Origin of the sequence: Bacillus sp. AG4(2022) (genome assembly GCF_031844465.1) — a bacterium.
GTDB lineage: Bacteria > Bacillota > Bacilli > Bacillales > Cytobacillaceae > Bacillus_AB > Bacillus_AB infantis.
Genome location: NZ_JAUZVH010000001.1, coordinates 743,141 through 800,811, shown reverse-complemented (window position 1 = coordinate 800,811; position 57,671 = coordinate 743,141). Strand labels below are relative to the sequence as shown.

Annotated in this window: 58 protein-coding genes (2 of these 58 running past the window's edge); 38 read left to right on the top strand and 20 right to left on the bottom strand. The window is 45.3% G+C overall.

Features of this window, described 5'->3' with window-relative positions; translation table 11 throughout:
* Positions 1–34, bottom strand: the start of a protein-coding gene (locus Q9R36_RS03960) for a YkvS family protein (RefSeq protein ID WP_009794279.1). 155 nt of this gene lie to the left of the window's left edge; the window shows 34 of its 189 coding nt (coding positions 1–34); its start codon is at positions 32–34; its stop codon lies beyond the left edge, outside the window.
* Between the two features lie 221 nt (positions 35–255).
* Between Q9R36_RS03960 and Q9R36_RS03955 the strand changes: the two genes are divergently transcribed.
* Both Q9R36_RS03955 and Q9R36_RS03950 read left to right on the top strand, forming a co-directional pair.
* Entirely contained in the window at positions 256–450 is a 195-nt protein-coding gene (locus tag Q9R36_RS03955; RefSeq protein ID WP_311224563.1) for a hypothetical protein, read from the top strand.
* A gap of 55 nt (positions 451–505) precedes the next feature.
* Positions 506–1,246: an SDR family NAD(P)-dependent oxidoreductase gene (locus Q9R36_RS03950; protein WP_009794281.1), complete on the top strand. Its 741-nt coding sequence runs from the start codon at positions 506–508 to the stop codon at positions 1,244–1,246.
* A 203-nt stretch (positions 1,247–1,449) separates the two neighbouring features.
* Here Q9R36_RS03950 and Q9R36_RS03945 read toward each other — a convergent pair whose 3' ends face one another.
* Positions 1,450–1,830, bottom strand: a complete 381-nt coding sequence (locus tag Q9R36_RS03945) for a PilZ domain-containing protein (protein WP_094768857.1) — start codon at positions 1,828–1,830, stop codon at positions 1,450–1,452.
* A gap of 174 nt (positions 1,831–2,004) precedes the next feature.
* Here Q9R36_RS03945 and Q9R36_RS03940 point away from each other — a divergent pair, with 174 nt between their 5' ends.
* The 9 genes from Q9R36_RS03940 (at position 2,005) to Q9R36_RS03900 (ending at position 11,017) form a co-directional block, all read left to right on the top strand.
* Positions 2,005–2,940 (top strand): AAA family ATPase, encoded by a 936-nt coding sequence (locus Q9R36_RS03940; protein WP_009794284.1) that lies wholly within the window; start codon positions 2,005–2,007, stop codon positions 2,938–2,940.
* Position 2,941: 1 nt separating this feature from the next.
* Entirely contained in the window at positions 2,942–4,135 is a 1,194-nt protein-coding gene (locus tag Q9R36_RS03935) for a DUF58 domain-containing protein (RefSeq protein WP_311224562.1), read from the top strand.
* A complete protein-coding gene (locus Q9R36_RS03930) occupies positions 4,136–5,422 on the top strand; it encodes a hypothetical protein (RefSeq protein ID WP_311224561.1) in 1,287 nt (428 codons plus the stop codon).
* A gap of 54 nt (positions 5,423–5,476) precedes the next feature.
* The gene (locus tag Q9R36_RS03925; RefSeq protein WP_311224560.1) at positions 5,477–5,758 is read left to right on the top strand and encodes a hypothetical protein; all 282 of its coding nucleotides are present in this window, start codon (positions 5,477–5,479) and stop codon (positions 5,756–5,758) included.
* A gap of 360 nt (positions 5,759–6,118) precedes the next feature.
* Positions 6,119–6,385, top strand: a complete 267-nt coding sequence (locus tag Q9R36_RS03920) for a phosphocarrier protein HPr (protein WP_009794289.1) — start codon at positions 6,119–6,121, stop codon at positions 6,383–6,385.
* Positions 6,385–8,100: a phosphoenolpyruvate--protein phosphotransferase gene (gene ptsP / locus Q9R36_RS03915; RefSeq protein ID WP_311224559.1), complete on the top strand. Its 1,716-nt coding sequence runs from the start codon at positions 6,385–6,387 to the stop codon at positions 8,098–8,100. Before Q9R36_RS03920 ends, ptsP begins: the two co-directional genes overlap by 1 nt.
* Before the next feature lie 491 nt (positions 8,101–8,591).
* Positions 8,592–9,374, top strand: a complete 783-nt coding sequence (locus Q9R36_RS03910; protein ID WP_009794292.1) for an SDR family oxidoreductase — start codon at positions 8,592–8,594, stop codon at positions 9,372–9,374.
* A gap of 123 nt (positions 9,375–9,497) precedes the next feature.
* Entirely contained in the window at positions 9,498–9,956 is a 459-nt protein-coding gene (locus Q9R36_RS03905; RefSeq protein WP_224950129.1) for a hypothetical protein, read from the top strand.
* A 182-nt stretch (positions 9,957–10,138) separates the two neighbouring features.
* A complete protein-coding gene (locus tag Q9R36_RS03900; protein ID WP_311224558.1) occupies positions 10,139–11,017 on the top strand; it encodes an NAD(P)-dependent oxidoreductase in 879 nt (292 codons plus the stop codon).
* 66 nt (positions 11,018–11,083) lie between these two features.
* Here Q9R36_RS03900 and Q9R36_RS03895 read toward each other — a convergent pair whose 3' ends face one another.
* On the bottom strand, positions 11,084–12,238 hold the full coding sequence (locus Q9R36_RS03895; RefSeq protein WP_129611835.1) for an aminotransferase A: 1,155 nt from the start codon (positions 12,236–12,238) through the stop codon (positions 11,084–11,086).
* 239 nt (positions 12,239–12,477) lie between these two features.
* On the opposite strand from Q9R36_RS03895, the gene Q9R36_RS03890 reads away from it, so the two are divergent.
* Complete coding sequence (locus Q9R36_RS03890; protein WP_022543656.1) at positions 12,478–13,011, top strand: RDD family protein; 534 nt, start codon at positions 12,478–12,480, stop codon at positions 13,009–13,011.
* A gap of 121 nt (positions 13,012–13,132) precedes the next feature.
* Positions 13,133–13,603, top strand: coding sequence for a DinB family protein (locus Q9R36_RS03885; protein WP_224950132.1), 471 nt, complete (start codon positions 13,133–13,135; stop codon positions 13,601–13,603).
* Positions 13,604–13,637: 34 nt separating this feature from the next.
* On the opposite strand, the gene Q9R36_RS03880 is transcribed toward Q9R36_RS03885, so the two are convergent.
* Positions 13,638–14,234: a TetR/AcrR family transcriptional regulator gene (locus Q9R36_RS03880; RefSeq protein ID WP_224950134.1), complete on the bottom strand. Its 597-nt coding sequence runs from the start codon at positions 14,232–14,234 to the stop codon at positions 13,638–13,640.
* Positions 14,235–14,507: 273 nt separating this feature from the next.
* Between Q9R36_RS03880 and Q9R36_RS03875 the strand changes: the two genes are divergently transcribed.
* The gene (locus Q9R36_RS03875; protein WP_311224557.1) at positions 14,508–15,845 is read left to right on the top strand and encodes an MFS transporter; all 1,338 of its coding nucleotides are present in this window, start codon (positions 14,508–14,510) and stop codon (positions 15,843–15,845) included.
* An 82-nt stretch (positions 15,846–15,927) separates the two neighbouring features.
* Positions 15,928–16,833 (top strand): chemotaxis protein, encoded by a 906-nt coding sequence (locus tag Q9R36_RS03870; protein WP_311224556.1) that lies wholly within the window; start codon positions 15,928–15,930, stop codon positions 16,831–16,833.
* A gap of 342 nt (positions 16,834–17,175) precedes the next feature.
* On the opposite strand, the gene Q9R36_RS03865 is transcribed toward Q9R36_RS03870, so the two are convergent.
* From Q9R36_RS03865 to Q9R36_RS03845, 5 genes are all read right to left on the bottom strand, one after another.
* Positions 17,176–17,643 carry a YkyB family protein gene (locus tag Q9R36_RS03865; RefSeq protein WP_009794302.1) on the bottom strand — a complete coding sequence of 156 codons (468 nt, stop codon included), beginning with the start codon at positions 17,641–17,643 and terminating at the stop codon, positions 17,176–17,178.
* Between the two features lie 146 nt (positions 17,644–17,789).
* Positions 17,790–19,064, bottom strand: coding sequence for an MFS transporter (locus tag Q9R36_RS03860; RefSeq protein ID WP_009794303.1), 1,275 nt, complete (start codon positions 19,062–19,064; stop codon positions 17,790–17,792).
* Positions 19,065–19,676, bottom strand: a complete 612-nt coding sequence (locus Q9R36_RS03855) for a PadR family transcriptional regulator (RefSeq protein WP_022543658.1) — start codon at positions 19,674–19,676, stop codon at positions 19,065–19,067.
* 386 nt (positions 19,677–20,062) lie between these two features.
* Entirely contained in the window at positions 20,063–20,575 is a 513-nt protein-coding gene (locus Q9R36_RS03850) for a L,D-transpeptidase family protein (RefSeq protein ID WP_187445445.1), read from the bottom strand.
* Positions 20,576–20,641: 66 nt separating this feature from the next.
* Complete coding sequence (locus Q9R36_RS03845) at positions 20,642–21,508, bottom strand: metallophosphoesterase (RefSeq protein ID WP_094768868.1); 867 nt, start codon at positions 21,506–21,508, stop codon at positions 20,642–20,644.
* A 235-nt stretch (positions 21,509–21,743) separates the two neighbouring features.
* Between Q9R36_RS03845 and fadH the strand changes: the two genes are divergently transcribed.
* The gene (fadH, locus tag Q9R36_RS03840; RefSeq protein ID WP_224950141.1) at positions 21,744–22,505 is read left to right on the top strand and encodes a 2,4-dienoyl-CoA reductase; all 762 of its coding nucleotides are present in this window, start codon (positions 21,744–21,746) and stop codon (positions 22,503–22,505) included.
* Between the two features lie 40 nt (positions 22,506–22,545).
* Here the strand turns inward: fadH and Q9R36_RS03835 are convergent, their stop codons facing one another.
* Positions 22,546–23,304 (bottom strand): C39 family peptidase, encoded by a 759-nt coding sequence (locus Q9R36_RS03835; RefSeq protein WP_311224555.1) that lies wholly within the window; start codon positions 23,302–23,304, stop codon positions 22,546–22,548.
* 193 nt (positions 23,305–23,497) lie between these two features.
* Here Q9R36_RS03835 and Q9R36_RS03830 point away from each other — a divergent pair, with 193 nt between their 5' ends.
* The 3 genes from Q9R36_RS03830 to Q9R36_RS03820 all read left to right on the top strand — a co-directional run bounded on the left by Q9R36_RS03830 (position 23,498) and on the right by Q9R36_RS03820 (position 26,134).
* Positions 23,498–24,712: an EAL domain-containing protein gene (locus Q9R36_RS03830; protein ID WP_009794312.1), complete on the top strand. Its 1,215-nt coding sequence runs from the start codon at positions 23,498–23,500 to the stop codon at positions 24,710–24,712.
* Between the two features lie 69 nt (positions 24,713–24,781).
* Positions 24,782–25,021, top strand: a complete 240-nt coding sequence (locus tag Q9R36_RS03825; RefSeq protein ID WP_311224554.1) for a hypothetical protein — start codon at positions 24,782–24,784, stop codon at positions 25,019–25,021.
* Between the two features lie 453 nt (positions 25,022–25,474).
* Positions 25,475–26,134, top strand: coding sequence for a DUF3993 domain-containing protein (locus tag Q9R36_RS03820; RefSeq protein ID WP_148950211.1), 660 nt, complete (start codon positions 25,475–25,477; stop codon positions 26,132–26,134).
* A 32-nt stretch (positions 26,135–26,166) separates the two neighbouring features.
* On the opposite strand, the gene Q9R36_RS03815 is transcribed toward Q9R36_RS03820, so the two are convergent.
* On the bottom strand, positions 26,167–26,403 hold the full coding sequence (locus tag Q9R36_RS03815) for a glutaredoxin family protein (RefSeq protein ID WP_009794315.1): 237 nt from the start codon (positions 26,401–26,403) through the stop codon (positions 26,167–26,169).
* A 69-nt stretch (positions 26,404–26,472) separates the two neighbouring features.
* A complete protein-coding gene (locus Q9R36_RS03810) occupies positions 26,473–27,441 on the bottom strand; it encodes an MBL fold metallo-hydrolase (protein ID WP_035402799.1) in 969 nt (322 codons plus the stop codon).
* A 320-nt stretch (positions 27,442–27,761) separates the two neighbouring features.
* On the opposite strand from Q9R36_RS03810, the gene Q9R36_RS03805 reads away from it, so the two are divergent.
* Both Q9R36_RS03805 and cbpB read left to right on the top strand, forming a co-directional pair.
* Entirely contained in the window at positions 27,762–27,998 is a 237-nt protein-coding gene (locus Q9R36_RS03805; protein ID WP_094768870.1) for a YkuJ family protein, read from the top strand.
* 333 nt (positions 27,999–28,331) lie between these two features.
* Positions 28,332–28,778 carry a cyclic-di-AMP-binding protein CbpB gene (gene cbpB / locus Q9R36_RS03800; RefSeq protein WP_009794318.1) on the top strand — a complete coding sequence of 149 codons (447 nt, stop codon included), beginning with the start codon at positions 28,332–28,334 and terminating at the stop codon, positions 28,776–28,778.
* A 53-nt stretch (positions 28,779–28,831) separates the two neighbouring features.
* Here cbpB and Q9R36_RS03795 read toward each other — a convergent pair whose 3' ends face one another.
* Positions 28,832–29,563, bottom strand: a complete 732-nt coding sequence (locus Q9R36_RS03795) for a sulfite exporter TauE/SafE family protein (RefSeq protein WP_009794319.1) — start codon at positions 29,561–29,563, stop codon at positions 28,832–28,834.
* Positions 29,564–29,673: 110 nt separating this feature from the next.
* Between Q9R36_RS03795 and Q9R36_RS03790 the strand changes: the two genes are divergently transcribed.
* The 3 genes from Q9R36_RS03790 to Q9R36_RS03780 all read left to right on the top strand — a co-directional run bounded on the left by Q9R36_RS03790 (position 29,674) and on the right by Q9R36_RS03780 (position 32,556).
* Complete coding sequence (locus Q9R36_RS03790; RefSeq protein ID WP_009794320.1) at positions 29,674–30,558, top strand: transcriptional regulator CcpC; 885 nt, start codon at positions 29,674–29,676, stop codon at positions 30,556–30,558.
* Between the two features lie 70 nt (positions 30,559–30,628).
* Positions 30,629–31,339: a 2,3,4,5-tetrahydropyridine-2,6-dicarboxylate N-acetyltransferase gene (gene dapD / locus Q9R36_RS03785; RefSeq protein WP_009794321.1), complete on the top strand. Its 711-nt coding sequence runs from the start codon at positions 30,629–30,631 to the stop codon at positions 31,337–31,339.
* Between the two features lie 95 nt (positions 31,340–31,434).
* Positions 31,435–32,556, top strand: coding sequence for an N-acetyldiaminopimelate deacetylase (locus tag Q9R36_RS03780; RefSeq protein WP_022543663.1), 1,122 nt, complete (start codon positions 31,435–31,437; stop codon positions 32,554–32,556).
* Between the two features lie 91 nt (positions 32,557–32,647).
* Here Q9R36_RS03780 and Q9R36_RS03775 read toward each other — a convergent pair whose 3' ends face one another.
* A complete protein-coding gene (locus tag Q9R36_RS03775; RefSeq protein WP_009794323.1) occupies positions 32,648–33,532 on the bottom strand; it encodes a mechanosensitive ion channel family protein in 885 nt (294 codons plus the stop codon).
* A 198-nt stretch (positions 33,533–33,730) separates the two neighbouring features.
* Between Q9R36_RS03775 and Q9R36_RS03770 the strand changes: the two genes are divergently transcribed.
* From Q9R36_RS03770 to Q9R36_RS03745, 6 genes are all read left to right on the top strand, one after another.
* The gene (locus Q9R36_RS03770) at positions 33,731–35,485 is read left to right on the top strand and encodes an ABC transporter ATP-binding protein (RefSeq protein WP_311224553.1); all 1,755 of its coding nucleotides are present in this window, start codon (positions 33,731–33,733) and stop codon (positions 35,483–35,485) included.
* 12 nt (positions 35,486–35,497) lie between these two features.
* Positions 35,498–37,315, top strand: coding sequence for an ABC transporter ATP-binding protein (locus Q9R36_RS03765; protein ID WP_311224552.1), 1,818 nt, complete (start codon positions 35,498–35,500; stop codon positions 37,313–37,315).
* 458 nt (positions 37,316–37,773) lie between these two features.
* Positions 37,774–38,679 carry a DUF4349 domain-containing protein gene (locus Q9R36_RS03760; protein ID WP_248137315.1) on the top strand — a complete coding sequence of 302 codons (906 nt, stop codon included), beginning with the start codon at positions 37,774–37,776 and terminating at the stop codon, positions 38,677–38,679.
* A gap of 228 nt (positions 38,680–38,907) precedes the next feature.
* Positions 38,908–40,254 carry a cytochrome ubiquinol oxidase subunit I gene (locus Q9R36_RS03755; RefSeq protein WP_022543667.1) on the top strand — a complete coding sequence of 449 codons (1,347 nt, stop codon included), beginning with the start codon at positions 38,908–38,910 and terminating at the stop codon, positions 40,252–40,254.
* Between the two features lie 20 nt (positions 40,255–40,274).
* The gene (locus Q9R36_RS03750) at positions 40,275–41,288 is read left to right on the top strand and encodes a cytochrome d ubiquinol oxidase subunit II (RefSeq protein ID WP_101550712.1); all 1,014 of its coding nucleotides are present in this window, start codon (positions 40,275–40,277) and stop codon (positions 41,286–41,288) included.
* Between the two features lie 64 nt (positions 41,289–41,352).
* Positions 41,353–42,012, top strand: a complete 660-nt coding sequence (locus Q9R36_RS03745) for a potassium channel family protein (protein ID WP_022543668.1) — start codon at positions 41,353–41,355, stop codon at positions 42,010–42,012.
* Positions 42,013–42,117: 105 nt separating this feature from the next.
* Here Q9R36_RS03745 and rnjA read toward each other — a convergent pair whose 3' ends face one another.
* Positions 42,118–43,785 (bottom strand): ribonuclease J1, encoded by a 1,668-nt coding sequence (gene rnjA, locus Q9R36_RS03740; RefSeq protein WP_009794332.1) that lies wholly within the window; start codon positions 43,783–43,785, stop codon positions 42,118–42,120.
* A 6-nt stretch (positions 43,786–43,791) separates the two neighbouring features.
* Positions 43,792–44,001 carry a DNA-dependent RNA polymerase subunit epsilon gene (locus Q9R36_RS03735; RefSeq protein WP_022543669.1) on the bottom strand — a complete coding sequence of 70 codons (210 nt, stop codon included), beginning with the start codon at positions 43,999–44,001 and terminating at the stop codon, positions 43,792–43,794.
* 916 nt (positions 44,002–44,917) lie between these two features.
* On the opposite strand from Q9R36_RS03735, the gene Q9R36_RS03730 reads away from it, so the two are divergent.
* Both Q9R36_RS03730 and Q9R36_RS03725 read left to right on the top strand, forming a co-directional pair.
* Positions 44,918–45,850, top strand: a complete 933-nt coding sequence (locus Q9R36_RS03730) for a DMT family transporter (protein ID WP_311224551.1) — start codon at positions 44,918–44,920, stop codon at positions 45,848–45,850.
* Between the two features lie 3 nt (positions 45,851–45,853).
* Positions 45,854–46,624 (top strand): Cof-type HAD-IIB family hydrolase, encoded by a 771-nt coding sequence (locus Q9R36_RS03725; protein WP_009791085.1) that lies wholly within the window; start codon positions 45,854–45,856, stop codon positions 46,622–46,624.
* Between the two features lie 42 nt (positions 46,625–46,666).
* Here the strand turns inward: Q9R36_RS03725 and def are convergent, their stop codons facing one another.
* The gene (def, locus tag Q9R36_RS03720) at positions 46,667–47,221 is read right to left on the bottom strand and encodes a peptide deformylase (RefSeq protein WP_009791086.1); all 555 of its coding nucleotides are present in this window, start codon (positions 47,219–47,221) and stop codon (positions 46,667–46,669) included.
* Positions 47,222–47,403: 182 nt separating this feature from the next.
* Positions 47,404–47,538 carry a YjcZ family sporulation protein gene (locus Q9R36_RS03715; protein ID WP_009791087.1) on the bottom strand — a complete coding sequence of 45 codons (135 nt, stop codon included), beginning with the start codon at positions 47,536–47,538 and terminating at the stop codon, positions 47,404–47,406.
* A gap of 271 nt (positions 47,539–47,809) precedes the next feature.
* Between Q9R36_RS03715 and Q9R36_RS03710 the strand changes: the two genes are divergently transcribed.
* The 5 genes from Q9R36_RS03710 (at position 47,810) to lpdA (ending at position 53,988) form a co-directional block, all read left to right on the top strand.
* Entirely contained in the window at positions 47,810–48,478 is a 669-nt protein-coding gene (locus Q9R36_RS03710; protein WP_224950157.1) for a YkyA family protein, read from the top strand.
* Positions 48,479–49,052: 574 nt separating this feature from the next.
* Positions 49,053–50,168: a pyruvate dehydrogenase (acetyl-transferring) E1 component subunit alpha gene (pdhA, locus tag Q9R36_RS03705; RefSeq protein ID WP_009791090.1), complete on the top strand. Its 1,116-nt coding sequence runs from the start codon at positions 49,053–49,055 to the stop codon at positions 50,166–50,168.
* A 3-nt stretch (positions 50,169–50,171) separates the two neighbouring features.
* Positions 50,172–51,149, top strand: coding sequence for an alpha-ketoacid dehydrogenase subunit beta (locus Q9R36_RS03700; protein ID WP_009791091.1), 978 nt, complete (start codon positions 50,172–50,174; stop codon positions 51,147–51,149).
* An 84-nt stretch (positions 51,150–51,233) separates the two neighbouring features.
* The gene (locus Q9R36_RS03695; protein WP_148950217.1) at positions 51,234–52,574 is read left to right on the top strand and encodes a dihydrolipoamide acetyltransferase family protein; all 1,341 of its coding nucleotides are present in this window, start codon (positions 51,234–51,236) and stop codon (positions 52,572–52,574) included.
* 4 nt (positions 52,575–52,578) lie between these two features.
* Positions 52,579–53,988, top strand: coding sequence for a dihydrolipoyl dehydrogenase (lpdA, locus tag Q9R36_RS03690; protein WP_009791093.1), 1,410 nt, complete (start codon positions 52,579–52,581; stop codon positions 53,986–53,988).
* A gap of 65 nt (positions 53,989–54,053) precedes the next feature.
* Here lpdA and Q9R36_RS03685 read toward each other — a convergent pair whose 3' ends face one another.
* Together Q9R36_RS03685 and Q9R36_RS03680 are read right to left on the bottom strand one after the other, a co-directional pair.
* The gene (locus Q9R36_RS03685) at positions 54,054–54,434 is read right to left on the bottom strand and encodes a hypothetical protein (RefSeq protein WP_022543673.1); all 381 of its coding nucleotides are present in this window, start codon (positions 54,432–54,434) and stop codon (positions 54,054–54,056) included.
* Between the two features lie 833 nt (positions 54,435–55,267).
* Positions 55,268–56,800, bottom strand: a complete 1,533-nt coding sequence (locus Q9R36_RS03680; RefSeq protein WP_094768877.1) for a glycine betaine uptake BCCT transporter — start codon at positions 56,798–56,800, stop codon at positions 55,268–55,270.
* Positions 56,801–57,041: 241 nt separating this feature from the next.
* Between Q9R36_RS03680 and Q9R36_RS03675 the strand changes: the two genes are divergently transcribed.
* Positions 57,042–57,671: the 5' portion of a polysaccharide deacetylase family protein gene (locus Q9R36_RS03675; RefSeq protein WP_306010333.1), read on the top strand. The gene runs 240 nt beyond the window's last position; the window shows 630 of its 870 coding nt (coding positions 1–630); it begins with the start codon at positions 57,042–57,044; its stop codon lies off the right edge, out of view.

The window sequence follows — 57,671 nt, the reverse complement described above, 5'->3', positions numbered from 1 at the left end:
ATTCAATCACGTTTCCGACTTCTGCTTTCTTCATACATCCTCTCCCTCTCCCGTGTTTGTTTCTTCTCTAAAAGCTTATTAACATTTTGCACTACTTTTTGAATTTCGTAAAGAATTTTGAACATTTTTAACTGAAATTTCCATTTTTCGGATTGAAACATAAGGGTATTGCATAACTGTGCTTCTGCAAGTATTTCCGTGGAAATTCTTATAGTAATTTGGTATACAGTAAGTATGTGAAAAGGAGGTATTGGCTTGGAACAAAACTTGGTGAATGAATTGCTAGATAAGCTCAAAGACGGTGAACTTGCGGAGTACTATGTAAAAAAGGAAGACTTCCTTGAGTTTCGCAGGGTGCTTGTCAGCCGCCCGGACTTTAAGCATTTCCGCGGCATTGGCCAGCGAGGCGGAGATGTATTGTATCAATATCTACCTGAGCCCCGCAGCTGAAGGCTCAATATATAGCTGAAGGCTCAATATATATAGGAAGGGAGTCGATGGAGCAATGAAGTTTAAAGACAGGACAGTGTTCATAACCGGTGGTGCAAATGGGATTGGCAAGGGCATTGCCAAGTCATTTGCTGAAGAAGGTGCAAAGGTAGTTATTGCAGATATAGCCGAAAAGGAAGGGGCTGAGCTTCAGGAGAAGCTGGTATCCGAAGGCAGGGAAGCCTTTTTTGTGTATACAGATGTGAGAGATGAAAGAAGCATTATAACTGCCATGGAAAAGGCAGCCGCTCAGTTTGGAACTATAGACATCCTTATCAATAATGCCGGGATTTCAAAGTTTATTTCATTTACGGAGATGACATTGGATGAATGGGATGAGATCCTCCAGACTAATTTGCGGAGCGTTTTCCTCTGCAGCAGGGAAGCAGTGAAGCTGATGAAAAGTGGAGGCTCAATCGTAAATATGGCTTCGACCCGGGCGTCCATGTCTGAGCCTGACACAGAGGCTTATTCTGCATCCAAGGGAGGGATCACGAGCATTACCCACGCTTTGGCAAGAACCTTGGCAGGCAAGGGAATCAGGGTTAATTCCATCAGCCCGGGCTGGATTGAAACAAAGCATTATGATGAATTGCGGGAAAAGGACCATAAGCAGCATCTTTCAGGAAGAGTAGGTAAACCGTCTGATATAGCGCGCTGCTGCCTCTACCTTTGTGATCCGGAAAACGATTTTGTAACGGGCGAAAACATCGTGGTCGATGGGGGAATGACCAGGAAAATGATGTACGAGGAATAGCAGGATTCCTTCTAGTTTTTCCGCAGCAGCAGGATGCTGAAAATGAAAATAGTCCCAACGAAAATCAGGCAGCTTAAGAGATGGGAAAACATATGAAGCCTCCTCAAGTGGTTTATTCCATCATATAGGTGATTCATAATGTTTCCGTTGCATGAACGTAAAGTTCCAGTAAAAAAAACTCCAGCAGAATGCGCTGGAGTTTTTTATCTTGATTTGTAAGAGCCGGCAGCCTTTCTGGCATACTCTTTAAGCTGCTGGATAATCTCAAGGCTTTTTTCGCTGCCTTCTGCAGATACGAAGCCATAGGTGCTGCTATTCCATTCGTGCTTTTGCCATACCGGCTCACCGGTCATGGTGATAAGAGAATCGTTAATGATGAAAGACATTTCCATCAGCAGCTTTTTTTCTCTTACCGGAAGGTCCATGGAAGCCTTGAAACGCAGGCCGTTCGGGCTCAAATCCATTATCTCCGCTGTGCCTGGCCTTGCCTCAACCGGTTTATCGTCAATTTTTATAATCCTGAAGGACCCATGGAGCGGCTTAGGGAATTGAAACCGGAACGGCTCATCCCGTTTATATCTCATATGATCACCTTCATATATTTGTTTGTTAATTCTTGTAAGTTTATTGAATCACCAGACCGCCTTTTTTGCAACCATTTTCTCTGCTGAGTCTATTTCTTCCAATCACTTGCTATGCTTGTATAATTTCATGTTATATTTAAAAAGACAAAATATTAGAATAATAGAGGTGTGCAAATGCTTGATCAAATAGAAAAACTGAAAAGAGAAATAGGAAAGGTGATTGTCGGCCGGGATAAAGAAGCAGAGTTGCTGGTGATTTCGCTCATCTTCAATGGCCATGTGCTTCTTGAAAGTGTGCCTGGAACAGGCAAGACACTCATGGCAAAAACATTCGCTGAAACATTTGGAGGAAAGTTCTCGCGGATTCAATTTACACCGGACGTACTTCCGAGTGATATTACAGGAATCCAATTTTTCAATCCGAAAAACCATGAATTTGAGTTCCGCCCAGGGCCCATCCTTGCCAATATTGTACTTGCTGATGAAATAAACAGGGCTACCCCGCGGACACAGTCAAGCCTGCTTGAGGCCATGGAGGAACGCCAGGTAACGATTGACGGACATACATTCAGGGCGGAAGAACCCTTTATGGTCATTGCGACGCAGAATCCGGCAGAGTCGCAGCAAGGGACCTTTCCGCTGCCGGCAGCACAGCTTGACCGCTTTTTCATGAGGGTTAAACTGGGCTATCCCAGCCTTGAAGAAGAAAGGATGATAATAAAGGGAAAAAGGAGGCAGTCAGCTGCCGTAAAACAGGCTGTAAGCCGGCAGGAACTCGCTTTATTGAGGGAGGCAGCAGCACAGATACATATATCGGAAGAGCTTGAAGGTTATCTGCTCGAAATTGTCAGGAAGACGAGGGAAACCCCTGCCATCGAACTTGGGGTCAGCCCAAGGGGGTCGCTTGCCCTGCTGAGGGCTGCAATCGGTGCTGCACTGATAAAAGGCAGAAAATATGCCGTCCCGGAGGATATCAAGGAAATGGCTCCATATGTGCTGGCACATAGAATCTATCTTACCGCCGAAGCATCCCTTACAAGCACAGAGGAAGAAGTGATCAAAAAAGTTATTGATTCCGTTGAAGTCCCAGTTGAAGCAGGTGCCCGCTAGAATGGAGTGGAAAAAGTATACGGTCGAAAACAGGTCCTTGCAGATTATGTCTGCACTTGCCCTGCTGCTGGTTTTGCTTAGCCTTTATCTGACCTCGGCAATTTTGTTCCTGATGTCCAGTTTGTTTTTTTGTGTCCTCCTTGCCAATAATTATTATTTGAAGAAAATGGGGGAAGGAGTCGAATTTGAAAATAAAGCTGTCAGGAAACGGATGTTTATTGAAGAGCATCATGAATGGGAGCTGGGTTTTGTAAATAACGGACTTCCCATTTTGAATGCACGGCTCTACGTCTATTTCGATGATCTTGTAATCCCCTTGAAAGGGGTTCAGCAGCCGAGATTTTCAAAGTACGAGCTATCCATCCCATTCACTCTTCCAAGAAAAGGGGAATATTCAGTCCGGATTCCATTTTCAGCCGGCAGGAGGGGGCTTGCGAAAATCCGCAGCATGGAGCTTCGGATTCCCCATTTCTTCGGTTTTGGCGAGACAGTGCTGGAATACAGGACAATGATCGCCCAGGAAGCGCTCATCTATCCGAAAAGGCTGCCTGTAGAAAACAAAGAACAGTTTGTATCAGCAAAACCAGGAAATGAGGCTGCCAGGCATACACTATTTCAGGATGTTTTGTCTCCTGCCGGCACGAGGAATTACGTGCCCACCGACAGCTTCAATCAAATTCATTGGAAAGCAACGGCAAGGAGCCGGAGCATCCAGACCAAGGTATATGAAAATGTTTCTGAAAAAGGCCTGCTGCTTTCTCTGAATCTTTCCGAAGGATACTCCATTACTCCGAGGCTTGAGGAGCTTCTGAGCTGTTCGGCCGAGCTTGCATACACAGCTGTAAAAGAAGGGATTCCCTTTGCGGTTTGCATGAATATCCGGACAGCAGGACCCGTCCCTTTTCAATATATTCCCGCCGGGACCGGAAAGGCGCATCTCCAGAAGGTGCTGGAAAGCTTTGCGGTTGCAGGCTATCATTCTGTCCTGTATCCATATGACAAGATGGCTGCCCATTATACAAGGCATTTTGCCCTGCAGCCTTATATTATCCATGGAGGCTTAAAGCCGCAGGCTGGAGATAAGTATTTTAAAGAATTGGAACAGAAAGGTTTTACAGTGCTCGAAATGCAGCTGCTGGAGCAAAAAGCCTGGATAAAGCCGTTTCCGAAACCTATCCATAAAGAGGTGATTTAATTGCCCGGAATCAAATGGCATCCCTATATGACGCTCATTTCGGAGGCTGCTCTTGCAAGCATGCTGCTCTGCCCGGTGTTTATGCCCTCAGGCGACATGCTGCCGGTGTTATATTCGTTTACTCTCCTGGCAGCATCAGCCGTGCTGTATTTCTTCCTGCTGAATGCCGGCGGCAGCAGAGGGAGCCTGCTGTTTTTTGCCGCTGTACTGCCTTTTATATTCATTGCTGGAACCCTTCTGGGCTTCTCCTGGTTCGCACTGCTATGTTTCGGGGTACTTGTATTCTGGAGGACAGAAGCTGCCTATAAAGACCCTGAAGGAAGTTCTGACAGCAATCTCTTCCTGCTGGTTTTCGCGGGAGGCTTTGCCGTTATCCTGGCGGCTGTTTTCCTGGATCGCACATGGATTGGCAAGTTGGTTTGGATGGTCATCCTGCAGGAAGCCTTTATTATTGTAGCAGGATTTTTTTCAAGATTGGCTGCCTCCGGAACTTCCCGGAAAAACAAAGGGCTTCTGATTCGTGATTTTGTACTTGCCATGCTGGGGGTTTTTGCAATTGGAGCGGCGGCTGTGGCTGCTATTCCCGCTGTCACCGGGCTGTTCTTTTCTATGATGAGGGGCGTTGCTTATCTTTTTGGCGCAGCTGCATCCCCATTTTTCCAATGGGCCGAAAAACGCGACTGGAGCGTTTCTTTAAATGAAGAGCCTGAAAGCCAGGATCAGCAGCTGGGTGAGAGCAGGGAACAGCCTTTAATGGAAGAACAGGGCCAGGGATTTGAAATGGTGCTGGCAGCAGCTGCTGCAGCCAGTCTTATTTTTATCATGTACTATCTATATAAAAAAAGAAAGAAAACTTCCGGAAATGCGATGCAGGATAAAGAGAAATCATATATCACTGTCGAGCGGGAGCCTGGCAGTAATGGAGGCATGGACCGCGGAAAAAAACGGACAGAGGCGCCTTTAGACCCTGTCAGGAGGGAGATATACCAGCTCGAATCATACAGTGATAAACTGCAGCTCGGCAGAAGACAGTCCGAAAGCTTTCCGGAGTGGATGAACAGGATCGGCCTGCATGTTGACCCCATTACCAGCAGCATATATGAAAAAGTAAGATACGGAGAAAAGCTGGCTGATGCCGCTGAAGCTGCTGCTTTTCTAAAAGAGATTGCCTTATTGAAAAAAGATCTGAAGCGGATCCATTTGCATCTTGTTAAGGAAGGGGAACTATCTTCAGCGAGGTTTCTTGGCATTTTCCAAAAAAAGCAGCTGAAAGGACGTAAATCCTAACATCTAAAGAAGCCTCCGGCATATAAATCTAAAAAGCACGGAGGAGGCGGCGGAATGGAATTAACAAAACAAGAACGTCTGAACAGGATCGTGGATCTTGCAGATTCAATACTGGAGCAGCTGGTCGAAGACCGGACTGAATTCAGGGCGAAGGATTTGAAGCAGGCAGCCGAACTGCTTGCAAGATGCGTAAAAGAAATCGCTAAGCTGCAGTCCCATGGGACAGGGAACACCCTATATGAATATGGGGCTGCCATTAATAAGCTGAGAGTAAGTTATAATATCCTCTTTTTGGGTAAAGAAAAGAAAACAATGCCAAATGAAAGCGTTTCATAAAAAAAATACCTGCAAATCCTTAAAAAATAAGGCATTAACGTTGTCTAAGACGGGAGGAAATGCTATTCTTTTTTTTGAGATGTTGGTTGTCTGATGACTTGAAAAAAAGGCGACTAAACTATACTTAATTTCATACATGAATAAACCATAGATGGAAAAAATACTATTGCGTAGATAAATAACTGCAATATGTACTGGCGCTTTTGGCCTGTTCCATTTAGAACGGGATGCGGCTTTTATGGGCGTTTCCGGCAACTGCTTAGTCGTTTTGGCATAAATCGGTTAGATTAAGTTAGTAGGCAACAAACTCATATACATCTTGCTATAATTATTAATTAATTCTAAAGGAGACTGATCTCAATGGTTGAAAAACAATTCAAAGTAACGGCTGAAACTGGAATCCATGCTCGTCCAGCTACATTATTGGTTCAAACTGCAAGCAAATTCGATTCTGATGTGCATTTAGAATATAAAGAAAAAAAGGTTAACCTAAAGTCAATCATGGGTGTTATGTCTCTTGGTGTCGGCCAGGGCGCTGATATTAAAATCATTGCTGAAGGAAACGACGAAGCTGAGGCTGTAAAAGCACTTGAAGACACTCTAACAAAAGAAGGACTTGCTGAATAATGAGCTTTCTACAGGGAATTGCAGCTTCAAGCGGCATTGCGATTGCTAAAGCATACCGTTTGGTAGAACCTGATCTGTCTTTCAGCAAAAAGACGGTTGAGGATGCAGACAATGAAGTCGGCCGCTTTCAGCAGGCTTTGGCCACTTCCAAATCAGAGCTTGAGGCCATCAGGGAGAAAGCGGAAAAAGACCTGGGCGCAGATAAAGCGGCCATCTTTGATGCACATCTCCTGGTACTCAGCGATCCGGAATTAATATCACCCATCGAAGAAAAGATCAAGACAGAAAAAGTGAATGCTGAACAGGCATTGAAGGAAACAGCTGATATGTTCGTCAGCATGTTCGAACAAATGGACAATGAGTATATGAAGGAACGCGCAGCAGACATCCGCGATGTCACCAAGCGTGTGCTTTCCCATTTGCTTGGAGTCCAGGTCGTCAACCCTAGCATGATTGCCGAAGAAGTGATCATCATTGCAGAAGACTTGACGCCATCTGATACTGCGCAGTTGAACAGGCAGTTTGTTAAAGGGTTTACAACTGATATCGGCGGAAGGACGTCCCATTCAGCCATCATGGCCCGTTCAATGGAAATACCTGCGGTTGTCGGCACTAAGACAGCTACAGAGGAAATCCAGAATGGCGATATGGTGATTGTTGATGGTCTTACCGGCCAGGTTCATGTAAATCCTACACCTGAGGCGATTGAAAGCTACAAAGAGCAAAACGCTGCCTTTGAAGCTCAGAAAGCTGAATGGGCAAAGCTTGTCAACGAAAAGACGGTTTCTGCCGACGGACATCATGTAGAACTGGCAGCCAATATCGGAACGCCTAAGGACCTTAAAGGAGTCATCAATAATGGCGGTGAGGCTGTAGGCCTCTACCGTACAGAATTCCTTTATATGGGCAGGGACCAGCTTCCGACAGAGGAAGAGCAGTTTGAAGCCTATAAAGCTGTCCTTGAAGGGATGGAAGGAAAGCCTGTTGTTGTCCGTACACTGGATATCGGCGGGGATAAAGAGCTTCCTTACCTGAACCTGCCGAAGGAAATGAATCCTTTCCTAGGCTTCCGTGCGATCCGCCTTTGCCTCGAAGAACAGGATATCTTCCGTACGCAGCTGAGAGCCTTGCTGAGAGCGAGCTCTTACGGCAATCTGAAGATCATGTTCCCAATGATCGCCACTCTGGATGAATTCCGCCAGGGGAAAGCAATCCTTGAAGAGGAAAAGCAAAAGCTTTCATCTGAAGGCGTGAAAACAGCTGACAAGATTGAGCTTGGCATCATGGTCGAAATTCCATCGACTGCGGTCCTTGCCGATCAGTTTGCCAAAGAGGTTGATTTCTTCAGCATCGGCACGAACGATCTGATTCAGTATACAATGGCAGCTGACAGGATGAATGAAAGGGTATCTTATTTATACCAGCCATATAATCCGGCTATTCTGCGCCTTGTAAAAATGGTGATCGATGCAGCTCATAAAGAAGGCAAATGGGCTGGCATGTGCGGTGAGATGGCAGGGGACGAGACTGCCATTCCGCTTCTGCTCGGCCTCGGTTTGGACGAGTTCTCCATGAGTGCCACTTCCATACTGAAAGCACGCTCGCAAATTCTTCGCCTGTCAACGGAAGAAATGAAAGAGCTTGCCGAAAAGGCGCTTCAGATGGGGACTGCAGAGGAAGTAGTGGCAGCTGTTAAGCAGGCCACACAAAAATAAAAACTTTTTTAAAAAAAGGTTTTAACGGGATAATCACGGGGTATATGCAGAGTAAGCACTTAAGCAAGATGTAAGTAAGCTGATCATTCTCATTTTCCCCCCTTACTGACCGACTGGCAATGCCAGTCGGTATTTTTTTGTCCATAAACCTCCGCCATAGGAGGAGAAAGCATTCAGACCAGAGGATGAGAAAAATCCATCCTCTTGATTGTTACTCATCCGTTTCCAGGTTTTTATAATTAAAACATAAGAAACGGAAGGATGCTGATAAAAATGATTAGCATGATCATCAGCTTTTTTATTCAGGATAGATATCGCCAATTGAAAGAAAAACAGAGGAATGAACTATATATTTCACAAAGCCCCTTTTTAAGCAGGGTCCTCCATTGAGCCGGACAGAGTGCCGGCTGGATGCCTGATGCACAATCTGTGTAATTTGCCTGTATATTCTGTATAATATTGCTATAACTACATGTACAGGAGGCTGACTAATGGAATTGAACCTAAAAGGAAAAACAGCGCTTGTCGCTGCTTCCAGCCAGGGGCTGGGAAAGGCAATCGCAAAGGCGCTTCTGCAAGAAGGCGCGAATGTTATGCTGGCAAGCAGGGATGAGGGAAAGCTGAAGGAAGTTAAGTCAGAGCTTGAGAATCTGGGCGGTGAGGTAGAGTTCATACGTGCAGACGTCACTTCTGAAAACGATATAAAGAATATGGTGAAAGCTGCAGCTGAACGTTTTGGAGGAATCGATATCCTGGTTAATAATGCAGGAGGCCCTCCTTCCGGCTCTTTTGAAACTCTTTCAGATGAAGAATGGTTCCAATCTTTCGAACTGAACCTGCTCTCATATGTGCGAAATATAAGGGAAGCACTGCCGTACTTGAAGAAAAACGGCGGGAAAATCATCAATATTGCCTCTTCCTCCATTAAAGAGCCGATTCCTGGCCTTGTGCTTTCCAATACATTCAGGACAGGGATAGTCGGGCTTTCCAAGACTTTGGCACAGGAATTTGCTCCATACGGCATCCTTGTGAATACACTGGCTCCGGGGAGAATTGACACGGACAGGGTGAAGCATCTGGATCAGGTGAATGGGGAAAAAGCGGGTGTCTCACCTGAGGAGATGAAGGAGAAATCAGAAAAATCCATCCCGCTCAATCGCTATGGGACTCCTGAAGAGTTTGCAAAAGTTGCCGTTTTTCTGGCTTCGGATGCAAATAGCTATATGACAGGAAGTTCGTTTCTTGTGGATGGGGGCATGGTTAAATCAATCTAAAGAAAAAGCCGGGAGAGAATCCCGGCTTTTTGATTGGTCTGAAAGGACGGAATTTCCCTTTTTTAAAAATTAGCGTTTAAGACAGCAGACTATAGGAAATGGTAATGGCAAGGAGGTGTGTTTATGAAACTATTGATGCCGCTCCTCTTCCTATTGTCTGCGGCCATCTTGCCAGGCTGCATGCCTGCAGACGACAAGGCGATTGTAAACAAGCATGCAGAAGCTTATTTGACGAACCAGAATGAGCTTCAGTTCCGCTTTAAGCTTAACAGCCAGATCTTAAGCGGGGAAGAGCTGTTCAAGGTAAAGGTATTAATACATAACCAAAAGCTTGCAAAGGCGCTCGGTACAAAAGAAATCATTTACGGCGCAGAATCTGTTTATGATGGAGAGTATATGGAAGCTGAAGAAAATGGCGAAGAGAAAATGGTTTATATGGAACCAATCCCTCTTAAGCAAGATTTGCTCTCCTCGGATATTGAAAGGATGATCTCCATGGATCAGGCTGTATCGGTCGAAGTGTATAATGATCAAAAAGTCATTGCGGAAGCATATCTGACTAACTTTTCAACACAATTTTAGGGTTTGCGGTCCCATATAGCGGGTAAAGAGCTTTACGCGCATAAAATTGGGGATAGGCCGGGCAGGAAGTGCCCGGTCTTTTGTCATTTAACAGAACAGAATGTGTCAGGGCTTCTGCAAAGCTGATTTTATGCCAATATGCTACAATCTAAATGCAGATATAAGCAGAGAGGGGAATGAAAATGGTGTCACCTGAAAAAACAGCCATCGGCTTCATTGGTACAGGGGTTATGGGGAATAGCATGGCTAAGAACCTGATTGCGGCAGGCTATTCACTGGCTGTGTATACGAGAACAAAGTCCAAGGCGGAAGAGCTTTTGGAACTGGGCGCCCAATGGGCAGAATCCCCCCGGAAGATAGCCGAAACGTCTGATATCATCATTACAATGGTCGGCTACCCGAAGGATGTGGAAGAGATTTTTCTTGGGGAAGAAGGCTTGATTGCTCATGGGAAAAAACATACATATTTGATTGATATGACAACATCTACTCCGACTTTAGCCAAAGAAATCTTTGAAAGAGCCCGTCAGAAGGGGCTGAGAGCCATTGATGCACCTGTCTCAGGCGGCGATATCGGCGCGCGGGAAGGCAGGCTGTCCATCATGGCAGGCGGGGAAAAGGATGACTTTGACACTTTGCTTCCTTTGCTGGAGGTGCTTGGAAGCAATATTGTCCACCAGGGACCGGCTGGAGCGGGCCAGCATACGAAGATGTGCAATCAAATTGCCATTGCATCCAATATGATCGGTGTCAGTGAAGCGATTGTCTATGCAGAAAAGGCGGGGCTTGATCCAGAGACAGTGCTGAAAAGCATTTCTGTAGGGGCAGCCGGCAGCTGGTCGTTGTCCAATCTGGCACCAAGAATGATTGCAGGGAACTTCGAGCCGGGATTTTACATAAAGCATTTTCTGAAAGATATTTATATCGCCCTGGAAGAAGCAAGGAAAATGGGCATGGATACTCCCGGACTTGCTCTCTCGGAATCGCTCTACAGGGAGCTTGCTGAAAAAGGGGAAGAAGACAGCGGAACACAGGCCCTGTACAAGCATTGGAACAAATAAAGAAACTTAAGGCCAGGATGGTGCAGCAAGGAACCCGCAGTCTAAGGACTGCGGGTTTCTCCAATTCTACCTGTCCAGCCTGCCAAGATAGGCTTCAAGCCTATCCAGCCCTTCTTTAAGCGTATCCTTCGAATAGGCAAAGGAAAGGCGGAAATAACCTTCTCCTAACTCCGAAAAAGAACTTCCGGGAACGAAAGCGACTCCTGCCTCGTTTACAAGCTTCAGGCAAAAATCAAAAGAAGTAATATTCTTCTCCGGAATTTTGACGAACATGTAGAAGGCGCCGTCCGGTTTGACAACGTCCAGCCCCATGTTTACCAGGCGGCCGTACACATAATCCCTTCTTGACAGATACTCTTCCCTCATCGGAACAGCATCATCGATTCCCTCTGTCAGAGCCTCCAGGGCGGCCATCTGGGAGATGGAAGAAGCACAGGTAACATTATACTGGTGGACCTTGAGGATATGCTTTGCTATGGCTTCCGGCGCAAACAGCAGGCCGATTCTCCAGCCTGTCATGGAGTGGGATTTAGAGAGTCCGTTAATGACGATCGTCTGCTCCCGAAGCAGGGAGGAAATCGATGTATGAGGCCTGCCATAGTTCAGCTCGCTGTATATTTCGTCGGCCAGTATAAAAATGTCCCTGCCTTTTACAAGGTCCGCTATTTCTGCCAATTCTTCATCGGTGAGGCTGACGCCGGTCGGATTGGAGGGGTAAGGCAAAACAATGCAGCGGGTCTTCGGGCTGAGATGCCTGCGGATAACTTCTGCAGTAAACCGGAACCGGCTGTCCCTTATATCGGCGTGTACCGGCACGGCACCGCACAGTCTTATAATCGGCTCGTACCCAGGATAGACCGGCCCGGGGAGGATCACTTCGGCTCCTTCCTCAAGAATAGTTCGGAACGCAATGTCGATCGCTTCGCTGGCGCCAGTTGTCACAATCACTTCATTTTCAGCATTATAATCCATCTTGTATTTTTGCCGGACAAAAGAGGCAGCCGCTTCTCTCAGCCTAATATCACCGGCATTATGGGTGTAGGATGTAAAGCCGCTGTCAATCGCTTTTATTGCAGCATCCCTGACATGAAGAGGGGTAGGGAAATCAGGCTGTCCAATGGTGAGGGAAATCATGTCCTTCGTCCCTGCAACCATATTAAAGAATCTCCTGATGCCTGATATTTCAATTTGCTGCACGTTTTTATTGATCAAATGTTCCAAAATATGTACCTCCTACAGAAAGTGCTGGAGAGAAGATGATGCCAGCTGTGGTATTCAATAGCAATATTTTATCAGATTTAATGAATTGTAACCATGCAGGCTGTTTCAGATATTTAGCTTCGGGGTAAAAGGTGGTGGTTCGATATTCCAATTATGGCTTATTTAAGGAAAAAACAGCTATTGAATATCGGCAGGGAAACCTTTAACATGAAATTGATAATGGTAAGGGAGGTATTTTGGTGGAGGCAGCATTTGAAAAACAGAATTATTCAGAACCAAAGGAGTATGGGGGTTTTTGGCTCAGATTCGGGGCCTACCTGATTGACGGCATCATAGTGGGAATTCCAATCGGCATTATAACAACGATCATCTTTGTCGTCTTTCTCGGCACCTCAGATTCAGTCATGTCCTCATTCACTGACCCGGCCTATATGGAATCCGGAGAGATGACAGAGGCAGAGACTATAGACTTTATCAGCCGCTACTTCGGGGCGCTGCTGCTGACATTACTGATCGGCACTGTAATCGCGGTAGCATATTTTGCAGGAATGCACGCATCTAAATGGCAGGCGACTTTAGGGAAGAAGCTTGTCGGCCTGAAAGTAACAGACCTTCAAGGGAACAGAATTACTTTCTGGAGAGCGCTTGGCAGATATATGGCACAAGCCTTTTTATCGCAAATTTTGCTGATTGGCTATATTTTGGCAGCTTTTACGGAAAGAAAGCAGGCTCTGCATGATATGATTGCCGGCACGGTTGTTGTAAGAAATTGAGAATGATAATGCTGGGGAAAAGGTGGCGCAAGCAATTGCGGCTGCCTTTTTTTTTTAGGGAAAAAGGATTTTATGAGTAAGCTGATGAATGTATTAACTAGTAAGAGGAGGTGCATCTCAGGTGAAGAAACAAGATTTGATAGAACATAATGAAAGTATTTTAGAATGGGTTCTTTCTCTGGAGGAAGCGGGTGATGAGGCATGGCTTGCACCGGCAGCCGTGGGTAAATGGCCGCCGGCTGCTATTGTCAGCCATATGCTGTTCTGGGATCAATATTCCTTAACTGAAAGGTTTCCGTACTTTGCAGAAGGGGCTAAGCTTCCCGGCTTTCCTGATTTTCAAAAGATCAATGATGAAGCAGAGGCTTACGCCCTGAGCGGGACCGCCAAAGAGGAGATTCTCCGCCGGTTTGCCGAAACGAGGGCCAGAATCATTCAAATGCTTGCAGGCCTGGAAGAAAGCGACCTGGATAAGGAATTCTTCATTGGCGGCAATAAACTTTCGGCAAGAGAATATTTCATTGATTTTGCTGAACATGATCTGCACCATAAAGAGCAGGTGGAGCAGTTCTTGAATACCCGAAGCAGCTGAGCCTCCCAATAGCCAAAGGAGATCAGCCCCTTCGCTAATGGTGTGAGCTCTTCAATCTGAAAAGATAAAGCCCAGCCATGCCGGCCATCAGTTCTTCCAGTGATTCCTGCTCATAATGATGGACCCAATGAAAAAGGGTTCCGAAGAAAGAGTTGACAATCATCTGCGCAAAGGGCTCCGCATCTATGGAGCTGGAAAACTCGCTGGATTCCTGGCCTTCCTTAATCATGCTGGCCAGGAACTCTTTGAAAAATCCGGTCATTTTGAGCTCAGAATGCTGAAAGTCTTTCTGAACCGTCATTATATGAAAAATAGATAGCAGCAGATTCGGGCCGTATTCTTCATTGACGGCTGCCATTTTGCTGAAGAGCGCCATAAACGCAGCCTCGATGCTTGTACAGGATTCGTATTCCGATTTAAAATCCTTCAGCACAGCTATTTGGTGAGAGCCAATTGCGTGCAGCGCCGCTTCTTTGGATGTGAAATAATTAAAGAATGTCCCTTTGGCAACCCCTGCATGATTGCTGATTTGCTGAACGGTCGTATTTTGAAATCCCTGCTTTTTGAATAATTCGATTGCACTGTCAAATAAAAGCTGTTTTGTCTGTTCTTTTTGTTCCTTCCTCCTCATCGTTCCCCACCTTTAAATTAATTCCTGTCATTATACCATATTCGACCTGAATAATTATTGAAAAACTTAAATTAATATGAGCTGTGTTTCCTTGTAAATTAATTGTAAAAAGAAAGGTATTTTGTACTGAGAGATTGAATATATGATGGGTGGAGAGAGGGGGATAAAAGAGAAAGAGGCTCTGCAGCCTGTTTACCAGCAAGTCAAGCAGGTATACAATGAAACTGGGAAAAGAAAAAGAGAAATTGAAAAAAGAAAAAAGGGGTTGTAAGGATGCCTGCACTGGAAAAGAAGCAGACAGCTAAGGCAGGAAGCGGCATAAGCCCATGGAAGCTGTATTTCACACTTCCTGTTATATCCTGGGCTTTATACGATTTTGCCAATACGATATTTTCATCCAATATCAATACTATTTTCTTTCCGTTTTATCTGGATGAAGTGGTCGGAACGAGCGAAGTGCTCGATCAGATTGCCAGCACTTTTATCTCTTATTCAAACGCAGTAGCAAGTTTCTTTTTAGTTTTATTTTCACCGCTGTTCGGTGTCATGATCGATAGGACCGGAAGAAAGAAGAAATATATTGTCATATTTACGCTCATTTCCGTGGCGGCCATCATCCTGATGGGGCTTTTTGCAGGAAGCAGCATGGAGAGTACCCTATTCGGGCTGCCAATGTCCCTGGCGCTTGTAGTGGTTTCCTTCGTGATAGCCAAGTTCTTCTTCCATTCCAGCCTGGTTTTCTATGATTCTATGATTACGGATATAGGGACCAAGGAGAATATCCCTCTCATTTCCGGCTTTGGGGTTGCTGTCGGCTATATCGGTACATTAGTGGGGCTCACTGTCTATCCTTTCATAGGAGATGACAATTTTCATGAAGCCTTCATTCCTACCGGGATTTTATTCCTTGTATTTTCCCTGCCGCTTTTCTTTTTTGTAAAAGATAATCCGAAGCCTGCGGCAAAATTAAAGAAAGAATCTTTTTTGTCGGGATACAGGGAAATCTATCAAACTTTTAAAGAGATGAAGCTGTATAAACCGGTCTTTACCTTCATGATTGCTTATTTCTTTTTGAATGATGCGATAGCTACAACCATTGCCATGATGGCTATCTATGCAAAGGCAATCATTGGCTTTTCCACCGGCCAATTCATCCTGCTATATCTGGTGTCCACCTTATCAAGCATCATCGGTTCATTTGTTTTCGGGTATATCACGAAAGCAAAGGGAGCGAACAAGGCTGTCAAATATGTCGGCATATTGCTTCTGGCAGCACTTATCATAGCCACTTTTGCTGTCAACGAAGCGATGTTCTGGGCAGCAGGAAGCATGTTTGGCATTTCCCTGGGAGCCATGTGGGTGACAACGAGGACCTATATTGTTGAGCTGACACCCGAGGACAAAAGAGGCCAGTTCTTTGGGCTGTTTGCCTTTTCCGGTAAGGTTTCATCTATCATCGGCCCTTTCCTGTACGGCAGCATCACACTCATTTTCGCGGACTGGGGAGATACTGCCAGCCGTATGGCTCTTGGATCACTCATGATTCTTACTATCATCGGCCTTATAGTCCATTCAAAGATCCAGCATCCAGATGAGATGCAGCAGGGTTGATATCCGGAATGCTAAACTGAGACGGTTTCTTGCCGATAATAAAGAATGAGATCAGTTTTTTTGAAGAGGGCAGGAGATTAAAATGGAATCTAACAACGGTATTTTGCTGGAAAGCGGAACAAATGAACTTGAAATCGTCGAGTTTACAGTTGGCGGCAATCAATTCGGAATCAATGTCATCAAGGTGAAGGAAATCATCAATCCTCTTCCTGTTGTGCAAATTCCGCGTTCACACAAAAATGTAGAGGGAATCATTGAGCTGCGCGGAGAGGTGCTTCCAGTCATCAATGTAGCGGAAGCTCTCGGGCTTGCCGCGGGCGGGAGTCCAGAAACCGATAAATATATCGTGGCAGAATTCAACCAGCAGAAGGTTGTATTCCATGTCCAGAATGTTACCCAGATCCATCGGATATCATGGGATAAAATTGAGAAGCCGTCAGAACTGTACCAGGGAGCTGAAAGCCAGATCATCGGGGTCGTTAAGATAAATGGCGGCATGGTATTATTGCTCGACTTTGAAAAAATAGTCGTCGATATCAACCCTGAATCAGGAATCAATGTCCAAATGGTGCAAAAGCTTGGTGATAGGGAGCGCAGCACCAAGAGGCTTATTGTTGCAGAAGATTCTCCCCTTCTCCGGAAGCTTCTGCACGATACCCTGGCGGAAGCAGGCTTTCAATACGTGGAATTCTTCGAAAATGGGCGGGATGTACTCGAATATCTCCAGAAGCTGGAAATTGATGGAAAGAATCTCAAAGAAGAAGTCCAGCTGGTCATAACGGATATAGAGATGCCGCAGATGGACGGCCATCATTTAACAAAGCGGATCAAATCAAGCCAGTCCTTCGGGGAGCTGCCTGTGATTATATTCTCTTCGCTGATTACGGATGATCTGCGCCATAAGGGGCAAATGGTAGGGGCAGATGCCCAGGTGAGCAAGCCGGAGATTGCTGAGCTCGTTTTATTGATCGATAAACATGCATTATGATGGGAAACAAAAAAGACATCTGCGGATGTCTTTTTTGTTTGCGCAGGACTTGGTGCTTTTGGTCCGTGCCTTTATTGAGCGAGGTTTTTCCGCTTTTCTGCAGCTCCGGGCGCTAGCCCCTCGAGTCATAAGCCACTCCAGGATTGAAGGCAAAGAACGCCTTCTATCCTGGAGCGTCTTATGCTTGTCGGGGCTGAGCAAGCGCCCTCCGCTTTTCGATTTGTCCAGCTCCGGGCGCTAGCCCCTCGAGTCATAAGCCACTCCAGGATTGAAGGCAAAGAACGCCTTCTATCCTGGAGCGTCTTATGCTTGTCGGGGCTGAACAAGCGCCCTCCGCTTTTCTTAGTAGCTTTCTCCCAGTTTCTTGAATACCGGTTTTTGGTATTTCTTCTTTTTATCATGCTGCTGATTTTCCGATTCTTCCTTTAATCCTGTATAAGAAGACAGGAGTTTTTTTGCTTGTCCGAGTGGAAGCCGGGTTTTTGGATTGCGCACGGCGGAATCAAGCTTCCCGAGGTGGGGAAGGTCCTCGAAATCCTTTTTGGCAGGAGGGATGTGGAAGGTATAGCTCCCGCACTCCACCAGGACGTCTGATTGCTGCTGGCTGTATCTTGGATTGCCGGAATAGTGAAGGCCGATTTTACGGGCATCTCCGTTTTTAATCAGCTTCAGGATTGCTTCGTGCTTCAGTTTATATAAAAATTTAGGGTTTGTCGCTGTTTTCGCATGGCGGTTCACAGTGAAGATGGCTTGAGAGAGGTTTTCAACCGTTGAATGCAGCCGGGGGGTCTGACTCTTGTCCGAATTCAATGTTTTGGCTCCTTTCTAATCTTTAAACATAATAGAAAACATTGTACCAGCTTTTTCCGCAGATTAAAAGTCATGTCTTCCATAAAACTGCCAGAGGAAGAGATATAATTCATTATACCTCTTCCTTCTGGTTTTTGGAAAGATTATCAGACGGAGTGGCTGATTGATTTCTCCGGAGCTGACGCTTTAAGCTTCTTAAGTACGTAGAGCAGCACTAGAGCCCCCATTAGGCAAGTGGCGCTTCCTGCACCAGCCATAACATAAGATACACCCCATAATTTGGCCAGAAGGGCTCCCGCAGCAGGTGCAATCAGCATCGCGAAGGTCTGCAGGCCCATGGCTGCAGCAGATACCCTGCCCATCATTTTCTGCGGTGTTTCGGACTGCAGCACATAACCATATGGAACAGCTTCACCTGCTCCGAAAAAGCCGAGCAGGAAGGCACCTGCAAGCCAGACTATTTGGGGGAGATCAAGGATGCCGAAGCTGCCCAATCCGACCAGGATAATAAAAAGTCCGCTGATAAATGCTGAAGCAGACATTAAATGGATCGGACCCTTTTTCCAGAAAGTCCATTTTCCAAGCGCCAGTGACCCGGCAACACTCCCAAGGCCCACAGCACTGATTAAAAAGGTGAAACTTTCTTGCGTGAATCCGAGATTTTTTGCGACAAAGATAAACAGTCCATCATATAGGAAGATGATGAAAAATGCGGCAGAAGACAGCAGAATAGAAATCTTCAATAGCCGTGTGCCGGCAATATGCCTGATGCCAGCTGCGAAATCTGTCCAAAAGCTTTGCTCTTTCTCACCGGTCCTTTTTGCGGTTTCTGCATCGGCAGGCAATCCTTTGGATGCCGGCAGCGAGGCCAAAAAGAGGATGCTGACCAGAAAACCGGCCGCTTCAAACAGAAACGGGCTCTTGGTACCGAATACGGCCATGAGGAGGCCCCCAAGCGCAGGACCGGCAATTTTCATGGTATTCACTGACAGCTGGCTCAGCGTCACAGCCTCCGGCAGCTTATCTTCGGCCACAATTGCCCGGATCATGCTTTGCCTTGCCGGGTCATAAAGAGCAGCAGCAGTCCCTTTTAAAAAGACAAACAGCAGCAGTACATACAAATTTGGCGACCAGAAAAGTCCTGCGACAAATACAATTTTGCAAAACATGCAAACCATCATCAAAGTTTTCTTTGGCAGTCTGTCAACAAACACACTTGCAAACGGCCCGATCAAGACCCAGGGAATACCAAGAGTGATGATAACGGCAGCAATGGCAGATTCGCCAAGCCCCCAGTAATAGACAACAATGACCTGCAATGCCACAAAATCCAGCCAATTACCTAAATCGGAAAAGACCTGCGCCCCAAAAAGGGAACGGAAGGCTTTATCTTTCAACGGGGAGAAAATGCCGTTTTTCATTTATTCATCCTCCGATTTCAGTCCGAGCGATTCCCTGCGCCTGGACAGCAATTTTTTCTCTGCCCCGGTTGGATCCTGGCCTTCGGGCAATTCCCCGGCTTTTAATATGGATATGCTCTCGTCGATCCATCTCAGCTCCGTCTCCAGCCGCATCTCTGCATAGCGGATCGTCAGCATGCCTATACTGCTGACATAGGAAATCCCGTTCCTTGGCCATTCTTTCACGAAACCAAGGATATCTTCGGATTCGCGTTTTCTTTTCTCGAGATGGCTGATTAAATGGCGGGTATCCATATCCTTGTGCCAGGTGCTCATTTTCATGAATAGTTCATCTTTGACTGCCGGGTATGCTGGCGGGGTGCACAGCCACTCTTCAAATTCCTGCCACCCTTTTTCCGTCAGTTCATACAATTTTTTATTCCGTCCATTTTCCTCTTTTTCCATTGAGTATACATATCCCTCTTCCTCCAGCTTTTTCAGCTTCGGATAAATGCTTCCATAGCTCATGCCCCAATAAAGCCCTGCTGCTTTATGTTCAAATTCTGATTTAATATCATAGCCAGAGCTGGGCCAAAAGCTTAGTACTGCAAGTAAGCTGTGTTCAGTTGACAAGATAATCCCTCCACATATCATATTGATATATCGACTTGATATATCAATATGATACATTAGATGGAAGAAAATCACAATAGGCTTTTCTATATTTTGGCTGTGTTAGTGTACCTTGTTGGTTTTGGGCTCATTTTTAGCCAGATATTCGTCCTGCGGCCAAAAAAGCGAGATTTCTTTCGGCAGGACGAATATCTGGCTGCAGAAATGCGCGCAAACGAGAGTTTCACAAGATGAGCCCAAAATCAACAGCAATGTTTAACAAAGCCTATCTTTTGATTTGTTTGAAAATCCGGCAGGAAGAAACTAATAGAAAGATTACGGGCAGCCAATATTTCTAATCAAAATGGAAAACCCCATCCTGCCAATCTTTGCAGGATGGGGTTCTTTCAATTTCTAATCATAACCCGTGTTCCATTTGGTACAATTCCGGAAAGTTCCAGTACATCCTGGTTATTCATCCGCACACAGCCTTTGGAGACTGCCTTGCCGATGGAAGCAGGGTTATTGGTGCCATGGATCCCGTAGCCTGCTTTTGATAAAGAAAGCCACATGATGCCAAAAGGACCGCCAGGGTTGGGTTCGCGATTAACAATTACATAATCGCCTGGCGGTGTTTGTGTCAGCATCTTGCCGATGCCGACAGGATAGGTTTTTTGCAGGATTCCATTTTTAAGGAGGGACAAGCGGCGGGTGGATAACGTAATGCTTATTGAATACGGGATTGCTGAAGGCTCAGGAAGTCCGGGAATCATCACTCTTTGCCCTTGAAAAATCTGATTGGGGTTGCTGATTTGCGGGTTTGCGGCCAATAACTGGGCAATCGGGCGGCGGTAGTCCATTGAGATGCTTGTCAGGGTTTCACCTTGCCTTACTGTATGGTAGATAAGCAGCCACTCCATTCACAGGTTTATTACAGCATATGCACCAGCGGCTGTATTTTTCCTCCTGAGTGCAGATGTCTGCTCTCAGGAGGAATGGAAGGTGAAAAGTGTCAGCTCAGGCTTGGATAAAAATCTGAATGGAAGCCTTGTAGTGCCGAGCCCTCGATTGACATAAAGAGTCAAAGGGTCTGTGTCGCCGATTGTATAAAAGCCTTCATAGTATTTTTGTCCATAAGGCGGGGTGACCAGTGCCCCAAAAAACGGAATCTTAACCTGTCCTCCGTGGCTGTGGCCGCTCAGCTGAAAGTGGAAGGAATTTTCATATGCCTTGTCTGCCAGGTCCGGAGCGTGTGACAGGAGGATGCTGTAGTGTCCTTCCGGAATGCTTCCTGCCGTTTTTTTCAAATCGGGCCTTCCGAGCATGGCATCATCAACTCCCGCTATATAAATGCTGTTCTCTCCAAGCTTCACTTGATGAGACTCATTGAGGAGGAGTCTGAAGCCGCTTTTTTCAATGATATTTTTATAGATATCGGACCCGTAACCGCCGTGGTCATGATTGCCGTAGACGGCAAATTTGCCGAAAGGGGCATTAAGCTGCTCAAGGATTGAGACAATCTGCTCTGCCTGCATGAATTTATTAGGTTCATCCATCAGATCCCCTGTAAAGAAGATGATGTCCGGCTCCAGGCTGTTTATTTTGCCGGCGAGTTTTTCAAGCTGGCCGAGCGTGTACTGGAAGCCTATATGGGTATCGCTGAATTGCACAGCCCTGAAATTATTGAAGGCCTGCGGGATGGATGGATCTATTATCTTATGGACGGCCGTGTCCAGTAACTTCGGTTCAATCTCCCGCGCGTAATAATAGCTTCCGGAGCCTGCCGCCAATGCTGTCAAAAGAGACCCGGCAGCTGTTTTCAGAAATGATCTTCGTGATATTTTTTTAGTCATATATCTACCAGCCTATCTATATATGAATATACGTATTTATACTATCAGACAAGTGCGGGGAAAAGAAGGCGGCAATTCGCAGCAAATAGAAGAACAAGGTGACATTAAAGGAAATAATTAGAAAAAACTCTGTCCAAATCTCTTTCTAATAATTTTATATAAAAATATTAGAAAATTCTATATTTATGTTAAAATAGAATAATGAACGACTATTCATTTTTTGAGGGGGATTTTCATGGAAGGCAAAACAGTCATAGTGACCGGCGGATCGAGCGGGATGGGCAAATATATGGCAAAAAGATTCTCGGAAGCTGGAGCAAATGTCATGATTACCGGCCGCAACAAGGAAAAGCTGGAGGAAGCTAAAAAGGAAATCGAAACGAAGGGAGAAGTGCTTCCTTTTCAAATGGATGTCAGGGAGCCTGAGCATGTTAAAGCGATGGCGGAAAAAGCACATGATACTTTTGGCAGCATTAATTTTCTTGTCAATAATGCTGCTGGGAACTTCATTTGCCCGGCAGAGAGCCTGAGCGCCAATGGCTGGAATTCAGTCATTAATATCGTTTTAAATGGAACATTTTACTGCAGCAGCGAAATCGGAAAGTATTGGATTGAAAAGGGCATTAAAGGCAGCATCATCAACATGGTTGCCACTTATGCCTGGGATGCCGGGCCGGGGGTGATTCACTCGGCGGCTGCTAAGGCGGGGGTTCTTTCAATGACAAGGACGCTTGCTGTTGAGTGGGGCAGGAAGTATGGCATCCGTGTTAATGCAATAGCGCCAGGTCCTATTGAAAGGACAGGCGGTGCAGAAAAGCTTTGGGAGTCAGAGGAAGCAGCGAAAAGAACCTTGAACAGTGTCCCTTTAGGCCGGCTTGGAAAGCCGGAGGAAATTGCCGGGCTTGCGTTCTTCCTCTTTTCTGAACAAGCTGCCTATATTAATGGTGAATGTATTTCAATGGATGGGGGCCAGTGGCTCAACCAGCATCCTTTTTAACTGCTATGAGAACAGCGGCCTATCAGGCCGCTGCTCTTTCTTATTTATAGCTAATTGCCCTGGATTTCAATGCAAGCCATGAGGATTTGAATTTTTCTTTTGTGATGCGCACCTGTTTTTTCCCTGACAGCGGGTCATTTATATAAACAAACCGTGTGTCATAGCCTACAAGGGTTACCGCATGCAAATCGAGCGGCGTTTTAATTAACTCTCCTTCATGCGTCCAGGATTCCCATCGGTCAGGAAGCCTGTAATCACCTGTTGTCCATACTACTGCAGGATAGCCCTGGCTTACGTGTGACAGAATGTCTTCAAAGGATTTCCCCGTCAGATTCACTGCTCTGCCAGGAAGGTACTGCAGGGCCAGTTCAAAGATCGGTTTATCAAAGGCTGCATAGCCCGCTTGCTTTCCGGTCATGTCCCCGACAAACCCGTGGGCAGGATTTCCCCATTGAACAATATCCCTGTTTGATTTTATAATTGGATCAGGATCTTTTTTTATTTTGTGATAAAGGTCCATTTTATCAGCCTTGACTCCTGCGTATTGGAGCATCATGGCAAGGCTCGTCACTTCACAGCCATATTTCAGCTCAGGATTCTGCTTTATCAGCGGAACATCCAATATAACCTTCTCCCTGCCGGCAGCATTTTCAGGCTGCCCGGCAGTCTCCTTGCCTGCTGACAGGTTTTCTTGTATCTCACCCGAAGACTGGCCCTTCATTGCAGACCCCTGTTTGTCGAGGTGGCTGCTGCAGCCCAGCAGCGGAAGCATTAAGATGATCATATACATATTTTTCAAGGCTGGCCCTTCCTTCTATCCGGCGTTCCGAAAACAGGCCATGCCAGATCAAGAAACGGCTCCAGTTTTATTTTTATCATGGCTGGCCAAAGTTATTCCGGCGGTGTTGAACTTGGCCATATGCCTGCTGCGGGGAGTGCTTACATCCTGTTTGGCAGGCTCCAATAATTAAAATGAAAGGCGGGGAAAAGCGATGGATGCATTGGATATATTAACAGAACTTGACCGCGTTATACCGCATTTCCAGGCCATATTCAGTGCTGACGAACATAAGGTTATCGGTTATGAGGTATTGGGGAGATTTACTGCCGGCGGCTCGGCCGAAAGCCTTGGCCCGTTTTTTCTGGATGACAGCATCCCCGAAGAATACAGGCTTGAAGTGGATAACACGGTCCTGATGAAAGCACTCGATCATTTTGCCGGCAGGAAAGGGGAAGAGCTCATTTTCATCAACCGGGACGCCAGTCTTCTCATGCACGATTCCGGGGAGCATTTCCTGCAGCTCCTTTTGCAATACCAGGATAAAGGCATCAGCCCCGAAAGAATTGTACTCGAGATTACCGAAAGAAACTACAAGGGAGATCTTGAACACCTCGATCACCTCCTTAATTACTACAGGACGTACGGAATCAAGATAGCCGTTGACAATATGGGGAATGACAGCAGCAGGCTTGACAGGATCGGCCAGCTTTCCCCTGATATCATTAAAGCGGACCTAAAGGGTCTCAGGTCGAATGCGTCAGCTGCATCCTACCGCGATATTTTGTATTCTCTTTCCCTCCTGGCAAGAAGAATCGGGGCGACTCTCCTGTTTGAAAATATTGAAATGGTGTACCAGCTGCAGTTCGCCTGGAAAAATGGCGGAAGATACTACCAGGGATTTTATTTGTCCACACCCCAGGCTGCTACTATCGAGAAAGATTACCTGAAGGAAAAGCTGAAAACTGAATTCCATCGTTTTATCCTCCATGAAACAAAGAAGCTGGAAAAGATCCATGCAGCTGCTGAAGGATTTCAGACTAAAATCCAGGAGCTTTTGTCCAAGTACAAGAAAATTCAGGATTATGAAGAGCTTCTGCTGGCATTGTCGGGGGAAATGGATGGAGTTGCTTTCAGGATGTACGTATGCGATGTGGAAGGCTTCCAGCAGTCCCCCAATATCTTCAAAAAGGATGGAGACTGGATCATCCAGCATAAATATTACAGGAAGAACTGGAGCTGGCGCCCATACTTCCTTGAAAACATAGTGAGGATGAGAAATGACCAAAAAGGAATCCTGTCTGATCTGTACAGTGATATTGAAACAGGGGAAACCATCAGGACTTTTTCTTTCCCTTTGCATTCAAAGGATTACCTTTTCATAGATATTGCTTATTCTTTCTTGTATGACCAGGAAGGTCTGTTATAAGATTTTTCCTGTATAGTCCCTGAAGGTAAGTGGCACATTAGGAATACTACTTTCCCGGGGGGAATTCAAATGAGCGCTTTTATGACCATCCTTCTGATCATCGCTGCAGGCATTCTGCTGACCGGCTTATTATATACGATGTCCATCGCGCGAAATCAGAGAGCGGTAAAGGGAGAAATGGATTCAAGCATTTCCCGGCAGGTGCAGGATCATCCTTACATCCGGAATCCTGTCATTCTGACATATGCCATCTGCTTCATTCTTTTAGTCATTTTTATTGCCTACTACACAACTACAGTCAGCTGGTAGCTGATATGAAAAGGAGGGACTGCCGTTCAGGCAGTCTCTTTTTATTATTTGGCTGTGTTAGTGTTCCCTGTTGATTTGGGGCTGCTGGCTGAAATACAGCGACAAATCAACAATAATGTTTAATAAATCCTATTATCCAAGAAATTATTAAAAGTATGTCTGTGAATTATTTGGAATATTTCATCAACGTCCAGCAGCTCCACCGAGGTCACAAGCCAAACTTCCCAAAAAGGCAAAGAACGCCTTTCTGGGAGGTTCGTCTAATGCTTGTCGGGATGATTAAGAGCTTGCGCTTTTGTCCTTCCAATAAATGCACAGGTGAAATTCCTTGAAAACTGTTAGTCCTTCCTTAAATCGGGTAATTTCTTTAATAAATGTAAGAACTGTTCTAAAAAATTCATTTGTTTTTTAATTTAAGGATTATGACAAATAAACAATGAGGAGGAAGGATTTGTGTATATAAAAAGGATGATTATCCTGTCTGCTGCAGCCATTCTGGCGTTTATGCTTCCGAAGGCAGGTGCAGAAGCTGCTGAAGACCATGCTCTGGAAAACAGGGAAGAGGTGCTGCAGTTCCTGGAAAGTGCTTTTGAAGCGCAGACATCTCTGAGTGAGGAGCCAAGATCGCTGGAAGAGATAGAAGCTGTTCTTGACCCTTATTTTACAGACAGCTATGCAAGCCTCTTTCTGCAGGAGAACCTGTCAGAGGAAGGGAACGGGAATATTATTTACGGAACTGACTTTGGTTTGTATTATATACCGTTCTTTGAGTTTACGGAGGAGACGAAAGTGGTCATTGATCCTGAAAAAATTCTTGTATTTGAATATTTTCCAGCAATGAACGAAGGTCCAACTGCTTATGCAGGACATTATGAAGGCATCCGGATCGAAAAAACTGATTCAGGCTGGAAAGTGGCAGAATGGCTTTATGATGAGGCGCCCCTGAATATATTATCAAGTGCGACTTCTGATTTAGTATACAAAGGATCCAATGGCAGGACCGGATTCTCAAGGGATGCGGATAATCTTAAACCGATGGCCGGCAGCGTTTTGCCGGTTCCCGGCCTGACCCTGAGCGGCAGTGATAAAAGGCTGCTGCTGATGGAGGCATAAAGAAGAGAGCAGGCTGCAGCCTGCTCTTCTTCCTATTCGATATTCAGCTCTGCTTTTAACTTTTCCAGGTCAAAACCAGTTATGACGGTTTGATCGATCACAAAGGTTGGAGTGGAGTAGGAATTATATCTTTTGGTTAATTCTTCTCTGGCTTTTTTATCGGTGCTGATATCCTTCACTTCATATGAAAAGCCGTATTCCTGGAGGAAGCGCTTGGAAATCTCGCATGGCGGGCAGTCTGGCTGAGAATATAGGGTAATTTGCTTCATTTGAATTTGCTCCTTAATTTTCGTTGCACATCAAATATACCATATTTTAATGAAAGGCTATTATGCTCTTTACCGCAGTTTTTCCGTTTTATTGTCCCTTTTTGCCAAATAATCCGCAAGCCCCATCGCTGACACTTCTAAATCAAGTGACAGCAGGCTGTATATAGGATGGTCGTCCGCAATGCCCTTTTGGCTTAAATGGGCAAAGACCCTCTTTTTGAGGCGAGAGGCTATTTGGCCAGGTGCTTCATTATGTGAAGCGGCGTGAAAGGCTGTTTCTGCTTCTTCAATGAATATTTCAAGCCAGCTCCTGACCTGAAAATATGCTTCTGCAGGATTTCGCGATATGCCATAGTGCCCGAAGAAAAGGCAGTCAAGTTTTCTTGATTCATACAAAGAGATGGAAGCCAGCATTTTTTCAGGACTGAATTGATTTGGCGAAGTGGAAGGCAAGTAAAATTCAGTGCCCTCCCTATAAAGCTGAGGATAGAAGATGCCAGCCGTGTCGCCTGTAAACATTCCGTTTTCAGGGGGATAATAGACACTGAAGTGATGGTTTGCATGACCTGGTGTATCAAAAAAGGCTAGTGTACATGTATCGCTCAGCCTCAGCTCCCTTCCATCCTCCATTGCTTCCAGCCTGTCTGGCGGGATTGGGAGTATCGGATCAAAGAGAGCTTCAAATTGATCGCCGTATACGGCTTTTGCTCCGGCAATCAGGCGGGATGGATCTGCCAGATGTTTTTCGCCCTTTGGATGGACCATCACTTTTGCCTGCGGGCATGATTTGAGCAAAAGTCCAGCTCCCCCGGCATGATCAAGGTGAATGTGGGTGAGGATGATATATTTCACTTCTTTGACAGAGAGGTTTAACGCTTCGAGCCCATCAAGGATTCTTGTGACTGAAGGGCTTGCTGAGGTTTCAATGATGGCAAGGCTGTCTTCAGCCAATATGTAAGTTCCTGTCCGCTCTTCCATATTCAGGTCGTAACCATCGATTAAAAAAAGCTTTTCGGCTAACTTTGCCGGCTTTTGCAAAAAAATCACGTCCTTTTCCGAAGCTTTTGCTTGTACAAAGCATGTCATTATTTTATGCTGTTAATATTGGCATGTAAAGAATTACGGTTCGAATATTCTGATTTTAAATCTTTGGGATAGAAACATGCTGAAAGTGAAACCTAAGAGCAAGATGAAGGTTTGTATGAAGGAAAAGGAACGGAGCTTTCCCGTTTGCAGGTTCGCCGGCTTAAGGATGGAGCAGCTCCGCCGATGCTGCCGATTGGAATTTGGTTTCCAATGTCCTTCATATATAATGGCGGCATATATTTGATTTGGTTTTGTTCGAAAGGAGAGGGAGCATGTCACAGCTTCAAGGTATATTAACACGTCTAAAGAATTTACAGGAACAGTCAAGCAGCGGGGAACCCGCCCAGCGTTTCTTTGAGGTGAATGGCGAAAGAAAATGCCAGGTTACTTATCATCCAAAAACAGAGACATACGAGCTGGAAGTATATAATGACAAAGAAAAGCCAAAAAGATACCAGTTTGACAATATGGATATGATTACAATTGAAATCTTTGATCTCATCCAATAACGCAATTCCCTTTAAAGGAACCCTCGAGGTTCCTTTTTTGCGTTTTCCATGAGTATGCCTGCCTATGCATCAGGATAAACTTCAAAAATCAGTCTATCCTAATAGATAAAAGGGGTGAAGCCATGTTTCCGACAGTTGAATGTCCGAAATGCCATAAGGATGAAAGCATGGAACAGGTATTAACGGCACAATCCAACCAGAATGTTATTTATAGATGCCCAAAATGCCGTTTTACCATAAAAGATATTCCTACCAGCAAAGGGTAAGAAGGCCAGCGCCGAAAAAATATGATAAAATGAAAAAGTAAACACTTTCATTTGAGGAGTTTCGGCTATGATAAGTCTTCACAGTAGTGAGTATCTGGAAATAAGCATCAGGGACCTTATGATCCCTTCTGAAAGGGTAGCCCATGTACAAATTGGCAATACCTTGGAGCATGCCGTGCTTGTGCTGACCAAAAGCGGCTATACAGCGATTCCTGTACTGGATCCAGGCTATAAACTCCACGGCCTCATAGGCACTCCTTCCATCATGGATTCCATCCTCGGGATCGAAAGGATCGAGTTTGAAAAATTGGAGGAAAAACGGGTGGAGGCATGCATGAATCAAAATATTCCCCGCCTAAAAGCAGATTCGGATATGAAGCTGGCAATAGAGCTTTTGGTTGATCATCCCTTTGTCTGCGTCGAAAATGATGACGGTTTCTTTGAGGGAATATTAACAAGGAGAGCACTCCTTGACCGGCTGAACAAGCATGTGCGCAGACTGAACAGGAAATAATTTCAGCAGCTCCTGAGGGGGCTGTTTTTTTCTTTACAAAGAGTTTGGCTGCATCATTGCAGCAGTCTTGCTGACAGCTGGATGATCAGGAGAATGGTGATACCATGAAGAAGCCTTTTCAGGCAGCGGGGATTGATTTTACCAGCTGCCCTGACAGCGAGATGGGCACCGAGGAGAGATCCTGTCAGCAGACAGAGGGAAGGCCTGAGCTGGAAGTTTCCTGCTGCAAGATAGATTGTGAACGATGCAAAGCAGCTGATGAATGTCTGGAATCGGCTGAAAGCCACCGCCCTGATATAATTAAATCCCTTATTCAAAAAGGTATACATAAGCAGGGTTCCCTGGCCAGGTCCAAAGAGCCCGTCATATGCCCCTATAAAATAGATGGACGGAAATAATCGCGGTGTGATGCCTGACTCGCCGGCAGTTTCCGCCGGCTTCTTCAGCATTGTGATGACAAGCGCAAAAACCAGCAGGGAAGCTGCAAGCATCGTCATGGCTTTTTCCGGGATGCTGTTGGCCAGTAGAGCGCCTGTGGCTCCTCCCGCAAGCCCGAAAGGCAGAGTCTGTAAACAGTCTCTCAAACCAATTTCCCTTTTCCGCAGCAGATAGAAAAAGCTGGAGAAAGAACTGAAGATATTTGAAAATTTAGCCGCCGCAACTGCAGTGTGGACAGGAATGCCGAGCAGGAGCATGGAGGGCATTCCGATAAGTCCGCCGCTCCCGGCAAGTGTTCCGATAAAAGCAGACAAAAAACCTATAAATATTAAAAGAGTATATTCCATTTCATCCCTCCTTCGCTATCATTGTATTCATTTCATGTTCATAATGAAAATCGGAAATTTTTAAGATATAATATAAGAAAAAGTTATAAAGTGAATAAGGGGAAGATTATATGTCAGCACTTTCTGAATTTCATCTATTATCGGTCCTGGCTCAGGAAATGAATATGAGAAAGGCGGCGGAACGGCTCTTTGTCTCACAGCCTGCCCTGTCGCAAAGGCTGCAGTCGATTGAAAAAGAATGGGAAACCAAATTGTTTGTGCGTTCTCAGAAGGGTCTTACCCTGACCCCTGCCGGCGAGCTGGTGATTCAGTTTGCCAATGAGGTCATTGGAAGAGAAGAAAAGGTCAAAGAATCCATCGGGGCCCTTAACTCAGAGGTGCATGGGACTTTAAAGCTGGCCGTTGCTTCCATTGTCGGGCAGAACTGGCTTCCCCAGGTTTTGAAAAAGTATATCAGCCGGTATCCTCAGGCTAAAATATCCCTTATGACAGGCTGGAGCAGCGAAATTTCCAAATCTCTGTATGAAGATCAGGTACATATCGGCATCATTCGCGGAACTCCTGACTGGAAGGGAGTCAAAATCCATCTGTTCAAGGACAGCCTCTACCTTGTTGACAAGGAAATCACCCGGCCTGAGCAGGTGCTTGAAACAGACCGGCCATTCATCCAGTTCAAAAGCGACTCTAATTATTATCAGGAAATCCAGGACTGGTGGATGAGGCAATTCAAGACCCCGCCTAAAAGGACTGTTGTTGTAGATCAGATTGAAACATGCAAACAAATGGCCTTTAATGGCATCGGCTATGCCATCCTTCCGGCAATCACGCTTAACGGAGCAGAAAAGGATATATTTAAGATTCCGTTATTGGATGAGAACAATGAACCAATAGAACGGGATACTTGGCTGCTGGGCTATGAGTCTGCCTTCAGGCTGAAGCAGGTAAGAGCATTTGCGGAATTGATAAGAGAGCATGTAGAAGAGGGGGGAAATTAGGTTTTTTTCTTGTTTTCGGTGCTTTTGTTTGTTAAAGTAATGCTAGTTACATACATAGGAGGCCTGTCACATGAAAATGATGGACGCAAATGAGATTATCTCATTCATACAAAATAGCACAAAATCAACACCGGTTAAATTATACGTAAAGGGCGATTTGGAAGGATTGGATTTCGGTCCGTCTGCTAAAACCTTCTTAACCGGCAATACTGCAGTAGTGTTTGGAGAGTGGGCTGAAATCAGCCAGGCGCTTGAAGCAAATGCTTCACAGATTGAAGACTATGTTGTGGAAAATGACCGCCGCAATTCAGCGATCCCATTGCTTGACATGAAAAACATCAAGGCGAGGATCGAGCCGGGTGCCATTATCAGGGATCAGGTTGAAATCGGGGACAATGCAGTAATCATGATGGGTGCTTCCATCAATATCGGAGCGGTTGTAGGCGAAGGCACGATGATTGATATGAATGTGGTCCTTGGAGGCCGTGCGACTGTCGGGAAGAATTGCCATATCGGGGCGGGATCTGTTCTTGCAGGTGTCATTGAGCCGCCTTCAGCCAAGCCGGTTATCGTTGAAGATGACGTAGTCATCGGAGCAAATGCCGTTGTCCTGGAGGGCGTTACAGTAGGCAAGGGTGCTGTTGTTGCAGCAGGCGCCATTGTTATTGATGATGTTCCTCCATACACAGTAGTGGCTGGCACTCCGGCACGCGTCATCAAGGAAATTGACGAAAAGACAAAATCAAAGACTGAAATCAAGCAGGAGCTTCGCCAGCTGTAAAGGCAGGCTGGAGGACCGTGCCTTCCAAAAGGGAGACCGGTCCTTTTTTGTACCTTTTTTACGCAGGATTTTCACATTTAAAGGAGAGAGAACATATGAATCGGTTCATTCAGATTAGAAGGGATCTGCACCAGATTCCCGAGCTGGGATATAAAGAGTTCAAAACACAGCAGTATCTGCTTGATTATCTGGGGACACTTGACCAGGCCAATATGGAGATCAGAACATGGAAAACAGGCATTTTTGTGAAACTGAACGGGACAATGCCTGGCAAACTGATCGGCTATAGAGCTGATATCGACGGCCTTCCGATTACCGAGGAAACGGGCTTCGGATTTTCATCCCGGCATGAAGGCAATATGCATGCCTGCGGACATGATTTCCACATGAGCATTGCCCTTGGCCTTATTGCCTATTTTTCGGAAAACCGTGTAAAAGATGATCTTTTGTTTATCTTCCAGCCTGCAGAGGAGGGACCTGGCGGTGCGGAGCCGATGCTGAAATCGGATATTATGAAAGAATGGCGCCCTGATATGATTGCGGCACTCCATATCGCTCCAGAATACCCGGCGGGGGCGGTTGCCGTTAAAGAAGGGCTCCTCTTTGCGAATACTTCAGAGCTTTTTATTGATTTAAAGGGAAAAGGAGGGCATGCCGCCTATCCTCATCAAACAAATGACATGATAGTCGCTGCATGCTCACTTGTCTCACAGCTTCAAACGGTCATAGCAAGAAATGTTGATCCTCTGGACAGCGCGGTCATTACGATTGGAAAAATCACCGGCGGGACGGTCCAGAATATTATCGCCGAGAAAGCAAGGCTTGAGGGGACAATCAGGACCCTTTCTGTGGAATCCATGGCAAGGGTGAAGAAAAGGATAGAGGCTCTGGTCAAAGGCACCGAAGCCGGCTTTGAATGCGAAGCGACGATAGATTATGGTGCCATGTACCATCAGGTCTATAATGACGAAGTGCTCACGAGGGAGTTCATGGACTTTTTGCGCACCGGAACTGAAGCAGAGGTGATTGAATGCAAGGAAGCGATGACAGGCGAAGATTTTGGCTATATGCTGAGCGAAATTCCGGGGTTCATGTTCTGGCTGGGGGCAGATTCGGAATTCGGTTTGCATCATTCCCGGCTGCAGCCAAAGGAAGAGGCAATAGAAAAAGCAATCTCTTATATGACGGCTTATCTGGAATATAAAGGGAACCAATAAAGCTGCAAGAAAGATAAAAGGATGATCCGATGAGGACCATCCTTTTTTAATATAAAATTTTGCAGCCCGATAAACACTTGCCCGGCCTTCTTCAATTACTGCTGTTTTTTTCAATATAGACCTGATGCGGATACGGGATTTCAATGCCGTTGGCGTCGAGCGCTTCTTTCAGCGCTTTGCGCAATTCCCGTTCAACGCCCCACTGCTCCATATTCTGCGTTTTTGCTATAATGCGCAGAACCACGTCCGAGGAGCCAAGGGACTGTATGCCTATCACATTCGGTCCGTCCATGATGCTCTCGTTACCCGCTTTCACCTTGTCGCATGCCTCCTGGAGAACCATGATTGCTTTATCGATGTCATCGTCATAGGAAATGCCAATATCGACAAGTGCTCTCATGTTTCCGCGGGAATGATTGCTCAGGCTCGTAATCTCCCTGTTGGGTACAAAATGGAGCGTTCCATCAAATCCCCTGATCTGCGTTGTTCTGAGGCCAACCTGCTCGACAATGCCGGAAAAGCTGGCAGCTGTGACATAATCCCCTACATCTATCTGTTTCTCAAGAAGCAGGAAGAAGCCTGTAACCACATCGCTCACAAGGCCCTGGGCGCCAAAGCCGATAGCAAGACCCACAACACCGGCACCAGCCAGGATAGCAGTAGCCTGGATCCCAAAAATCTGCAGGACGGTTACGGTAACAATAAAAATCAGTACATAAGAAAAAACATTGCTTGTCAGGCTTTTAAGCGTCTGGGCCCGTGCCGAAGAAATATTCTCCCGCTGTTCAAAAGTGTCGAAGCTCTTTGAAATAAGCCTGCCGCCTGCAGCTCTTACAATCAAAAAAATGATGAAGATGGCTGCAAGTTTTAGAATGGCTGCCCCTGCAGAGAAAGCGAGGGCTCCCCAATCAATATTTCCAAAATACTCTCCAGCTTCTCTTAAATTCAAAAAATCAATCCTTTCATATGTAAGCATTTTTTCATTCTAACAAACATACAGCGGGCTGAACAACAAATCCCCTTCCCGGCAGAAAAAAAAAATCAGATTTTAAATAGTCAAAAAAACTGGAAAATTCAGATTGAAAACTATAGATAATTATTTCGATAACCGTTATATTTAGTATTACGGTCTTTTATTTTTCAATTCTTAACAACGAGAGAGGGGGAAATGGAATTGGAAATATTTAAGAAACTTAAGGAATATTACTGGCCCTATAAGAAATATTTTATTTGGTCGATGGTATTCCTGCTGGCTGTGACAGGCATTACGGTGGTTTATCCGATGATTCTTCAGCTGACCATTGATGAGGTGGTGCTGGGAGGGAAATATGAATGGATTCCCTATTTAGCTTTCGGCTTCATCGGCATCATGTTCGTTAAAGGAATTGCAACTTATATTCATCAATATACTGGAGATCTATTTGGCATCACATCCGTATATAAACTGAGAAACTCACTTTATGAAAAACTGCAGTTCCTTCCATTCAAGTATTACGATAATGCAAAAACAGGGGATATCATGTCAAGGCTGACAGCAGATGTCGAGGGGTTCAGGTTTTGCCTGTCCTTCGGATTTTCAGAGCTGATCCGTTTCATCCTGCTTATCGGCATCAGTTTCTCTGTTATGTTTTATTACTCAGTGCCGCTTACCTTAGTGACACTTGCAACCCTGCCGTTTCTTGCTGTGGTAACCTTTAAATTTGATAAAGCTGTCCATCCTGCCTTCAGGGGCATCAGGAAGTCGTTCGGAAAGCTGAATACAAAGGTGCAGGAAAATATCAGCGGCATCAATACGGTGAAATCCCTTTCAAGGGAAGACTTTGAAATAGGGAAGTTCAACCGGTCCAATGAGGACTATAAAGACAATTATTTATTCACCTCCGATATCTGGGCAAAATATTTCCCGCTTATGGAGTTCCTGGGAAATCTCAGTGTCGTTCTCCTGCTTTCTTATGGCGGGTATCTCGTAATAGACGGATCCCTGCAGCCAGGGGAGCTTGTAGCATTCTACAGTCTTGTATGGTATATAATGTGGCCGATTATGAACCTCGGATTTGTCATCAATCTATTTTCCCAGGCCAAGGCTTCGGGCGAGAGGCTGCTGGAGATACTGGAAGCAGAAAATGAAATCAAAGAGACTGACCATGCTGCCGAACCCGACAGGATCCATGGGGAGGTAGACTTCAAGTCTGTATCCTTACAGTACACAAAGGAAGATAAAGAGGCGCTCCATGACGTTTCATTCAAGGCGCATCCTGGCAAGACAATCGGGCTCATCGGTGCAACCGGTTCAGGCAAAACAAGCGTAACCCAGCTGATGACGCGCTTTTACGAAGCATCTTCAGGGGAAGTGCTGATTGATGGAAGAAATGTCAGGGACTATTCACTTGAAGCGCTGAGAAGCGGAATAGGCTTTGTCCTTCAGGAATCTTTCCTGTTTTCTTCATCCATTAAAGCAAATATTTCTTATGGAAGACCTGAAGCTTCCATAGAAGAAATCATGGATGCTGCTAAACGGGCACAGGCGCATGAATTCATCATGGAACTGCCTGAAGGGTATGATACCATGCTCGGGGAAAGAGGAATGGGCCTGTCCGGCGGCCAGAAACAGAGGATCGCAATAGCCAGGGCGATCTGCACAGACCCCGGCATCCTTATCCTGGACGATGCTACCTCTGCAGTGGATATGACGACAGAATTTAATATCCAGCAGGCACTAAAGGAAGTCATGAAGGGGCGGACGACCTTCATTATCGCTCACAGGATTTCTTCCTTGAAGCATGCTGATGAAATCCTTGTTTTTAAAGACGGCCGCATTGCTGAAAGGGGCCGGCATGAAGATCTGCTGAAGAATAACGGTCCATATCAGCGGATTTACGATATTCAATACAAGGACCATCAAAAGGTCCTCCAATCTCAAATAAGCTAAGGAGGGGTGAGCTTGAAGGAGACAGCAAAAGAAACAGTATTGAAAAGATTCCATTACTCAACAGATGATGTCATTGAAAAACCGTTTAACTGGAAGCAGATGTTCCGGCTGTTCAGCTATATGAAGCCGTACCGCAAGAAGCTGCTCCCTTTGTCGATCCTTATGGTATTGATCACGACTGCAGTTAGATTGATCATCCCGATTATGATCGGGGTTTATACACTTGATAAGGCGCTGAAGGACAAAGACACAGGGCTGCTCACTACCCTCGTCATTATCATTGCTGCCTTATATACGAGTTCTTATATAGCTAATATTTTCAGGATCAAATGGATGAATGCCCTTGGCCAGAATGTTATCTATGATTTAAGGAAGCATTTATTCGCCCATGTCCAGACCCTGTCACACCGTTTCTTTGATCAGCGGTCTGCAGGATCCATCCTTGTGAGGATCATGAATGATATCAACTCCCTGCAGGAACTGTTTACAAACGGTGTCATTAACCTGCTGATGGACCTTATATTGCTTTGCGGCATTTTTGTCATCCTGTTCACGTTAAGCCCGCAGCTGACATTGGCCATTATGGTCATTCTGCCGATCATGTTTTTTATCTCGACGAGCCTGCGCAGGAATATCAGGAGGTCCTGGCAGACGGTAAGGCTGAAGCAGTCAAAGCTCAACTCCCATTTGAATGAGAGTCTGCAGGGGATCAGGGTTACCCAGTCGTTTACACAGGAAAAAGAAAATATGATGTTTTTTGATGGTGTGAACAACGAGAATTTCGAAAGCTGGAGGCAGGCTTCACAAAAAAATGCCATGTTCAGGCCGCTTGTAGAATTGACCAATGCTTTCGGTACTGCAGCACTGATCTGGTATGGAGCCCACTTGATACAGAATGGCAGCATCACCATCGGTGTGTTCGTATCTTTTGCTTTTTATCTGGGAATGTTCTGGGAGCCGATTTCAAGGCTGGGTATGGTCTATAACCAGCTTCTGATGGGTATGGCCTCATCTGAGCGGATCTTCGAATTCCTTGATGAAAAACCGATCGTGTCAGAATCTGAAAATGCGATTGTCCTGGATGATATGAAGGGCCAGATTCAATTTAAGGATGCAGAGTTCTCCTATGATTCCAAGAGAACGGCATTAAACAGGATCAATCTGGAAATAAAAGCAGGCCAGACTGCTGCCCTGGTCGGCCATACCGGGTCAGGAAAAACAACCATTGCGAATCTGATCAGCCGTTTTTATGATCCTACCGAAGGAGCGGTTTTGATTGACGGTCATAATTTAAGGGATGTTTCATTAAAGAGCCTGCGGGCTAAAATCAGCGTAGTGCTGCAGGATACTTTTATTTTTTCCGGTACAATTGCAGAAAATATCCGCTTCGGCAGGCCGGATGCCTCTGAGGAAGAAGTAATCCGTGCGGCCGAGGCAGTCGGAGCAGCTGATTTCATCCGCAATCTCCCTAAAGGCTATGAGACAGAAGTTGAGGAAAGGGGAAATATTCTCTCAGTCGGAGAAAGGCAGCTTCTATCCTTTGCAAGGGCACTACTCGCCGATCCGCGCATCCTGATTCTTGATGAAGCAACTGCCAGCATTGATACCGAAACCGAAATGAGGATACAGGAAGCCCTTAAAACCCTTTTAAAGGGAAGGACAGCCATCATCATTGCCCACAGATTGTCAACCATACGCGATGCTGACAAAATCTTCGTACTGGACCATGGCAGCATCCTTGAAGAAGGAAGCCACGAAGAACTGATGGACAAAAAAGGCCAATACTTCCAGCTGGTAAAAGCACAATTTACAATGCTGGATGCTATATAGAAATGCGGAAAAGCCTCGATCAGCCCCGACAAGCATAAGACGAGCAGGACGGAAGGTTGTTCTTTAACCTTCTGGCCTGATTGGCTTATGACTCGAGGGGCTAGGCTTTGGAGCTGGACAGAAAGAAAAGCGGAGGCGGCTTGCCCAGAGCCGACAAGCATAAGATGCGGCAGAATAAAAGGCGTTCTTTGCCTTTAATTCTGGCGTGGCTTATGACTCGAGGCTCTAGCCGCCGGAGCTGGACAGGAAGAAATGCGGAAAAGCCTCGATCACTAAGGAACGCAGACTAAGAACGCCACGTCCTGTGGCAACGCCTGCATAATTCGCTTTATATTCATTGAAAAAAAGTCACCATTTGGTGGCTTTTTGTGTTATTTGTAATAATCTTCATGAAAATGTAACTTTTCTGCAATCTTTGCGTCTGCTAATAAAAGAGCCGATTTTAAGGGGGATATGTTATGAAGTGGAAAGTGGTGCTATTCATATGTTTGAGCTCGATGATTCTCTTCGGCTGCAGCAGCGGAGAAAGCAAAAGTGAACAAGCTTCCGATTCAGCTGGCAAATCTGAGAGTTCATATGAAAAAGCTGAGTCTGCCGCTGAGTCAGCTGAACAGGATGCTGGGTCAGAGATAAGCAGCGGCGGGAACGAAGCAAAGGGGGCGGATCAGAGTACAGCGGCTGATAGGATGGTTATTTACAACGCAGAATTGGATCTTAGGGTAAAGGACTTCATGAAAGCACAAACAGCACTCGAGTCAAAAGCGGCCCAATACGGCGGGTTCATTGTGGAATCCAGCAGTTATCGGGATGATGAGAGGCAGCTTAGCGGTACACTGGTGATCAGAATCCCCCAGAAGAACTTTAATCAATTCTTGAATGATGCTGAAGGTACAGCCTCTAAAGTGGATAACAGACATGTAAGCGGCCAGGACGTGACAGAAGAATATGTGGATTTGGAGTCCCGCCTGCGGTCCAAGAGAGTTGTTGAAGAGCGGCTGATCTCTTTTATGGAAAAGGCTGAAAAAACTGAAGATCTGCTAAAGATTTCACAGGACCTTGCCGGAATTCAAGAGGAAATCGAACAGCTGGCCGGAAGAATCAACTATTTGAAGAACCAGACTGATTTTTCGACTGTAACGGTCAGCCTCTATGAGGATCAGACCCCTTCAATCGATAAAACCGATTTGAAAACGTGGGAGAGAACGAAAGAGCAGTTTACAGAAAGTCTTAGCTTCCTGCTTTCTGCATTTTCCGGGCTGTTTGTGTTCGTAGCCGGGAACCTTCCTGTGCTTATGCTCCTTGGAGTTATTGGGGTCATTTGCTATATAACTTACAGGAAATATAGACAGAAAAAGGATTCATGACCGAAAGACGCCGGAATGTGGTACATTCCGGCTTTTTCTTTTGAATTTGCACAAGCGGCTGGGATATTTTCAGGCTTTCTTTACATTTGAATAAGATTGCATCCATATGAATTAGGGTAAAAGACAGTCTGAAGCAGCTGAGGATAATGGACATACATACGGAATGAAAATGCTCTTATGGAGCCAAAGAAGCAAAAAATGAAAATATAGATGTCTGGAGGCTGGAAGATGGAATTGGATAGTGTCACATTGAGCAGGATGCTCACTTCTTTAACTCTTGCTTTTCATATTATTTTTGCCACCATCGGCGTTGGTGTGCCTGTGCTGATATCAGCAGCTGAATTCATTGGGATCAGGAAAAAGGATGATCATTATATCCTCCTGGCACGCAGATGGGCAAGGGGCTTCACCATCACAGTGGCGGTCGGGGTAGTAACCGGGACCTGCATCGGCTTACAGCTTTCTCTTTTATGGCCGAGCTTTATGCAGATTGCAGGCCATGTAATCAGCCTGCCGCTCTTCATGGAAACTTTTGCTTTCTTTTTTGAAGCCATCTTCCTGGGCATCTACCTTTATACATGGGACCGGTTCAAAAAGCCGCTTCATCATTGGCTGCTTTCAATACCCGTCATCATCGGCTCTTCTGCTTCTGCATTTTTCATTACTACGGTTAATGCATTTATGAATACTCCGCAGGGATTCAAGCTTGAAGGCAGGACCATCACGGAGATTGACCCGCTCGCTGCTATGTTCAATCCGGCAACCCCGTCAAAGGTGCTGCATGTCCTTACATCGTCATATATGACAGCTGCTTTCATACTGGCGAGCCTCGCTGCCTTTGCCATTCTGAGGGGCAGGGGGTCTGAATATCACCGGAAAGCACTGAAGCTTACAATGATTTGCGGTCTGCTTTTTTCTCTGGCAACTGCCATTGCAGGTGATATTTCAGCAAAATTCCTTGCAAAAGAGCAGCCGGAAAAATTGGCTGCAGCTGAATGGCATTTCGAAACAGAAAAAGGCGCTGATCTGATCGTCTTTGGGACGATTGATGAAAACAATGAAATAAGGAATGAAATCCGTATACCAAATGCACTGAGCTTCCTTGCAGGCAGCTCCTTTGATACAGAAGTGATTGGCCTGAATGAATTTCCGGAAGATGAGCGGCCTCCGCTATGGATCCACTATCTGTTTGATTCGATGGTTTCAATCGGCTTCTTTGCTCTCGGCATTTCTGCGCTGTTTGTCTTTCTGTCATATTGGAAAAAGGCTAACCCTTTTAAAAAGTGGCTGCTGTTCCTCATTGTCTGCTCAGGGCCTCTATCCATGCTCGCAATCGAATTCGGCTGGATCTATGCCGAGGTCGGCAGACAGCCCTGGATATTAAGAGGCTATATGAAGGTGGCGGAGGGGGCTACACAGGCAGATAATGTGGGCGTGACCTTCTTGATGTTTTTAGCTTTGTACATTGTATTGGGGATCATCACAGTCACTGTGCTGCTTAAAATGTTCAGAAATAAGCCGGCACAAGCCGAATTTAATGACCGTTTCCCGGACTCTCCGGGCATAGGCCAATAAACTGGGAAGGGGTGGGAGACATGAGCATTGAAATCCTTGGCATAACGGTTCTCTGGGTATTTCTCTATGGATATGTTATTGTGGCATCAATCGATTTTGGAGCCGGTTTTTTTGCTTATTATGGACGGGTCACAGGGAAGGAGCATGTGATCAGCCACATTATCAGCAGATATCTATCTCCTGTATGGGAAGTGACCAATGTCTTTTTTGTTTTCTTCTTTGTCGGGCTGGTCGGCTTTTTTCCGGATGCAGCCTATTATTATGGAACTGCTTTGCTGATACCCGGAAGCATTGCCCTGATCCTCCTTGCCATTAGAGGATCATTCTATGCATTCGGGAATTATGGCTCAAAGGACAATTCGTTTTATCTGTTTCTTTATGGCGCAACGGGCCTGCTGATACCCGCAGCACTGTCGACGGCATTGACGATTTCTGAAGGGGGATTTATTGAAGAACAGGGAAATAAGGTCATTTTCCTTGCCGGAGAGCTTGTAAGCTCCCCTTATTCCTGGTCTGTGGTGATTCTTGCCATTGTATCGGTGCTCTTTATCAGTGCTGTATTTCTTACTTATTATGCAGACAGGGCTGGAGACACTCCAGCAAGGGATCTGCTGAGGACGTTTGCCCTGTTCTGGAGTCCGCCAACCATTCTTGCCAGCTTCCTTGTCTTTGCTTCATTAAGGGAGCATAATGAGCGCCATTTCAATAATGCTTTAGAGATTTGGTGGATGTTTGGCTTATCGCTTCTCTGTTTTCTGGCCGCTATGCTGATGGTTTATAAGAAAAAGAGATTTGGGACCAGTTTTATCCTGGTTATGCTTCAATTCTTTTTTGCCTTTTTCGGATATGGCGCTTCCCATCTCCCTTACATCCTTGACCCGTTCATAACGATCTATTCAGGTTATACAAATCCTGAAATGGGGATGGCGCTGGTTGCGGCATTTATAGCAGGGCTGCTGCTCCTCATCCCGTCATTGATCCTCTTGATGAGGCTGTTCCTGTTTAATGCCGATTATGTTAAGGGTGAAAAGTGAATGCTACTAAGAGTTAAGCTATGATAAAATAGAGACGAACTTTGAAACTGCTGGAGGAATATCCGTGAAAAAAGAATTTGCCGTAATAGGTTTAGGACGGTTTGGAGGAAGTATTTGCAGGGCGCTCGCAGAAGAGGGCATGGAGGTAATGGCAATCGACAATGATGAGGACAGGGTGAACGAATTTGCACTGATTGCATCTCATGCCGTTGTCGGGGATACCACCGATGAAAATGTTCTTAAAAGTCTGGGCATCAGGAATTTCGATCATGTCATTGTCGCCATTGGTGACAATATCCAGGCCAGCATCCTTACAACGTTGATTCTAAAGGAAATCGGTGTGAACAAGATTACTGTAAAAGCGCAAAATGATTATCATGAGAAAGTCCTGCGCAAAATTGGAGCAGACCATGTTGTCCATCCTGAAAGGGATATGGGCAGAAGAATTGCCCATAATATTGTCTCCAACAATGTACTGGATTATCTTGAACTTTCAGATGAACACAGTATCGTGGAGATTGTGGCCAGCGATAAGCTTGGCGGAAATTCGATTATCGATTTGGATGTCCGTGCCAATTATGGCATCAATATTGTTGCGATTAAAAGAAAAAATGAAATCATCGTATCCCCGCAGGCAAATGAAGTGATACGGGAAGATGATATCCTCATCGTTATTGGAGCAGATGTTGATATCAACCGCTTTGAGAAGAAGCTGATGGCTTAACCCAAGCCCCGGCAGGACCTGCGAAAACGGCAGATGTCCATTGACTGCTTGTAAAATGGAAAAAGCACTCACAAATATTTGTGAGTGCTTTTTTAATATGGTTTATTACACTTCCATAATGATCGGAAGGATCATTGGACGGCGCTTTGTTTTTTCATAAAGGAAAGGTGATAGTGTGTCAGTAATTTCATTTTTAATTTCAGACCACTGTGTCGTTTTTCTTTCCATGACCTTGTTCAGATGCTTAGAGATCAAGGATTGGGCATCGCTGATCAAGTCGCCTGATTCACGCATGTAGACGAAGCCGCGGGAAATGATATCAGGACCTGCGGAAATCTTAAAGTCTTTCATGTTGATGCTGACTACGACAACGACCAGACCTTCCTCAGAAAGGATCCTGCGGTCTCTGAGGACGATATTTCCGATGTCACCCACACCGCTTCCGTCGATATATACAGAACCTGAAGGAATCTTTCCTGCCACCTGAGCGGTATCCTCGCTCAGGGCCAGAACTTCTCCATTGTCCATTATAAAGCAGTTTTCTTCAGGAATGCCGCAATCTATCGCAAGTTTAGAGTGCATTTTCTGCATTCTGTACTCTCCGTGGATCGGCATGAAGAATTTCGGCTTGATCAGACGAAGCATCAGTTTTTGCTCCTGCTGGCCGCCATGCCCGGAAGTATGGATGTCGTTCAGCGGACCGTGAATGACTTCTGCACCTGCACGGGACAGCATGTTGATTGTTCTGCTGACACTGATCGTATTTCCCGGAATAGGAGAAGATGAGAACACTACTGTATCACCTGGGTTGATCTGGATCTGGCGGTGTGTTCCATTGGCAATCCGTGATAGGGCTGCCATAGGCTCTCCCTGGCTTCCTGTGCAAAGGATGGTAACCTGGTTGGCTGGGAGCCTGTTGATCTGCTGTGCGTCTATGAATACATCCTTAGGAGCGCTTATATAGCCAAGCTCCCGCCCGATGTTGATCGCAGCTTCCATGCTCCGGCCAAAAACAGCCACTTTTCTGCCATTGGTCACAGCAGCCTCGATAACCTGCTGAAGGCGGTGGATATTAGAAGCGAATGTCGCAAAAATAATCCGTCCATCCACTTTGCGGAAAATGTCATGAATGCTTTCTCCTACACGGCGTTCAGACATAGTGAAATTAGGAATTTCACTGTTGGTGCTGTCAGAAAGGAGGCATAGGACACCATCCTTGCCGATCTCTGCCATTTTTGTAAGGTTCGCAGGCTCCCCGACAGGAGTGAAGTCAAACTTGAAATCCCCGGTATGGACTACCTGCCCCGGCGGAGTTTTCACTACGACCCCATATGAATCAGGGATGCTGTGTGTAGTCCGGAAGAAAGTGACAGAAGTTTTTCGGAATTTGATAATATCATCTTCCTTGATTTCAATCATTCTTGTCTTTCTCAAGAGGCCATGCTCTTCCAGCTTATTGCGAAGAAGGCCAAGGGCGAGCTTACCGCCGTACACAGGAATATTCACCTGTCTTAATAGATAAGGAATGCCGCCGATATGGTCTTCATGTCCGTGCGTAATGAAGAGGCCTTTGATTTTGTCTTCGTTTTTAACTAAATACGTATAATCAGGGATTACATAATCAATTCCCAGAAGCTCATCCTCAGGGAATTTAATGCCAGCATCGATCAGGATGATTTCATCCTGGAACTGGACTGCATAAGTGTTTTTGCCGATTTCCCCAAGTCCTCCAAGGGCAAATACAGCTGTTTGATCGTTCTTGACAAATTTCATAAATTATCAGATCTCCAATACTTTAAAGTCTTCGTTTCTTTTTTCATATTCCAGGTAATCGCCTTCAACAGGGACTACGAGTTCAATGTTATAGTGTTTGTCCGCCAGCTTCGTACGTACATCTTTCGGGGAATCTCCATCAACATAAACGGTTTTCGTTTTTTCCCTCACTGGGACTTCTTTAATGGATTCCTGGTAATAAACTTTAAAAATCATCATAAATCGCTCCTTAATCCGATATAACTTTTTCTATTATATAAAAAAATAACATGTTTTTCATGTTTTTTCTTTTAAAAGAACATAAAGCACAGCTTTCCCTTATATTTCCGGGGGATAACGAACGCCCCAAAAAGGAATTTTCAGTTTGTTGATTTACACTGTCCACCGCCCTGTCGTGTTATCTTCAGAGGTCCGTGGAGAGGCTTTTCCGCTGTTTCATTGTCCGGCTCCGGCGGCTAGAGCCTCGAGTCATAAGCCACGCCAGAATTAAAGGCAAAGAAAGCCTTTTATTCTGCGGCGTCTTATGCTGGGCCCACAGGATGTGGGTCATGCAGGCGTTGCCACAGGACGTGGCGTTCTTAGTCTGCATTCCTTTGCGACCAAGGCTTTTCCGCATTTCCCATTGTCCAGCTCCAGTGGCTAGAGCCTCGAGTCATAAGCCACCCAAGAATTAAAGGCAAAGAACGCCTTTTATTCTTGCGCGTCTTATGCTTGTCGGCTCTGGGCAAGCCACTTCCGCATTTCTATGTAACCTTTATACAATTTACCTTAAAGAAGGAGCCCTTCGCAAGTTTGAAGGGCTCTGGGGTTATGCGATCGATTTTTTGCGAAGCATGTCTTTCCACTGTTTCAGGAGCTTTTTGCGCAGCTTCTTTAACATAGTGGATCATCTCCTTACTTCCTATTTTAACCCAACCTTGTCCAATGTAAAGGATTACAATTACTGCTGCCGAACACAACCGTTTTTTTGGGGGGCATTAAGAAAGCCGCCTTTTCTTCTATTATATGATGAAAAGGCCAAAAATCTCATGGATAATGATGGAATAATGTTAAATATGCTGGATTGACATTTAGCATTTCAAGGGTTAGCTTTTAACAGAGTGAAAGTTATCTTGGAAAGAAGAGTGGAAAAATGGGTAAGCTTTATAGTGCGCTGATCACTCTAAGTCTGATTTGGGGCACATCATTCCTTTTTATTAAAATTCTGCTCCATGATCTGGGCCCTGAGGCGGTTGTCTTCGGCAGATGCCTATTTGGTGCAGCAGCATTGTGGGGGATCAGCTTTATTAAAAGAGAAAAGATTCAGTGGAAACGCCTGCCTTTCAGGTTGCTGATCCTGGTCGGGCTCATCAATAATGCACTTCCCTGGTATTTTATTTCTAAAAGCGAGACGGCCATTTCATCGAGTATGGCCTCCGTCATTAATGCCACTACACCGATCTGGACGATCATCATTGGGTGGCTTTTCTTCGGTTCAAAGCTCCGGAAAAGCCAGTGGGCCGGTATTATGATCGGATTCTTCGGTATTTTTATTCTCAGCGGTTTCCGGACCGGGGATTTGGCAGAGGGGAATACCGCAGGAATCGTATTCATGTCTATGGCAGCATTCTGCTATGGATTAGGGACCCATCTGTCCAAAAAGTATCTCGAGGGCGTTTCCGTCCTTCAGATTTCCCTTTTTACGCTTACATCAGCCGCCCTGGCAAGCGGCCTGTATACCGGGATTGCATCTCCTTCCAGCATCCCGCTTCTTTTTGCGCCGGAAAGACTCGGTTCTCTAGTTATACTCGGCGCCCTGGGCTCGGGCGCAGCCTATCTGCTATACTATTTCCTTGTACAGAAGGGAAGCCCGGAGTTTGCCTCCCTCGTCACCTATATCGTCCCCGTATCGGCAATCGCATGGGGGTACTTTCTCCTTGGCGAGCATATTAAGCCAGGGATGGCTGTTGGCCTGGCTGTCATCTTTCTGGGAATATATATTTCCTCCTATAAAGTCAAGAGGGAAAAGAAACAAGATCTGCCTGGCTGCTTAAGAATGCAGTCCGTGCAAATGGAAAGGAAGTAAAAAATGAAGAAAATTGTTTTTTTTGATATTGATGGAACACTGCTGGACCACGGCAAAAACCTTCCGGTAAAAACGAAGGAAGCAATCAGGCTCCTTCAGGAAAAGGGGGTATTTACGGCAATCGCGACCGGCCGTGCTCCTTTCATGTATGAAAGTCTCCGGGAAGAGCTGGGCATTGATTCTTATGTCAGCTTTAATGGCCAGTACGTGGTGTTCGAGAATGAACCGATCTATGCCAATCCTTTGGACACAAAAGAGCTGGAAAGGCTTTTAGAACATGGAAAAAGGAATGGGCATCCGCTCGTTTTTATGAACGAATCAACCATGAAATCAAGTGTGCCGCACCATCCCCATATTGAGGAAAGCCTTGGCACACTTAAGTTCCCGCATCCTGAGAAAGATGAAAGCTTTTATAATGGGCGGGAAATCTACCAGTCCCTTATTTTTATGGATGACAGTCTCGAACAGGAGTATCGCGAAGGATACGGGAAATTCCATTTCATCAGATGGCATCCCCATTCCGTCGATGTCCTTCCTGCCGGGGGCTCAAAAGCGGAGGGCATAAAGAAAATGATCAGCCGTCTCGGCTTTGCAATTGAGGATGTGTATGCATTCGGAGATGGCTTGAATGACATTGAAATGCTCCAGGCCGTCGGCACGGGGGTTGCCATGGGCAATGCTGAAGAAGAAGTGAAGCGCCATGCGGACCATATCACCTCAGATGTCGGGGAAGACGGAATCTGGAACGGTTTGAAAAAGCTTGGTTTGATATAAGAAAAAAGAAGCAGGCAAAGGGGCCTGCTTCTCCTTTTAGGATTACCTTTCAATCGGGAGGGCATCTTTCATTATTTCAAACGGGTTTTCCTTATTGATATGGTCATAGAACATGACTCCGTTCAGATGATCGATTTCATGCTGAAAAACGATTGCCGGTAGGCCTCTCAGCCTTAGTTTCACTTCTCTGCCGTCTATATCAAAGGCTTTGAGGGTAATCCTTGCATAGCGCGGAACAAACCCGGGAAAAGGCTCATCGACTGAGAGACATCCTTCTCCGGACGTTAAAAAGGCTTTCTCGACCGAATGGCTGACGATTTTCGGGTTGAAAAGTGCAAAGCTGTACAGTTTCCCATCTGTATCAGTCACATGGACTGCAATCATTCTCTTCAGGCAGTCAATCTGCGGGGCGGCAAGCCCAATTCCAGGCCTCAGCCCATACTTTTCAGCCAGGGCAGGATTTTGGCTGTTTCTTACATATTCCATCATTTCGGCAAGAGTCTGTTTATCTTCGGCAGAAGGGGGCATAGGCACCTCTTCAGCCGTTTTCCTGAGGGATGGGTGGCCATCCCGGATAATATCCGCCACTGTTATCATTAAAAATCCACTCCTGTGCATGCCTTTTTCGGCAGAAATTTATTATAATATGTTTTAACCGCTGTGCTGGCGGGTAAGTGATTAAAGTTCAGGGAGCTATATGTACGTCAATAGTCTAACAGACATAAAGAAAAAAGTTAATAAAGAAAAGGTGCTCTGTCGAAGCACCTTTTCGGCTTGTATTAGAATTTCCAGCAGGAACAGCCTACAATAATAAGAAGAATGAAGAGAACGACAATTAAAGCAAATCCTCTTCCGTAGCCAGCTCCGCCTACAGGGTAGCCGCAGCCGTAACCGTATCCACCATAACCATACATAAGGATAACCTCCCTGAAATAAAGTATCGTCCCCTACATATTTATAAGTTTTATGGACGATTTACTATAGCCTATGAAAGAAGGAAAAAATGGTGTAGGCCGCTGCCCAGTCATAAATGAAAAGAATGAAGAATATGTATCTTTATGGCATTATCCTGCTGAATTCTAATTAAATGGTTGGACAAGCTTTTTCATAAAAATTAATGAAGAATCTTGGACCACACCTATATGCAGCTTATATGCAGCAGCTATTTTCCACTTAGGGGGTTTAATGATGTCCGTTATCAGAAAGAAAAAAGTACTGGCTGTATTATTTTTAAGTTTGTTTGTGCTCGGGGGATGCATGAACAAGGAGACACCAGGTGAAAAAGCCTACAGCCTTCTGGAGAAAACTGCAGAAGCAGAAGACGGGTTTGAAAAGCAGCAGGACCCGCTTGTTAAACTGGAAAAGCAGGAAAAAGAACTTTATGATCAGATCATTGCGCTGGGCATGAAGGAATTTGACCAAATTAAAAAGCTGTCAGATGAAGCCCTTGAAGCCGTGGGGAAGAGGGAAGAGCTCATGAATAAAGAGCAGGAGAGCATTGAATCCTCCAAAGAAGAATTTGCACCTCTTGAGGATATCATCCCTGACATTGAAGATAAGGAAGCAAAAGAAAGTGCTGAGGAACTGTACAAAGTGATGATGGACCGTTACAGCGTCCATGATGAACTATACAGTGAATATAAGAAGGGCCTTGAACTGGACAAAGAGCTGTATTCGCTGTTCAAGAAGGAAGACCTGACAATGGAGCAGCTGGAAGCCCAGATTGAAAAAATCAATCAATCCTATGAGCAGCTGACGGTCCATAATAAAGAATTTAATGAGCTGACAAAAAAATATAATGAAATAAAATTATCCTTCTATAAGCAGGCTGGTGTAGAGGTTGCTGCTGAGTAAACATAAGCATAGAGTCAACGCCTGTTAAAAGGGGAATATTCGAGAAGTCTTTCGGTCAGATGATGCCGAAAGACTTTTTTGCTGGACACAAAGTATTTTTTTAAAATAATTCTTCCTAAATAATTCTTCTCTTGTTATAACACATCCTGTTAAAAAGCTGCTTTTTTATAGTACAGTTAATAAGGACTTATTAATACAGTTTTTTAAAATACTCGAAATAATTTTTGGAAAATAGGTTTAAATAATTGACTGTAACGGATTTCTTATAATAAAATGAGTAAGGTGATTTCATTGCTTGTATCAGTGAGACATATATAATTCAATGATACAGAAAATGATTGTAAAGAAATATCAGAATAGACGTTTTTTCCGGAGGCATCTGTGGAAAACTAAGTAAAACTATGTTTTGCAGCTGTCAAAGGATGAGCCGGACAGTTTTTTTGCATGTACGGCTAAATTTAATAGGGAAAAAACAAAAGCAGATTTCTAAGATGAATTCATTTTGGGTATTCTAAGCTTTGTGTATTTATCTCTTAAAATAATGTCTTTTTAATGAAAGGAAAGGGTGACAAAGATGGCTTCTAAAACGAAGAAAGCACAATTGGATGCTACTAAAGCGCTTGAGGCGGTAGAAGAGCAGTTTGAAATGTTTCAAATATTGAATGAAGAAGGCGAAGTCGTAAATGAAGCGGCAATGCCTGAATTAAGCGATGAGCAGCTTCAGGAATTGATGCGCCGCATGGTATACACTCGTATTCTTGATCAGCGTTCCATCTCTCTAAACAGACAGGGGCGCCTTGGATTCTATGCGCCGACAGCAGGACAGGAAGCTTCACAGCTTGCTTCACAGTTTGCTCTTGAGAAGGAAGACTTCATCCTTCCGGGATACCGCGATGTTCCTCAAATGATCTGGCACGGCCTGCCGCTGTATCAGGCATTCTTGTTCTCACGCGGACATTTCCACGGCAACCAGATGCCTGAAGGTGTGAATACAATTTCACCTCAAATCATCATCGGCGCTCAGATCATCCAGGCTGCAGGTGTGGCTCTTGGGATGAAGAAGCGCGGTGCCGGTTCAGTAGCTATTACATACACTGGCGACGGCGGAGCTTCACAAGGTGATTTCTACGAAGGTCTTAACTTTGCAGGGGCATTTAAGGCTCCAGCGATCTTTGTTGTTCAAAACAACCGCTTTGCGATTTCCACTCCGGTAGAAAAGCAATCAGCGGCTAAGACTGTAGCTCAAAAAGCAGTCGCAGCAGGTATCCCTGGAGTTCAGGTAGACGGAATGGATCCCCTTGCTGTATATGCAGCAGTCAGCGATGCCCGCAAACGTGCAGTAAACGGCGAAGGCCCGACTCTGATTGAAACGATGACATACCGCTATGGCCCGCATACAATGGCTGGCGATGATCCGACTCGCTACCGTACAACGGACCTTGACAACGAATGGGAAAAGAAGGATCCTTTAGTCCGTTTCCGCAAATTCCTTGAAAACAAGGGCATCTGGAACGAAGAAAAGGAAAACGAAGTAATCGACCAGGCTAAAGAAGATATCAAAGAAGCAATCAAGAAAGCTGACGGTTATCCGAAGCAGAAAGTAACAGACTTCATGGAGAACATGTATGAAGAAATGCCTCGTAACCTTAAAGAACAATATGAAATTTACCAAGCAAAGGAGTCGAAGTAAGCGATGGCGCAAATGACAATGATCCAGGCAATCACCGATGCGTTGCGCACAGAAATGCGCAATGATCCGAACGTACTTGTGTTCGGTGAAGACGTAGGCGTTAACGGCGGTGTATTCCGTGCTACGGAAGGTCTTCAGAAAGAGTTCGGCGAAGACCGCGTATTCGATACTCCACTTGCTGAATCTGGAATTGGCGGTTTAGCAATTGGTCTTGGCCTTCAGGGCTTCCGTCCAGTGCCGGAAATCCAATTCTTCGGATTTGTGTTCGAAGTAATGGACTCAATCGCCGGCCAAATGGCGCGTATGCGCTACCGTTCAGGCGGCAGATACCATTCTCCTGTCACTGTGCGTTCTCCTTTCGGGGGCGGAGTGCATACTCCGGAACTTCACTCTGACAGCCTTGAAGGGCTGATGACTCAATCACCAGGTCTAAAGGTGGTTGTGCCTTCAACTCCTTACGATGCAAAAGGACTTCTGATTTCATCTATCCGTGACAACGATCCGGTTATTTTCCTTGAGCATCTTAAGCTATACCGTGCATTCCGTGAAGAGGTGCCTGAAGAAGAATACACAATTCCTCTTGGCAAGGCTGATGTGAAGCGTGAAGGTTCAGACCTTTCCATCATCACATACGGAGCAATGGTTCATGAATCATTAAAAGCAGCAGAAGAACTTGAAAAAGAAGGCTATTCAGTAGAAGTAGTAGACCTTCGTACAATCGCACCGCTGGACCTTGAAACAATCATTGCCTCTGTAGAGAAAACAGGCCGTGCCATTGTGGTCCAGGAAGCACAGAAGCAGGCAGGCGTAGCTGCTCAGGTTGTTGCTGAAATCAATGAAAGAGCGATTCTCAGCCTGGAAGCTCCAGTTCTCCGCGTAGCAGCACCTGATACTGTCTATGCTTTCTCTCAAGCAGAAACAATCTGGCTGCCAAACTACAAAGATGTACTGGAAACAGCTAAAAAAGTACTTACTTTCTAATAGATCAATTTTTTAATGGGAGAGGGAAGTTTTTTCTCCCTTTCCTGCATCATCACTCAATTTACTAACAGGAAGGTGAACCCATTGTCATTCCAATTCAGATTACCTGATATCGGTGAAGGTATCCACGAAGGTGAAATCGTAAAATGGTTTATTAAACCAGGCGATAAAGTTCAAGAAGATGACGTATTGTGCGAAGTGCAAAACGATAAATCAGTAGTAGAAATTCCATCCCCAGTTGAAGGGACTGTTGAAGAGGTCCACATCAGCGAAGGAACAGTTGCTACTGTTGGACAAGTGCTCGTATCTTTTGACGCACCGGGGTATGAGGATTTACAATTTAAAGGTGAACACGGTGATGAAGCGCCGGCAGAAAAAACGGAAGCACAGGTTCAATCAACAATGGAAGCTGGCCAGGATGTGAAGAAGGAAGAAGCTCCTGGACAGGAAGACGCCGGTAAAGGCACAGTTATTTCCCAGCCCGATGTTGATCCTGACCGCAGAATTATCGCTATGCCATCAGTGCGCAAGTTCGCACGCGACAAAGGCGTTGATATCCGCCAGGTAGCAGGCAGCGGTAAAAACGGACGTGTGCTGAAGGAAGATATTGAATCATTCTTGAACGGAGGCTCTCAAGCACCTGCTCAGGAAGCACCACAGGCAGAGGCAGCTAAGGAAGAAGCAGCAGCACCAGCGGCAGCAGCAGCAGCTCCTCAAGGCCAATATCCGGAAACCCGCGAGAAAATGAGCGGAATCCGCAAAGCAATTGCAAAAGCTATGGTTAACTCCAAGCAGACTGCACCGCATGTTACATTAATGGATGAAATCGATGTAACAAAACTGGTAGCACACCGTAAGAAATTCAAGGAAGTTGCAGCAAACAAAGGCATCAAGCTTACATTCCTGCCTTATGTGGTAAAGGCATTGACTAGTGCATTGCGTGAATTCCCGGCGCTCAACACGTCAATTGACGATGCTGCTGGCGAAATCATCCACAAGCATTACTACAACATTGGAATTGCTGCTGATACAGAGAAAGGCCTGCTTGTTCCTGTCGTGAAGGATGCTGACCGCAAATCTACATTTGCTATCTCTGATGAAATCAACAGCCTGGCAACCAAGGCCCGTGACGGCAAGCTTGCTGCGGATGAAATGAAAGGCGCTTCTTGCACAATTACCAATATCGGCTCTGCGGGCGGACAATGGTTTACACCTGTCATCAATCATCCTGAAGTAGCGATCCTGGGAATTGGCCGCATCGCTGAAAAGCCTGTAGTGAAAGATGGAGAAATCGTTGCAGCACCAGTTCTTGCACTTTCTTTAAGCTTTGACCACAGAATCATCGATGGCGCAACAGCACAAAATGCATTAAACCACATCAAGCGTTTACTCAACGATCCAGAACTATTGTTAATGGAGGCGTAATTAAATGGTAGTTGGAGATTTCCCTATTGAAACAGATACTATAGTAATCGGTGCAGGTCCTGGAGGCTATGTTGCCGCTATCCGCGCAGCACAGCTTGGACAAAAAGTAACAATCGTTGAAAGAGGAACTCTTGGAGGCGTCTGCCTGAATGTCGGCTGTATCCCTTCAAAGGCTTTGATTTCAGCTGGACACCGCTATGAACATGCTAAGCATTCAGAAGAAATGGGCATTTCAGCGGAAAATGTGAAAGTAGATTTCACAAAGGTACAGGAATGGAAAGCCGGAGTTGTCAAGAAGCTTACTGGCGGTGTTGAAGGCCTTCTTAAAGGAAACAAGGTAGAGATCGCACGCGGAGAAGCTTTCTTCGTTGATGCAAATACTCTGAAAGTAATGGATGAGAAGTCTTCCCAGACTTACACTTTCAAGAATGCAATCGTTGCGACAGGTTCACGCCCAATCGAACTGCCTGCATTCAAATATTCAAAGCGCGTGCTTGATTCAACAGGCGCACTGGCTCTTGAAGAAGTTCCTGAGAAGATCGTTGTCATCGGCGGCGGCTACATCGGAACCGAGCTTGGCGGAGCTTACGCTAACTTCGGTACTGAAGTGACCATCCTTGAAGGAACTGATGAGATCCTGAACGGATTTGAAAAGCAAATGTCTTCATTGGTTAAAAAGAACCTGAAGAAAAAAGGCGCTAACATCATCACTAATGCCCTTGCAAAAGGTGTTGAAGAAACTGACAGCGGTGTAACAGTCAAGTATGAAGTAAAAGGCGAAGAAAAATCTGTTGAAGCTGATTATGTCTTCGTTATGGTGGGACGCCGTCCAAATACTGACGAGCTTGGCCTTGAGCAGGCGGGCGTTGAAATGTCAGACCGCGGCATCATCAAGATCGACAAGCAGTGCCGTACAAGCGTAAGCAACATCTACGCTATAGGTGACATTGTTGAAGGACCTCCATTGGCTCACAAAGCTTCTTATGAAGGTAAAATCGCAGCTGAAGCAATCGCTGGCCACAATTCTGAGATCGACTATCTTGGAATCCCTGCAGTTGTATTCTCTGATCCTGAACTGGCTTCAGTGGGTTACACTGAGCAGCAGGCTAAAGAAGAAGGAATTGCAGTCAATGCTGCCAAATTCCCATTTGCAGCAAATGGCCGTGCCCTTGCTTTAAACAGCACTGACGGTTTCGTGAAGCTGATCACACGCAAAGAAGATGACCTTGTCATCGGTGCGCAAATTGCTGGTGCAAATGCATCTGACATGATTGCTGAACTTGGCCTTGCCATTGAAGCAGGCATGACTGCTGAAGACTTGGCTATGACTATCCATGCTCACCCAACACTTGGCGAGATCACTATGGAAGCAGCTGAAGTTGCCCTTGGAAGCCCAATTCACATCATTAAATAATTTGTGACTGCATGCAGGACTTATAAAGAGAAAGACCTTTCCTCACAAAAGAGGGAAGGTCTTTTTTATGTGCCGGTCCTAAGTGCTTTAGACAGCGGTTCAATGATTTTGTCTTTTGATGCATCGCCATTCACTTTTGCTGTAATCCTGTTCTGGTGCAAAACTAAAATGGCCGGGCATCCTTTAAGTTCGAATGTACTATAATACTTTTTCGCCTTGGCAGCCGTTATGACTTTCATTTTCTTCATTTCATCTGGAAATTCCTTTTTCAATTCTATGATTGCATCATAATATGGTGCTTCATTTTGATAGTCAGATTCATCTGTAAAGAAAATCACCTGCTTTTGCGAGCTATCAAGCATTAAATCATCAGCAGCTTTCGTCTTGCTGCAGGAAACGGTCAATATCATAAAAGAAGCTAACAGCAAAAAACGGAAACTCTTCATTTATGCTCACCTTTTCTTCTCTTAATGTGTTAAAAGCTGTAAATAATTTCGTCATAATAGCCCATATTTTAACATAATAAATAGTAATATCTCCGCTTGTCACCCAATTGTTACAAAATTGAAAAATACCCGGCCGGAGTGGTACATATAATACATATAAGCCTGGATTACAAGCAAACATATGAAGGGAATATATATTGCAATTGGCGGTGTTTATATGAAGACTTATTCGGTGATCATGATCCAGCTGATTATATGGAGCGGCTATACTTTTTTGGAGTGGCTTTCTAAGCATGACCATCCAGTTTATAATGTTCTCATGTTTTTTGTATTTTTCTATCTTGCTGTTATTTTGGGTAATTTCATCATAAAATCACCGAAGAGAACTTTTATGGTCACTATGCTGTCTTTGGGGCTGTATGGTTGCTTTCAGGCGGCTCTGGCATTTATTCATTATTGAGAGTACCTGGTGGTAGTTGAACGGAATTTATAAGGCAGCCTGCAGACTTTCCTTTCTAGGGTAAAATGGGAGGACCACTTGAAGATATAAGGTGATGGCAGCATGGGCAGCTAGGACCACTATTCTTGGGAAAAGAAAAAATAGCGGTCCCAGCCAGTTGAGCTAGAACCACTATTCTTAGGAAATAGAAAAAATAGCGGTTCCAGCCAGTTGAGCTAGAACCACTATTCTTAGGAAATAGGAAAATAGCGGTCCCAGCAGATCACCTGTAGCCGCACTTTTGAAAAAATCACAAACGCAGCAGGATAACAATGCTATATAAAAATACACCAACCAAAAAAGCTTCGGGATAAATCATCCCGAAGCTTTTCTATTATGCAGATTTTTGCTGTTTTTCTTTTGTATCGCTCACATTTTCTTCTTTTAAGGCTTTCATCAGTGAAACTACAATCAGGAGCATAATAACTGTAAATGGCAGGGCGGCAATAATAGACGCACGCTGCAATGCTTCAAGGCCGCCTGTCCACAGAAGTATGGCTGCAGAAGCAGATTGGATAATGCCCCATACAAATTTAACTTTATTTGGCGGGTTCAGGCTTCCGTTCGTCGTTTGCATGCCAAGCACGAAGGTTGCCGAGTCCGCTGAAGTGATGAAGAAGGTGCTGATAAGGAAGATGGCAAGCAAGGACAGCACCATTGATAACGGGAAGTGCTCAAAGACAGCAAATAAAGCGATCTCCATGCCATTCTCGGTCATCGTATCCATGATTGGCGTATTTTCAAAGAATTCGAGGAAAATACCGGTTCCTCCAAATACTGAAAACCAAAGCGCACCGAATAATGTTGGTACAGCAAGGACACCGATGACAAACTCCCTGATGGTCCTGCCTTTTGAAATCCGTGCAATGAAGGTTCCCACAAATGGAGCCCATGCAATCCACCAGGCCCAATAGAAAATGGTCCAATCCTGGAACCATGTCAGTTCCTGATCAAACGGGCTGAGCCTGAAGCTCATGGATGGCAGGTTCTGCAAGTAAGAACCGATAGTAGTGGTGAATAGATCCATAATAAAATTGGTAGGCCCTACAAACAGCATGAATAGCAGCAGAAGAATGGCCAGGATGATATTAAGATTGCTCAAGTATTTAATGCCTTTATTAAGCCCTGTCTGGGCCGAAAGCATAAATAATACCGTGACAGCGGCTATAATGATCATCTGTGTCCCGATGCCGTTGCTGACGCCGCTGAACACATGTGACAGGCCGCCGCTTATTTGAATGGCACCCAGTCCCAGTGAAGTGGCTACACCGAAGACAGTTGCAAATACTGCGATGAAATTGATTAGTACACCAAGCATTCCGTCAACTTTATCCCCTAAGATGGGACGGAGAATGGAGCTGATGACCCCTGGAGCCCCTTTCCTGAACTGAAAGTAAGCCAAAGCAAGGGCTATCACTGCATAGATGGCCCAAGGGTGGAGTCCCCAGTGGAAAAAGGAATATCTCATGGCTGTTCTGGCAGAATCCGGCGTTTCTCCGTCGCCGAATGGCGGATCGAAATAATGATACATAGGCTCTGCAGCTCCCCAGAATACAAGGCCTATCCCCATTCCTGCACTGAACAGCATCGCAAACCAGGTTAAATAACCGAATTCGGGCTGCTCATTATCTTTCCCTAAACGAATGTTTCCATACTTTGTGAAAATAAGTACAATAGCAAAAATTAAAAAGATCGAGGCTGACAGCATATAAAACCAGCCAAATTTCTCAAGGATGAATCCTTGAACATTTTGTGTAACAACGTCTAAATTTGCATTGGGCAATATCCTTTTTGGAATAAGCCCCCAGATAATAAATAATACAGTTACGATAACTGATACCCAAAAAACTGGTGTCAGTTTCTTCATCCAATCCCTCCAAATCAAATCATACATATGTGCAGGCTCAGCCATTGCTGATGAATGGGCTGCAGTTTTATGTTTAGAAAATAGTATGGTGTGGAAACAGTGGTTTAGGGAAAACAGCAGATAGAAATACTTTACGGATAAAAAGGGGGAGTTATTTCGATTGTCTCTACCAGTTACAAACCATTTTCTATACTAACATTTTATAAGTATAATAAAAAGCATAACGCTTATTGGAGGGGTAATGATGAATAAAAAAACTGCCGCCTTGGTGCTGTCTGCCATGCTGCTTTCTGCGTGCGGTGCAGGCGGAGAAGCAGGCAAAGATAAGGGAGAAGAACCAAAAGATACTGTGGAAACGGCCAAAGAGCAGGGAAGCAGCAATGCAGAAGAAACTGCTGAAAATGAAGAGGCAAGTGATTCAGCTGCAGAGGAGACAGGATCTCAGGAAGAACAGCCGGCTGAAACGGAGGATAAAGAGCCTTTATACCGCATTAATGAAAATAATTGGACTATTGAGCCGCTGGCAGATGCGAACAAAAAAGTGGTCCTCCTTACTATTGACGATGCGCCTGATAAACATGCCGTAGAGATGGCTAAAACATTGCATCAGCTGGGTGTCAGCGCCATATTTTTCGTTAACGGGCATTTTCTGGATACCCCGGAGGAAGAAGAAAAATTGAAAGAGATACATAATCTGGGTTTTCCAATCGGGAACCATACATACAGCCACAGTAATCTAAAGGAAATTACCCCGGCACAGCAAAAGGAAGAGGTATTGAAATTAAATAAACGTGTAGAAGAAATCATCGGGGAAAAGCCTCGATTTTTCAGGGCTCCTTTTGGGATCAATACCGATGCAAGCAGGGAGGCT

Bases quoted from the DNA above. Each gene is read 5' to 3' on its own strand.
- Q9R36_RS03700 (WP_009791091.1), top strand. From the start codon at position 50,172: ATGGCGCAAATGACAATGATCCAGGCAATCACCGATGCGTTGCGCACA.
- Q9R36_RS03870 (WP_311224556.1), top strand. From the start codon at position 15,928: ATGGAATCTAACAACGGTATTTTGCTGGAAAGCGGAACAAATGAACTT.
- Q9R36_RS03790 (WP_009794320.1), top strand. From the start codon at position 29,674: ATGTCAGCACTTTCTGAATTTCATCTATTATCGGTCCTGGCTCAGGAA.
- Q9R36_RS03730 (WP_311224551.1), top strand. From the start codon at position 44,918: ATGGGTAAGCTTTATAGTGCGCTGATCACTCTAAGTCTGATTTGGGGC.
- Q9R36_RS03945 (WP_094768857.1), bottom strand. From the start codon at position 1,830: ATGAGATATAAACGGGATGAGCCGTTCCGGTTTCAATTCCCTAAGCCG.
- Q9R36_RS03780 (WP_022543663.1), top strand. From the start codon at position 31,435: ATGAATCGGTTCATTCAGATTAGAAGGGATCTGCACCAGATTCCCGAG.
- lpdA (WP_009791093.1), top strand. From the start codon at position 52,579: ATGGTAGTTGGAGATTTCCCTATTGAAACAGATACTATAGTAATCGGT.
- Q9R36_RS03725 (WP_009791085.1), top strand. From the start codon at position 45,854: ATGAAGAAAATTGTTTTTTTTGATATTGATGGAACACTGCTGGACCAC.
- Q9R36_RS03880 (WP_224950134.1), bottom strand. From the start codon at position 14,234: ATGAGGAGGAAGGAACAAAAAGAACAGACAAAACAGCTTTTATTTGAC.
- pdhA (WP_009791090.1), top strand. From the start codon at position 49,053: ATGGCTTCTAAAACGAAGAAAGCACAATTGGATGCTACTAAAGCGCTT.
- Q9R36_RS03830 (WP_009794312.1), top strand. From the start codon at position 23,498: ATGGATGCATTGGATATATTAACAGAACTTGACCGCGTTATACCGCAT.
- Q9R36_RS03825 (WP_311224554.1), top strand. From the start codon at position 24,782: ATGAGCGCTTTTATGACCATCCTTCTGATCATCGCTGCAGGCATTCTG.
- cbpB (WP_009794318.1), top strand. From the start codon at position 28,332: ATGATAAGTCTTCACAGTAGTGAGTATCTGGAAATAAGCATCAGGGAC.
- Q9R36_RS03815 (WP_009794315.1), bottom strand. From the start codon at position 26,403: ATGAAGCAAATTACCCTATATTCTCAGCCAGACTGCCCGCCATGCGAG.
- Q9R36_RS03795 (WP_009794319.1), bottom strand. From the start codon at position 29,563: ATGGAATATACTCTTTTAATATTTATAGGTTTTTTGTCTGCTTTTATC.
- Q9R36_RS03900 (WP_311224558.1), top strand. From the start codon at position 10,139: ATGGTGTCACCTGAAAAAACAGCCATCGGCTTCATTGGTACAGGGGTT.
- Q9R36_RS03940 (WP_009794284.1), top strand. From the start codon at position 2,005: ATGCTTGATCAAATAGAAAAACTGAAAAGAGAAATAGGAAAGGTGATT.
- rnjA (WP_009794332.1), bottom strand. From the start codon at position 43,785: ATGAAATTTGTCAAGAACGATCAAACAGCTGTATTTGCCCTTGGAGGA.
- Q9R36_RS03860 (WP_009794303.1), bottom strand. From the start codon at position 19,064: ATGAAAAACGGCATTTTCTCCCCGTTGAAAGATAAAGCCTTCCGTTCC.
- Q9R36_RS03750 (WP_101550712.1), top strand. From the start codon at position 40,275: ATGAGCATTGAAATCCTTGGCATAACGGTTCTCTGGGTATTTCTCTAT.
- Q9R36_RS03845 (WP_094768868.1), bottom strand. From the start codon at position 21,508: ATGACTAAAAAAATATCACGAAGATCATTTCTGAAAACAGCTGCCGGG.
- Q9R36_RS03905 (WP_224950129.1), top strand. From the start codon at position 9,498: ATGAAACTATTGATGCCGCTCCTCTTCCTATTGTCTGCGGCCATCTTG.
- dapD (WP_009794321.1), top strand. From the start codon at position 30,629: ATGAAAATGATGGACGCAAATGAGATTATCTCATTCATACAAAATAGC.
- Q9R36_RS03910 (WP_009794292.1), top strand. From the start codon at position 8,592: ATGGAATTGAACCTAAAAGGAAAAACAGCGCTTGTCGCTGCTTCCAGC.
- Q9R36_RS03925 (WP_311224560.1), top strand. From the start codon at position 5,477: ATGGAATTAACAAAACAAGAACGTCTGAACAGGATCGTGGATCTTGCA.
- Q9R36_RS03920 (WP_009794289.1), top strand. From the start codon at position 6,119: ATGGTTGAAAAACAATTCAAAGTAACGGCTGAAACTGGAATCCATGCT.
- Q9R36_RS03715 (WP_009791087.1), bottom strand. From the start codon at position 47,538: ATGTATGGTTATGGTGGATACGGTTACGGCTGCGGCTACCCTGTAGGC.
- Q9R36_RS03710 (WP_224950157.1), top strand. From the start codon at position 47,810: ATGATGTCCGTTATCAGAAAGAAAAAAGTACTGGCTGTATTATTTTTA.
- Q9R36_RS03805 (WP_094768870.1), top strand. From the start codon at position 27,762: ATGTCACAGCTTCAAGGTATATTAACACGTCTAAAGAATTTACAGGAA.
- Q9R36_RS03755 (WP_022543667.1), top strand. From the start codon at position 38,908: ATGGAATTGGATAGTGTCACATTGAGCAGGATGCTCACTTCTTTAACT.
- fadH (WP_224950141.1), top strand. From the start codon at position 21,744: ATGGAAGGCAAAACAGTCATAGTGACCGGCGGATCGAGCGGGATGGGC.
- Q9R36_RS03875 (WP_311224557.1), top strand. From the start codon at position 14,508: ATGCCTGCACTGGAAAAGAAGCAGACAGCTAAGGCAGGAAGCGGCATA.
- Q9R36_RS03950 (WP_009794281.1), top strand. From the start codon at position 506: ATGAAGTTTAAAGACAGGACAGTGTTCATAACCGGTGGTGCAAATGGG.
- Q9R36_RS03935 (WP_311224562.1), top strand. From the start codon at position 2,942: ATGGAGTGGAAAAAGTATACGGTCGAAAACAGGTCCTTGCAGATTATG.
- Q9R36_RS03850 (WP_187445445.1), bottom strand. From the start codon at position 20,575: ATGGAGTGGCTGCTTATCTACCATACAGTAAGGCAAGGTGAAACCCTG.
- Q9R36_RS03680 (WP_094768877.1), bottom strand. From the start codon at position 56,800: ATGAAGAAACTGACACCAGTTTTTTGGGTATCAGTTATCGTAACTGTA.
- ptsP (WP_311224559.1), top strand. From the start codon at position 6,385: ATGAGCTTTCTACAGGGAATTGCAGCTTCAAGCGGCATTGCGATTGCT.
- Q9R36_RS03760 (WP_248137315.1), top strand. From the start codon at position 37,774: ATGAAGTGGAAAGTGGTGCTATTCATATGTTTGAGCTCGATGATTCTC.
- Q9R36_RS03775 (WP_009794323.1), bottom strand. From the start codon at position 33,532: ATGCTTACATATGAAAGGATTGATTTTTTGAATTTAAGAGAAGCTGGA.
- def (WP_009791086.1), bottom strand. From the start codon at position 47,221: ATGATAACAGTGGCGGATATTATCCGGGATGGCCACCCATCCCTCAGG.
- Q9R36_RS03735 (WP_022543669.1), bottom strand. From the start codon at position 44,001: ATGATTTTTAAAGTTTATTACCAGGAATCCATTAAAGAAGTCCCAGTG.
- Q9R36_RS03685 (WP_022543673.1), bottom strand. From the start codon at position 54,434: ATGAAGAGTTTCCGTTTTTTGCTGTTAGCTTCTTTTATGATATTGACC.